Annotated in this window: 48 protein-coding genes (1 of these 48 running past the window's edge); 27 read left to right on the forward strand and 21 right to left on the reverse strand. The window is 60.3% G+C overall.

The features are described from left to right. Window positions 1-281: 281 nt before the first annotated feature. From QRN36_RS01945 to QRN36_RS01955, 3 genes are all read left to right on the forward strand, one after another. Window positions 282-1082 carry an alpha/beta fold hydrolase gene (locus QRN36_RS01945; RefSeq protein WP_285422593.1) on the forward strand — a complete coding sequence of 267 codons (801 nt, stop codon included), beginning with the start codon at window positions 282-284 and terminating at the stop codon, window positions 1080-1082. 472 nt (window positions 1083-1554) lie between these two features. After that, a complete protein-coding gene (locus QRN36_RS01950) occupies window positions 1555-2112 on the forward strand; it encodes a peptidylprolyl isomerase (protein ID WP_285422594.1) in 558 nt (185 codons plus the stop codon). A gap of 166 nt (window positions 2113-2278) precedes the next feature. Next, entirely contained in the window at window positions 2279-4111 is a 1833-nt protein-coding gene (locus QRN36_RS01955; protein ID WP_285422595.1) for an ABC transporter ATP-binding protein, read from the forward strand. Between the two features lie 323 nt (window positions 4112-4434). On the opposite strand, the gene QRN36_RS01960 is transcribed toward QRN36_RS01955, so the two are convergent. Continuing rightward, complete coding sequence (locus QRN36_RS01960; protein WP_285422596.1) at window positions 4435-5562, reverse strand: GNAT family N-acetyltransferase; 1128 nt, start codon at window positions 5560-5562, stop codon at window positions 4435-4437. A gap of 281 nt (window positions 5563-5843) precedes the next feature. On the opposite strand from QRN36_RS01960, the gene QRN36_RS01965 reads away from it, so the two are divergent. After that, window positions 5844-7181 carry a putative porin gene (locus tag QRN36_RS01965; RefSeq protein WP_285422597.1) on the forward strand — a complete coding sequence of 446 codons (1338 nt, stop codon included), beginning with the start codon at window positions 5844-5846 and terminating at the stop codon, window positions 7179-7181. A 196-nt stretch (window positions 7182-7377) separates the two neighbouring features. Here QRN36_RS01965 and QRN36_RS01970 read toward each other — a convergent pair whose 3' ends face one another. The 4 genes from QRN36_RS01970 to fadD2 all read right to left on the reverse strand — a co-directional run bounded on the left by QRN36_RS01970 (window position 7378) and on the right by fadD2 (window position 16793). Further along, entirely contained in the window at window positions 7378-8499 is a 1122-nt protein-coding gene (locus QRN36_RS01970) for a beta-ketoacyl-ACP synthase III (protein WP_093461044.1), read from the reverse strand. A 264-nt stretch (window positions 8500-8763) separates the two neighbouring features. After that, a complete protein-coding gene (gene hrpA / locus QRN36_RS01975) occupies window positions 8764-12675 on the reverse strand; it encodes an ATP-dependent RNA helicase HrpA (protein WP_285422598.1) in 3912 nt (1303 codons plus the stop codon). A 290-nt stretch (window positions 12676-12965) separates the two neighbouring features. Continuing rightward, window positions 12966-14663: a long-chain-fatty-acid--CoA ligase FadD1 gene (gene fadD1 / locus QRN36_RS01980; protein WP_285422599.1), complete on the reverse strand. Its 1698-nt coding sequence runs from the start codon at window positions 14661-14663 to the stop codon at window positions 12966-12968. 441 nt (window positions 14664-15104) lie between these two features. Further along, window positions 15105-16793: a long-chain-fatty-acid--CoA ligase FadD2 gene (fadD2, locus tag QRN36_RS01985; RefSeq protein WP_285422600.1), complete on the reverse strand. Its 1689-nt coding sequence runs from the start codon at window positions 16791-16793 to the stop codon at window positions 15105-15107. 224 nt (window positions 16794-17017) lie between these two features. On the opposite strand from fadD2, the gene QRN36_RS01990 reads away from it, so the two are divergent. Together QRN36_RS01990 and QRN36_RS01995 are read left to right on the forward strand one after the other, a co-directional pair. After that, on the forward strand, window positions 17018-17962 hold the full coding sequence (locus QRN36_RS01990) for an alpha/beta hydrolase (RefSeq protein WP_285422601.1): 945 nt from the start codon (window positions 17018-17020) through the stop codon (window positions 17960-17962). A 54-nt stretch (window positions 17963-18016) separates the two neighbouring features. Next, on the forward strand, window positions 18017-18487 hold the full coding sequence (locus QRN36_RS01995) for a MaoC family dehydratase (protein WP_093461054.1): 471 nt from the start codon (window positions 18017-18019) through the stop codon (window positions 18485-18487). A 129-nt stretch (window positions 18488-18616) separates the two neighbouring features. Here QRN36_RS01995 and ccoM read toward each other — a convergent pair whose 3' ends face one another. The 3 genes from ccoM to QRN36_RS02010 all read right to left on the reverse strand — a co-directional run bounded on the left by ccoM (window position 18617) and on the right by QRN36_RS02010 (window position 19442). Next, complete coding sequence (gene ccoM, locus QRN36_RS02000; protein ID WP_285422602.1) at window positions 18617-18733, reverse strand: cytochrome c oxidase subunit CcoM; 117 nt, start codon at window positions 18731-18733, stop codon at window positions 18617-18619. A gap of 134 nt (window positions 18734-18867) precedes the next feature. Then, complete coding sequence (locus QRN36_RS02005; protein ID WP_285422603.1) at window positions 18868-19029, reverse strand: hypothetical protein; 162 nt, start codon at window positions 19027-19029, stop codon at window positions 18868-18870. A 65-nt stretch (window positions 19030-19094) separates the two neighbouring features. Next, window positions 19095-19442 carry an aspartate-semialdehyde dehydrogenase gene (locus tag QRN36_RS02010; protein ID WP_285422604.1) on the reverse strand — a complete coding sequence of 116 codons (348 nt, stop codon included), beginning with the start codon at window positions 19440-19442 and terminating at the stop codon, window positions 19095-19097. 206 nt (window positions 19443-19648) lie between these two features. On the opposite strand from QRN36_RS02010, the gene rapA reads away from it, so the two are divergent. Further along, on the forward strand, window positions 19649-22495 hold the full coding sequence (rapA, locus tag QRN36_RS02015; protein WP_285422605.1) for an RNA polymerase-associated protein RapA: 2847 nt from the start codon (window positions 19649-19651) through the stop codon (window positions 22493-22495). A gap of 192 nt (window positions 22496-22687) precedes the next feature. On the opposite strand, the gene QRN36_RS02020 is transcribed toward rapA, so the two are convergent. Then, window positions 22688-24043, reverse strand: a complete 1356-nt coding sequence (locus QRN36_RS02020) for an MFS transporter (protein WP_285422606.1) — start codon at window positions 24041-24043, stop codon at window positions 22688-22690. A 337-nt stretch (window positions 24044-24380) separates the two neighbouring features. Here QRN36_RS02020 and QRN36_RS02025 point away from each other — a divergent pair, with 337 nt between their 5' ends. The 3 genes from QRN36_RS02025 (at window position 24381) to QRN36_RS02035 (ending at window position 29613) form a co-directional block, all read left to right on the forward strand. Further along, window positions 24381-24770 carry a YkgJ family cysteine cluster protein gene (locus QRN36_RS02025; protein WP_285422607.1) on the forward strand — a complete coding sequence of 130 codons (390 nt, stop codon included), beginning with the start codon at window positions 24381-24383 and terminating at the stop codon, window positions 24768-24770. Window positions 24771-24917: 147 nt separating this feature from the next. Then, complete coding sequence (locus tag QRN36_RS02030; RefSeq protein WP_285422608.1) at window positions 24918-27209, forward strand: bifunctional diguanylate cyclase/phosphodiesterase; 2292 nt, start codon at window positions 24918-24920, stop codon at window positions 27207-27209. 217 nt (window positions 27210-27426) lie between these two features. Next, window positions 27427-29613 (forward strand): hypothetical protein, encoded by a 2187-nt coding sequence (locus tag QRN36_RS02035; RefSeq protein WP_285422609.1) that lies wholly within the window; start codon window positions 27427-27429, stop codon window positions 29611-29613. A 522-nt stretch (window positions 29614-30135) separates the two neighbouring features. Here the strand turns inward: QRN36_RS02035 and QRN36_RS02040 are convergent. Then, a complete protein-coding gene (locus QRN36_RS02040; protein WP_285422652.1) occupies window positions 30136-30435 on the reverse strand; it encodes a DUF2288 domain-containing protein in 300 nt (99 codons plus the stop codon). Between the two features lie 328 nt (window positions 30436-30763). Between QRN36_RS02040 and QRN36_RS02045 the strand changes: the two genes are divergently transcribed. From QRN36_RS02045 to QRN36_RS02065, 5 genes are all read left to right on the forward strand, one after another. Then, entirely contained in the window at window positions 30764-31891 is a 1128-nt protein-coding gene (locus tag QRN36_RS02045; RefSeq protein WP_285422610.1) for a branched-chain amino acid ABC transporter substrate-binding protein, read from the forward strand. A 215-nt stretch (window positions 31892-32106) separates the two neighbouring features. Continuing rightward, a complete protein-coding gene (gene livH / locus QRN36_RS02050) occupies window positions 32107-33036 on the forward strand; it encodes a high-affinity branched-chain amino acid ABC transporter permease LivH (protein ID WP_285422611.1) in 930 nt (309 codons plus the stop codon). Further along, window positions 33033-34295 (forward strand): high-affinity branched-chain amino acid ABC transporter permease LivM, encoded by a 1263-nt coding sequence (locus tag QRN36_RS02055; RefSeq protein ID WP_285422612.1) that lies wholly within the window; start codon window positions 33033-33035, stop codon window positions 34293-34295. The genes livH and QRN36_RS02055 overlap by 4 nt, the downstream gene beginning before the upstream one ends. Next, a complete protein-coding gene (gene livG, locus QRN36_RS02060; RefSeq protein WP_093461088.1) occupies window positions 34295-35062 on the forward strand; it encodes a high-affinity branched-chain amino acid ABC transporter ATP-binding protein LivG in 768 nt (255 codons plus the stop codon). Before QRN36_RS02055 ends, livG begins: the two co-directional genes overlap by 1 nt. After that, entirely contained in the window at window positions 35063-35764 is a 702-nt protein-coding gene (locus QRN36_RS02065; RefSeq protein WP_093461091.1) for an ABC transporter ATP-binding protein, read from the forward strand. It begins immediately after the preceding gene. A 335-nt stretch (window positions 35765-36099) separates the two neighbouring features. On the opposite strand, the gene QRN36_RS02070 is transcribed toward QRN36_RS02065, so the two are convergent. Then, window positions 36100-37017: a LysR family transcriptional regulator gene (locus QRN36_RS02070; protein WP_285422613.1), complete on the reverse strand. Its 918-nt coding sequence runs from the start codon at window positions 37015-37017 to the stop codon at window positions 36100-36102. 105 nt (window positions 37018-37122) lie between these two features. Between QRN36_RS02070 and QRN36_RS02075 the strand changes: the two genes are divergently transcribed. The 4 genes from QRN36_RS02075 (at window position 37123) to nhaA (ending at window position 41756) form a co-directional block, all read left to right on the forward strand. Next, entirely contained in the window at window positions 37123-37722 is a 600-nt protein-coding gene (locus QRN36_RS02075; RefSeq protein ID WP_285422614.1) for a short chain dehydrogenase, read from the forward strand. Between the two features lie 62 nt (window positions 37723-37784). After that, a complete protein-coding gene (locus QRN36_RS02080; RefSeq protein WP_285422615.1) occupies window positions 37785-38465 on the forward strand; it encodes a COG3650 family protein in 681 nt (226 codons plus the stop codon). 169 nt (window positions 38466-38634) lie between these two features. Beyond that, window positions 38635-40248, forward strand: a complete 1614-nt coding sequence (locus QRN36_RS02085; RefSeq protein WP_285422616.1) for an NAD(P)/FAD-dependent oxidoreductase — start codon at window positions 38635-38637, stop codon at window positions 40246-40248. Window positions 40249-40562: 314 nt separating this feature from the next. Beyond that, entirely contained in the window at window positions 40563-41756 is a 1194-nt protein-coding gene (gene nhaA / locus QRN36_RS02090) for a Na+/H+ antiporter NhaA (RefSeq protein ID WP_285422617.1), read from the forward strand. A gap of 101 nt (window positions 41757-41857) precedes the next feature. Here nhaA and QRN36_RS02095 read toward each other — a convergent pair whose 3' ends face one another. From QRN36_RS02095 to dinG, 6 genes are all read right to left on the reverse strand, one after another. After that, a complete protein-coding gene (locus tag QRN36_RS02095; protein WP_093461110.1) occupies window positions 41858-42322 on the reverse strand; it encodes a glycine zipper 2TM domain-containing protein in 465 nt (154 codons plus the stop codon). A gap of 179 nt (window positions 42323-42501) precedes the next feature. After that, window positions 42502-43149, reverse strand: a complete 648-nt coding sequence (pdxH, locus tag QRN36_RS02100) for a pyridoxamine 5'-phosphate oxidase (protein ID WP_285422618.1) — start codon at window positions 43147-43149, stop codon at window positions 42502-42504. Window positions 43150-43197: 48 nt separating this feature from the next. Continuing rightward, the gene (locus QRN36_RS02105) at window positions 43198-44280 is read right to left on the reverse strand and encodes an OmpA family protein (RefSeq protein WP_285422619.1); all 1083 of its coding nucleotides are present in this window, start codon (window positions 44278-44280) and stop codon (window positions 43198-43200) included. Between the two features lie 151 nt (window positions 44281-44431). Next, complete coding sequence (locus QRN36_RS02110) at window positions 44432-45580, reverse strand: serine hydrolase domain-containing protein (protein WP_285422620.1); 1149 nt, start codon at window positions 45578-45580, stop codon at window positions 44432-44434. Window positions 45581-45738: 158 nt separating this feature from the next. After that, on the reverse strand, window positions 45739-48084 hold the full coding sequence (locus tag QRN36_RS02115; protein ID WP_285422621.1) for a beta-galactosidase: 2346 nt from the start codon (window positions 48082-48084) through the stop codon (window positions 45739-45741). A gap of 103 nt (window positions 48085-48187) precedes the next feature. Continuing rightward, window positions 48188-50332: an ATP-dependent DNA helicase DinG gene (dinG, locus tag QRN36_RS02120; protein ID WP_285422653.1), complete on the reverse strand. Its 2145-nt coding sequence runs from the start codon at window positions 50330-50332 to the stop codon at window positions 48188-48190. Between the two features lie 129 nt (window positions 50333-50461). On the opposite strand from dinG, the gene QRN36_RS02125 reads away from it, so the two are divergent. Further along, the gene (locus tag QRN36_RS02125; protein WP_285422622.1) at window positions 50462-50926 is read left to right on the forward strand and encodes a CopD family protein; all 465 of its coding nucleotides are present in this window, start codon (window positions 50462-50464) and stop codon (window positions 50924-50926) included. 129 nt (window positions 50927-51055) lie between these two features. Here the strand turns inward: QRN36_RS02125 and QRN36_RS02130 are convergent, their stop codons facing one another. After that, a complete protein-coding gene (locus QRN36_RS02130; RefSeq protein ID WP_285422623.1) occupies window positions 51056-51829 on the reverse strand; it encodes a collagen-like protein in 774 nt (257 codons plus the stop codon). Next, entirely contained in the window at window positions 51822-52097 is a 276-nt protein-coding gene (locus QRN36_RS02135; RefSeq protein WP_285422624.1) for a DUF1145 domain-containing protein, read from the reverse strand. Before QRN36_RS02135 ends, QRN36_RS02130 begins: the two co-directional genes overlap by 8 nt. Between QRN36_RS02135 and QRN36_RS02140 the strand changes: the two genes are divergently transcribed. Continuing rightward, window positions 52096-52287 carry a hypothetical protein gene (locus tag QRN36_RS02140; protein WP_285422625.1) on the forward strand — a complete coding sequence of 64 codons (192 nt, stop codon included), beginning with the start codon at window positions 52096-52098 and terminating at the stop codon, window positions 52285-52287. The two genes, QRN36_RS02135 and QRN36_RS02140, sit on opposite strands and share 2 nt — an antisense overlap. On the opposite strand, the gene QRN36_RS02145 is transcribed toward QRN36_RS02140, so the two are convergent. Beyond that, entirely contained in the window at window positions 52277-52978 is a 702-nt protein-coding gene (locus QRN36_RS02145; protein ID WP_285422626.1) for an OmpA family protein, read from the reverse strand. The two genes, QRN36_RS02140 and QRN36_RS02145, sit on opposite strands and share 11 nt — an antisense overlap. 280 nt (window positions 52979-53258) lie before the next feature. Between QRN36_RS02145 and QRN36_RS02150 the strand changes: the two genes are divergently transcribed. Beyond that, window positions 53259-53756 carry a DUF6231 family protein gene (locus QRN36_RS02150; RefSeq protein WP_285422627.1) on the forward strand — a complete coding sequence of 166 codons (498 nt, stop codon included), beginning with the start codon at window positions 53259-53261 and terminating at the stop codon, window positions 53754-53756. Window positions 53757-53766: 10 nt separating this feature from the next. Next, window positions 53767-54240 carry a YchJ family protein gene (locus QRN36_RS02155; protein WP_285422628.1) on the forward strand — a complete coding sequence of 158 codons (474 nt, stop codon included), beginning with the start codon at window positions 53767-53769 and terminating at the stop codon, window positions 54238-54240. A 12-nt stretch (window positions 54241-54252) separates the two neighbouring features. Here QRN36_RS02155 and QRN36_RS02160 read toward each other — a convergent pair whose 3' ends face one another. Then, complete coding sequence (locus tag QRN36_RS02160; protein WP_285422629.1) at window positions 54253-54828, reverse strand: hypothetical protein; 576 nt, start codon at window positions 54826-54828, stop codon at window positions 54253-54255. A 110-nt stretch (window positions 54829-54938) separates the two neighbouring features. Here QRN36_RS02160 and QRN36_RS02165 point away from each other — a divergent pair, with 110 nt between their 5' ends. The 4 genes from QRN36_RS02165 to QRN36_RS02180 all read left to right on the forward strand — a co-directional run. After that, complete coding sequence (locus tag QRN36_RS02165) at window positions 54939-55424, forward strand: LEA type 2 family protein (protein WP_285422630.1); 486 nt, start codon at window positions 54939-54941, stop codon at window positions 55422-55424. 4 nt (window positions 55425-55428) lie between these two features. Next, window positions 55429-55635, forward strand: coding sequence for an SEC-C metal-binding domain-containing protein (locus QRN36_RS02170; RefSeq protein ID WP_062387914.1), 207 nt, complete (start codon window positions 55429-55431; stop codon window positions 55633-55635). A 123-nt stretch (window positions 55636-55758) separates the two neighbouring features. After that, window positions 55759-56403, forward strand: coding sequence for a glutathione binding-like protein (locus QRN36_RS02175; protein ID WP_285422631.1), 645 nt, complete (start codon window positions 55759-55761; stop codon window positions 56401-56403). 410 nt (window positions 56404-56813) lie between these two features. Continuing rightward, window positions 56814-57671: the start of a penicillin acylase family protein gene (locus QRN36_RS02180; RefSeq protein ID WP_285422632.1), read on the forward strand. The gene runs 1626 nt beyond the window's last position; only the first 858 of its 2484 coding nucleotides appear in the window; the start codon lies at window positions 56814-56816; the stop codon falls past the right edge of the window.

The raw sequence follows: 57671 nt of genomic DNA on the forward strand, positions 1-57671 counted from the left end.
ACCGGCCTCTTCGTGAGCAAGCTCACTCCCACCGGGGTTTTGCAGCGATTCGGAGACCGAGCCAATGACCAAAACTGTGGCAGCGAGCTTGCTCGCGAAGACTGATTTCTAACCACCGCATCTCCATAGCATGCAACCGGCCAGTTCCCGGCTGAAGCCAGTCCTACAGACGCTGCAAACTTTCGTAGGACCGGCTTCAGCCGGGAAGGCGTCGGGTGTGATGCCGCTGAATCACGGGCTTCGTGAGCTAGCCCGCTCCCACTCAGATACAAGGATGTCCCATGCCACAGTTCGAACGTGACGGATGTTCCCTGCACTATGACGAGTACGGCCAAGGCGCGCCGGTGCTGCTGGTCCACGGGCTCGGGTCGAGTGCTCAGGACTGGGAGTATCAGATTCCGGCGCTGGCGCAGCGCTATCGGGTGATCGCTGTCGACGTTCGGGGTCATGGTCGCTCCGACAAACCACGCGAGCGCTACAGCATCGCCGGTTTCTGCGCTGACATCGTTGCCCTGCTCGACCATCTGCAAACCGGGCCTGTGCATTACGTCGGGCTATCGATGGGCGGCATGATCGGTTTCCAACTGGCCGTCGATCATCCCGAACGGTTAAAGAGCCTGACCATCGTCAACAGCGCGCCGGAGGTAAAAATCAAAAGTTTCGCGGACTGGCGGCAGTTCGCCAAACGCTGGCTGCTGGCACGCGCCTTCAGCATGCACGCCATCGGCAAGGCGCTGGGCAAGAATCTGTTTCCCAAGCCCGCTCAGGCTGACCTGCGAGAGAAGATCGCCACGCGTTGGGCGCAGAACGACAAGCGTGCGTATCTCGCCAGTTTCAGCGCGATTGTCGGCTGGGGCGTGCGGGAGAAGTTATCGCGAATCGGTTGTCCGACGCTGGTTGTTACAGCGAAATATGATTACATGGCGGTGGCGCTTAAGGAGTCCTACGTTAGGCTTATTCATGAGGCGAGGTTGGTGGTCATCGAGGATTCCCGACATGCGACGCCGCTGGATCAACCAGAGGAATTCAATCGGGTTCTGCTGGAATTTGTTCGAGAAGTAGAGGCATCGTCACAGGAGTGACTTGTCATGAAGGCAAGAAAGGAACTGCTGCTTGCAGCAATCGTAGCGGGCGCCATGTTAGCTCAACCGGCATTGGCAGCGTGTCCTGCGGGCTATACGGCAGAAGTCGGTTTGGGGGGGATCGAAGTCTGCGTTCCCAGTATAAATGGTTTGGTCGGAGCTGTGGGCGTCACAGCCGGGCAAACCGCCCAAGCGGTAACTAGCGGGGTAGGAGGCACTGTGGGCGGGGCCACGAACGCACTAGGTGGTGTTGTCGGCGGGCTGGGTAAAACATTGGCGGACACGATCAGCCAATTGACCAGCGGATTTAATTCACCATGACGTCTTGAAACGATGGAGAGGCCTCAAAGCAGGCCTTTCTTTCAACGCAAATAGCGTGATTCAAAACCTCCCCCGCTGTCCAAATCTCTTCAAACGTGCTTCCCTTACGTCCTGTTTTTTTGCAGTCGACATCAATTTCAGGACTCTGCCCATGCTGAAAAAAATCGCCCTCTCCGCCGCCGCCGCACTGTTCGCCAGCAATCTGATGGCGGCCCCTGCCCCTCATGTCGTGCTGGACACCAGTTTCGGCCAGGTCGAGATCGAGCTGAATCAGGACAAAGCGCCGATCAGTACTCAGAACTTCCTCAAGTACGTGGACAGCAACTTTTACAGCAACACCATTTTCCACCGCGTGATCCCGGGCTTCATGGTCCAGGGCGGCGGCTTCACGGCGCAGATGGTGCAGAAATCCACCAACGATCCGATCAAGAACGAAGCCGACAACGGCCTGCATAACGTACGCGGCACCCTCGCCATGGCGCGCACTTCTGACGTGAACTCGGCCACCAGCCAGTTCTTCATCAACGTTGTCGACAACTCGATGCTCGACCACGGCAACCGGGATTTCGGCTACGCAGTGTTCGGTAAAGTCGTCAAAGGCATGGACGTGGTCGACCAGATCGTCAACGTGCAGACCGGCAGCAAAAACGGCATGCAGAACGTTCCGCTGGACCCGATCCTGATCAAGTCCGCCAAGCGCGTGAACTGAGCTCGACGCCAGTACGAAAGCCGGGCACGTGCCCGGCTTTTACGTTTTCAGGGCAATCGCCCGTGAATCAGCGCGAACAATCGCGATTTTCATGTGGTCAGAACAGGGACTGTTCCTGAAGGTCCCTCAGAAAGGAGAGCCCGCTCAAGCGTGGGCGTCATAGCCAATGTTCTATCGTCGTTTTGAACAATTGATCGATATCTTCCGCGACGCGCCCACCGCCGCTCCTCCCAATACCGTCATGTCGTTCTACGTCTACTACCTGCGCCAGGTCTGGCCCAGCTTCGTAGCGCTGTTGGTGGTCGGCCTGATCGGGGCGCTGATCGAGGTGTCGCTGTTCAGTTACCTCAGTCGCATCATCGATCTGGCGCAAGGGGCGCCGAACCCGAATTTCTTCAGTGATCACGCGCTTGAGCTGACCTGGATGGTGGTCGTCGCGCTGGTCCTGCGGCCGATCTTCGTCGCGCTGCACGACCTGTTGGTGCATCAGACCATCAGTCCCGGCATGACCAGCATGATCAACTGGCAAAACCACAGCTACGTGCTCAAGCAGAGCCTGAACTTCTTCCAGAACGACTTCGCCGGGCGCATCGCTCAGCGCATCGTGCAAACCGGGAATGCATTGCGCGACTCCGCGGTGCAGACGGTGGACGCGATGTGGCACGTGCTGATCTATTCGATCGGCGCGCTGGTGCTGTTTGCCGAGGCCGACTGGCGCCTGATGATTCCGCTGCTGAGCTGGATCCTCGGCTTCATCCTTGCGCTCTGGTACTTCGTCCCGCGGGTCAAGGCGCGTTCGGTGGTGTCGTCCGACGCCCGTTCGAAACTGATGGGCCGCATCGTCGACGGCTACACCAACATCACCACGCTCAAGCTGTTCGCCCACACCAACTCCGAGCAGCAATACGCCCGCGAGGCCATCAGCGAGCAGACCGAGAAGACTCAACTGGCCGGCCGCGTGATTACCGAAATGGACACGGTGATCACGACGCTCAACGGCATCCTGATCGTCTGGACCACCGGACTGGCGCTGTGGCTGTGGAGCCAGTCGATGATCTCCGTCGGAGCTATCGCGCTGGCCACCGGCCTGGTCATTCGCATCGTCAACATGTCCGGCTGGATCATGTGGGTGGTCAACGGCATCTTCGAAAACATCGGGATGGTGCAGGACGGTCTGCAGAGCATCTCGCAGCCTGTCGGCGTGACGGATCGCGAAGCCGCACCGAAGCTTGCGGTCAGCCGTGGCGAGGTGAAATTCGAAGATCTGCAGTTCCAGTACGGCAAGAACAAAGGCGTGATTCACGGCCTGAACCTGAACATCAGAGCAGGTGAGAAGATTGGCCTGATCGGACCTTCCGGTGCCGGTAAATCGACATTGGTGAACCTGCTGCTGCGTCTTTACGACGTACAAGGCGGTCGGATCCTGATTGACGATCAGGACATTTCCCACGTCGCTCAGGAAAGCCTGCGCTCGCATATCGGCATGATCACGCAAGATACATCGCTGCTGCATCGCTCGATTCGCGACAACCTGCTTTACGGCAAACCCAATGCAACCGACGCCGAGCTGTGGGAAGCCATGCGCAAAGCGCGAGCCGACGAGTTCATCCCGCTGTTGTCGGATTCCGAAGGGCGCACCGGTCTGGATGCCCACGTCGGCGAGCGAGGCGTGAAGCTTTCCGGCGGTCAGCGCCAGCGCATCGCGATCACGCGCGTGCTGCTCAAGGACGCGCCGATCCTGATCATGGACGAAGCCACTTCGGCGCTGGACTCGGAGGTCGAAGCGGCGATTCAGGAGAGTCTGGAGACGCTCATGCAAGGCAAGACGGTAATTGCCATCGCGCACCGGCTGTCGACCATCGCGAAAATGGACCGGCTGGTCGTGCTTGAAAATGGCCACATTGCCGAAAGCGGCACCCACTCGGAACTGCTCGCGCACAAAGGGCTGTACGCACGCCTCTGGGCCCACCAGACCGGCGGGTTTGTTGGGGTGGATTGACGAGCACGAAACCTGGGTACTGAGCGTGCTCGCGACGGCTGGTTTTCCAACCCCTGCATCTCCACCGGATGCACCGGCCACTTCGCGAGCAAGCTCACTCCCACAAAAAGCTCGGCATTTGCCGGACGTTTGGTTGAACGCGAGACATGTGGGAGTGAGCTTGCTCGCGAAGGCTATTTTCCCACCGCTGCATCTCCACAGCATGCAGCGGCCACTTCCCGGCTGAAGCTGGTCCTACCGACGCTGCGAGCTTTTCGTAGGACCGGCTTTAGCCGGGAAGGCGTCGGGTGTGACGCCGCCGCATCGTGGGGGTCGTGAAGCTGTCAGTCCGCCTGCCGATAAGGCAGCGCGCTTCTTGCTTCTTCGGCGTAGGCCAGGATGCCGGCGCGTTCCTGTTGCAGGAAGTCCGCCACCGCCTCACGCAAACCGGGGTGCGCGAGGTAGTGCCATGAATGGGTGATGACCGGCTCGAACCCGCGAATCAGCTTGTGCTCGCCCTGCGCGCCGGCATCGAATCGCTTGAAGCCTTCGGCGATGGCGAAATCCATGCCCTGATAGAAACACGTCTCGAAATGCAGCCGATTGAACTCTGCCAGGCAGCCCCAGTAACGACCGTAAAAACTGTCGCCGCCGATCAGGCTGAACGCCATCGCCACGGGGCGTGCGCCCTGTCTCGCCAGCACCACGCGGATTGCCTCGGGCATGCGCTCGGCCAATAGACTGAAGAACGCCCGCGTCAGGTAGGGCGCCTGGCCACGCACTTCGTAGGTGTTCGAATAGCATGCGTAGACGAAGTCCCAATGCGCCTCGCTGAGCTCATGACCTTGCAGCCATTCGAACTCGAAACCCTGCCCCGCCACCTGCTCACGCTCCTTGCGCATCTGCTTGCGCTTGCGTGAACTCAACGCGTCCAGAAAATCCTGAAAGTCGCGATAGCCACGGTTCTGCCAGTGGTACTGACAGCCGATGCGTTGCAGCCAGCCCTGCTGTTCGGCGAGCAGGCTGTCGGTCATCGGATCGGTAAAGTTCACGTGCACGCTGGACAGCTCTTCAGCCTCGGCATAACCGGGCAGGCAGGCGAGCAACTCGCGGCCTTCTTCAGGCGTCTTCGCCAGCAGCCGTGGCCCGCCGACCGGGCTGAACGGCACAGCCACCAGCAACTTGGGGTAATAAGCGATGCCCGCGCGGCGGCAGGCGTCGGCCCACGCGTGATCGAACACGTACTCGCCGTAGGAATGCCACTTGCGGTAGCTGGGCAACGCCGCGATCAACCTCTCACCTTCGTAGTGCAGCAAGTGCTCCGCACGCCACCCGGATCGGGGACCGAGGCTGCCGCTGTCTTCGAGCGAACTGAGAAAAGCGTGGCGCAAAAACGGTGAGTCGCCTGGTATCAGCGCGTCCCATTCTTCGGACGCCAGATCCGACAACCTATCCAATCGATGTAACGACATCTCACTGCTCCCGGTCTTCACGCCAACGTTTGCGCAATATCACCCATCGAAGACGTTTGCACATGAATTTACCCACGACACCGCTCTAGCTCGCGTGTTCAACAGATTCCCAACATGTCATCGACATGACATCACATGGCCATCCCCCTGTCATAAACGGCCGTAATACTGGCGCCTGTTTTTAGAGCCCCCGGTTCTAAAAACCTCGATTTCTTCCCGCCCGCCAACGGCCGGTTGTTCCCTGGATGGCTCAGTCATCCTTCTCATTTACGGAGATTGATATGCGTCTTGCTTCCACGAAAACTGCGGCAGCCCTGTGTGGCGGACTGCTGCTGGCCATGAGTGTACCGGCCAGCGCCGCAGTCGACGCGAAACTGCTCGACATGCTCAAGGCCAACGGCTCGATTTCACCTGCTCAGTATGCCGAGCTGCAATCGGAGCTCGCCAAGGACCAGCTGGCTCAACAACAGGCGCAAAAAGCGACCGCTGACCAGATCGCAGCTGCTTCCGCCGCCAAATCGTCGGAGCTGTCCGCGTTCGAACAGAAAGTGGCTTGGGCCGCCAAGACTCAATTCAAGGGCGACGTTCGCGTTCGCCAGGAAACCGTCAAAATCGACGACCAGAACAACAGCCAGGATCGCAACCGTCAGCGTATCCGCGTTCGTCTGGGCGCGTATACCGACATCAACCCGCAAGTCAGCACGGGTATCCGTATCGCCACCGGTGGCGACAACAAGGCCAACTCCACCAACGTCGACCAGAACGACTACTTCACCAAGAAAGACCTGTGGCTGGATCAGGGTTACATCGATTACCACCCGACCGCCATCCAGAACCTGCACATCATCGGCGGCAAGATGGCTCAGCCGTGGGTCAGCGAAGGCGACGTGATCTGGGACAACGACATCAACCCTGAAGGTCTGGCGGCGACTTACAGCCTGCCGGTCACCAAGGGCTTCGAGCTGTTCGGCAGCGCCGGTACCTACACCCTCAAAGACAACATCAGCGGTGAAGGCACTCAATTCAAAAACGACCTGCGCCTGAACGCCGCTCAATTGGGCACGCGCATCGCCGTCACTGACAACGCCAAGATGACCGTCGGTGGTTCGGTGTATCAGTACGAAAACGCCAACGACTGTGATCCGACAGCGGCAAGCACCTCGACCACGTTCTGCGGCTTGAACATCAACGGCAACGACACCAACGACTTCCGCCTGTATGAAGGTTTCGGTCAACTGGACTTCACCGGTCTGGCAGTGCCGGTCAGCCTGTACGGCCAGTACGTGGTCAACAGCGCCACCGACAGCGACGAAGACACGGCGTGGCTGGCAGGTGTGAAAACCAAGGTGTTCGGCTTCGGCCTGGACTACAACTATCGCGATACTCAGCGTAACGCAGTGGTTGGCGCCTTCACCGACTCCGATTTCGCCAACGGCACTACCGGTTCGCGCGGTCACAAACTGGGCGTTTCCTACGACATCGACAAGAACTTCTCGGTCGGCGCGACGTACTTCCTGACCAAAGCTGACTTCGCCAACGCCGCCGCACAGGCTGCTCCGCGCAATCAACGCGACAAGGATGCCAACACGCTGCAACTGGACGTCATGGCCAAGTTCTAAGCCAGGCGTCGTCTGAATACCCGGTGACAAACTCCAGGCGGCCCGCTCCCGTCGCCTGAAGCGCTCCAGACTTCCAGCCCGCCGTTGCCCTGTCGGATCCCCATCATCCGTTCCGACAGCTCAGCGCCGGGCTTTTTTGTCGTCAGGCGCTACGCCGGACAACCCTGCCTCATCGACCGCGGTCACTCAGGCCGCATCACTTCTTGCGCAGAATCACACTGCCAATCGAATAGCCCGCGCCAAACGAGCTCAACACGCCAAGCGCGCCGGCTGGCAGATCGTCCTGATACGTGTGGAAAGCGATCACCGAACCTGCCGAGCTGGTATTGGCGTAGCTGTCGAGAATGACCGGCGCTTCTTCGACGGAGGCGTCACGCCCGAGCAGTTTTTTCACGATCAGGTGGTTCATGCTCAGGTTCGCCTGATGCAGCCAGAAACGCTTCACGTCGCTGACATTCAGACTGGTTTCGTCCAGGTGCGCCGCCACCAGTTCGGCGACCATCGGGCAGACGTCGCGAAAGACCTTGCGGCCTTCCTGCACGAACAGTTTGTCCGGTTTGCCCTCACCCTCTTCCGCCGTGCGATTGAGGAAGCCGAAGTTGTTGCGGATATTGTTGGAGAACGTGGTCAGCAGCTTGGTGCTGACAATCTCGAATTGATGCGCGGAAGTCGCCAGATCGGCGCGCTCAACCACGACCGCCGTCGCCGCGTCACCGAAAATGAAGTGGCTGTCACGGTCGCGGAAATTCAGATGCGCCGTGCAGATTTCCGGACTGATGACCAGCAGCGCGCGGGCCTGACCCAGCTTGACGCTGTTGCACGCGGTCTGGATGCCGAAGGTGGCCGACGAGCAGGCAACGTTCATGTCGAAACCGAAACCCTGAACGCCCAGCGCCGACTGAATTTCGATCGAGATTGCCGGGTACGCACGCTGCAGGTTGGAACAGGCGACGATCACGCCATCGATGTCGGCAGCGGTTCTGCCGGCGCGCTGCAAGGCTTGTTCGGCGGCAGCCACACCCATCTGACAGAGGATCGACCATTCATCGTTGGAGCGCTCGGGCAGGCGCGGCTTCATGCGCTGCGGGTCGAGAATGCCGTCCTTGTCCATGACGAAGCGGCTCTTGATACCACTGGCCTTCTCGATGAACGCGGCGCTGGATTCGGTCAGCGGCTGAACGTCACCCGCTTCGATAGCAGCGGCATTCTCTGCGTTGAACTGGGCGACGTAGGTGTTGAAAGACTGCACCAGTTCATCGTTTGAAATGCTGTTGGCCGGGGTGAAAAGTCCGGTCCCACTGATCACGACGTCGTACACGGTCGTTCCTCTCTCTTGGATGGCAGCAGACAAGTCGCCTGCGCAAGCATGGTCCTGGCTGTTTTGGAACGACAGTACCAATGCAACGATAAATTCCCCCGTATACGGGAGATCAATATGGGTAACGCTTTGAGGTTTTAGCCGCGAAGTTTGCCATAACGGCCGAGATTTGGCGCTATCGATGCACTGAACGGCAGCCCGTTAATCCCGCTTATAACCGACCTTTGGGGGTGAGCCTGGTGATTCGGATAACCCACGAAAGAATCACCCTTCCACCGCCGCCCACTGTTTACTCAGGCGCTTGTCGGAAATCGGCACCTTCGTTCCCAACTGCTGGCCGAACAGCGAGACGCGATACTCCTCGAGCCACCAGCGATAGGTCACCAGTTCGTCGTCGCGCTTGCCTTCCTGGGCATGCTTGTCGGCGCGAGTCTGGTATTGCGCCCAGAGATTGCTTAACTCGATGCTCCAGACTCGGTCTTTCTGCACCTGACTGCCCAGTTTCTCCAGTCGCAGCTCGATGGCTTTGAGGTAGCGCGGCAGCTCTTTGAGCCACTGTGCCGGAGTTTCACGCACGAATCCCGGATACACCAGCTTGCCCAGTTGCGCCTTGATGTCGTTGAGCGCAACGGCCTGAGCCAGATCGATCTTGCCCTTGAAGCGCTTTTGCAGGCCATGCCAGAGCTTGAGAATTTCCAGCGTCAGCTTCGCCAGCCGCTCGGCATGCTCGGTCAGCGCCCCTCGCTTGCGCTCGGCCAGCGACATCAGCCCGGCGCCGTCGCGAGGCAGACTGGCCTCGCCCTCCAGGATGCAGGTGTCCAGGCTCGCCAGCAGAATGTCTTCGATCAGTGCATCGACCCGGCCCATGTCGCGATACAGCAACGCAAGCTCGGTCTGACCCGGCAGTTTGCTGCGCAGGAATTTTGCAGGCTCGGCCAACTGCTGCAACAGCAGGCGTTGCAGGGCCCGACGATGCTGATACTCGGCCTCGGTCTGGGTCGAAAAACGGCCCTCTTTGACCGTGCCGTTTTCTTCGACCAGCGCCGGGTAGACCGTCATCGACAACCCGGCGATGTTCTGCTGGGTCTTCTCCGCGACCGCCGCAAAGCCCTTGGCTTCGACGGGTTGCTGACTTCTGGCCGACTGCGGCACAGCGAGGGCGGCCTGGCCGGCCTCGGCAAAACGCGCGGTCAGCTCATCCAGATCACGACCTTCGCCGAGGAACTTGCCGTTGGCGTCGACCACTTCCAGATTCATTTTCAGATGGCTTTCCAGCTGTTGCGCCGCCTCGGCCCAGGCGTCGTCGGACACCCGTGCGCCGGTCATGCGCAGCAGCTCGCGGCCCAATGCCTGCGGCAGCGAGCCGTCGGCGAACACCATGCGCTGCAGCGCGGCCTTGACGAAATCAGGCACCGGTACGAAGTTCTTGCGCAGCGCTTTGGGCAGATTGCGCACCAGCGCGACACATTTGGTCTCCAGCAGCCCAGGCACCAGCCACTCCAACCGCTCGGCCGGCAACGACAACAGCAACGGCGCCGGCACGCGCAATGTCACGCCATCGCGCGGATGATTGGGTTCGAAGTGATACGTCAGCGGCAGGGTCAAATCGCCCAGGCGCAGCGTGTCCGGGTACTGATTGGCGGTGACTTCGCTGGCCTCGCGGGCGAGCACGTCTTCCTCGCGCATGATCAGCAATTGCGGGTTCTTCTGGCTTTCCATGCGATACCAGGCGTCGAACGTGGCCGTCTGGTGGATTTCGGCAGGCAGTCGCTCGTCGTAGAACCGGAACAGCGTTTCCTCGTCAGCGAGAATGTCACGGCGCCGCGCCTTGGCTTCGAGCTCGTCAAGTTGCTCGAGCAGACGGGTGTTGGCGCTCAGGCATTTGGCCCGCGACTGAATCTCGCCACGCACCAGCCCTTCACGGATGAAGAGTTCGCGGGAAACCACCGGATCGATCGGCCCGAAGTGCACGGGACGCCGGCCAACCACGATCAGGCCGAACAAGGTGATCTGCTCGAAGGCCACGACTTGCCCGCGCTTTTTCTCCCAGTGGGGCTCGAAATGGTTTTTCTTGACCAGATGCCCGGCCAGCGGCTCGATCCAGTCTGGCTCGATCTTGGCGACCATTCGCGCGTAGAGCTTGGTGGTCTCCACCAGTTCGGCGGCCATTATCCATTGCGGGCGTTTTCTGCCAAGACCCGAGGATGGATGCACCCAGAACCGTCGCTGACGCGCGCCCAGGTAATCGCCTTCTTCGGTCTTCTGGCCAATCTGGCTCAACAGGCCTGACAGCACGGCCTTGTGGAATTTCGGGTAATCGGCCGGATCCTTGTTGACGGTCAACTGCAGGTCGCGGCAGATCAGGCTCAACTGACGGTGAGAGTCACGCCACTCACGCAGGCGCAGGTAATTGAGGAAGTTGCGCCGACACCAGTTGCGCAACGGGCTGGCGGTCAGCGCCTGGCGCTGCTCCTCGAATCCACGCCACAGATTGACCAGCCCGGCGAAGTCCGAATCCTGATCTTTCCACTGCGCATGAGCTTGATCGGCCGCCTGCTGACGTTCCGGCGGACGCTCTCGCGGATCCTGAATCGACATGGCGCTGGCGACGATCAGCACTTCCTGCAAGCTGCCCTGCTTCGCCGCCTCCAGCAGCATGCGGCCCATGCGCGGGTCCACGGGCAGGCGCGCCAGTTGGCGCCCCAGTGGCGTCAGCTGGTTCTCGCGGTTGACCGCTGACAGCTCTTGCAGCAGGTTGAAACCGTCGCTGATGGCTTTGCCATCCGGCGGCTCGATGAACGGAAAATCAGTGATCTGGCCCAGACGCAGGTGCAGCATCTGCAGGATGACGGCTGCCAGGTTTGTGCGAAGAATCTCGGGATCGGTGAATTCAGGACGCGAGAGGAAATCTTCCTCGCTGTACAGGCGCACGCATAACCCAGGCTCGACACGGCCGCATCGGCCCTTGCGCTGGTTGGCACTGGCCTGGGAAATGGCTTCGATGGGCAGCCGCTGGACCTTGGCGCGATAACTGTAGCGACTGATGCGCGCAGTGCCCGTGTCGATCACGTAGCGGATGCCGGGCACCGTCAGCGAGGTTTCAGCGACGTTGGTCGCGAGCACCACGCGACGTCCCGGATGCGACTGAAAAATCCGTTGTTGTTCGGCCGGCGACAGCCGCGCATACAGCGGCAGGATTTCGGTGTGTCGGAGCTGCGCTTTGCGCAGCATTTCGGCGGCATCGCGAATTTCACGCTCGCCGGGCAGAAACACCAGCACGTCGCCCGGCGACTTGCGCTCACTGCGTTCGAAGGCCGCCAGCTCGTCCAGCGTGGCGAGAATCGCCTGATCGACGGTCAGGTCCTCCTCGACGCTGTTGCCCTCTTCATCCTGCTCGGCGGTCAACGGCCTGTACCAGGTGTCGACCGGAAAAGTGCGACCGGAGACCTCAATGATCGGCGCCTTGTCGAAATGCTCGGAGAAGCGCTCAAGGTCGATGGTCGCGGAGGTGATGATGATCTTCAGATCCGGGCGACGCGGCAGCAGGGTTTTCAGGTAGCCCAGCAGGAAATCGATGTTCAGGCTGCGCTCGTGGGCTTCGTCGACGATGATCGTGTCGTAGCGTTCGAGAAAGCGGTCATGCTGGGTTTCGGCGAGCAGGATGCCGTCGGTCATCAACTTGATCAGGGTGTTTTCATCACTCTGGTCTTCGAAGCGCACCTGATATCCCACCAGCGCGCCCAACGGCGTGCCGATTTCTTCCGCGACCCGGCTGCCGACGCTGCGGGCAGCGATCCGGCGGGGCTGGGTGTGACCAATCAGACCGTGCTGACCGCGGCCGATTTCCAGGCAGATTTTTGGCAGCTGGGTGGTTTTGCCCGAGCCGGTCTCGCCCGCGATGATCAGCACTTGGTGCTTGAGCAGGGCCTGTTTGATCTCATCGCGCTTGGCCGCGATGGGCAGATTTTCGTCGTAGCGAATCGACGGCACGCTTTGCTTGCGACTGGCAACCCGCGCGCACGACGCCTGCACACGCTCGACCCACTGCGCCAACTTCGCCTCGTCGGGCTTCTTGCGCAGCTCATGCAACTGACGACGCAAGCGATGACGATCACTGATCATCGCGTGGTCCAGGCTTTTCAACAGTTGGTCGATTGAGGTCGATTCGTCGGTCATCAGGGCGGGAAGTCTTTTCTATCTGAATGCAGGGCGCGGATTGTCGCAGATTTGGGGGTGGGGATGCATATCCACTGATATACCCCAGTGCCTGTAGGAGCGTGGCTTGTCCCGCGATCTGACGCGCAGCGGCAGCCCAACCGGGAGATCCGGCCGCACCAGACACACCGAGTCGACAGAATTTGCTGCCGGTCCCGGCAGATCGCGGGACAAGCCACGCTCCTGCAAAGACTGCGCAGCTGGAAAAAACAAACCCCGCACGATGGCGGGGTCTGTCGGTGATCCAGCACTTACGCCGGTTTTTTCAGCGCCAGTTTTTTCAGTTCTTCATCACGCAGTTCGCGGCGCAGGATCTTGCCGACGTTGGTGGTCGGCAAGGCATCGCGGAATTCGACGCTGCGGGGCACTTTGTACGCTGTGACGTTCGCGCGCATGTGCTCCATCACCAATTCCTTGGTAAGTGTCATGCCCGGCCGGACGACCACGAAGATTTTGATCGCTTCGCCCGACTTCTCGTCCGGCACGCCAATCGCCGCGCACTGCATCACGCCGGGCAGCGTGGCCAGCACGTCTTCGAGTTCGTTGGGATACACGTTGAAGCCAGACACGAGAATCATGTCCTTCTTGCGGTCGACGATGCGCATATAGCCGTCGGGCTGAATCACCGCAATGTCACCGGTCTTCAACCAGCCCTCGGCGTCGAGCATTTCATCGGTGGCTTCCTGGCGCTGCCAGTAGCCTTTCATGACCTGCGGGCCCTTGACGCACAACTCGCCAACTTCCCCGAACGGCAGCTCTTCGCCCGCATCGTTGATGGTCTTGCAAAGCGTCGACGGAACCGGAATACCGATGGTGCCCATCTGGATTTTCTGAATCGGATTTACGGTCGCCACCGGGCTGGTTTCAGTCATGCCGTACCCTTCGCAGATCGAGCAACCGGTCACTTCCTTCCAGCGCTCCGCGGCCGCCTGTTGCAGCGCCATGCCGCCGGACAGCGTGAGTTTCAGCGAGGAGAAATCCAGGCTGCGGAAGTCTGCATTACTGCACAACGCCACGAATAACGTGTTCAACCCGACAAAGCCGGTGAACTTCCATTTCGACAACTCCTTGACCATCGCCGACAGGTCGCGCGGGTTGCTGATCAGGACGTTGTGGTTGCCGCTCAGCATCATCGACATGCAATGAAAGGTGAACGCGTAGATGTGATAAAGCGGCAGCGGCGTGATGAGGATTTCGCTGCCTTCGTTGAGGTTGGAACCCATCAACGCCTTGCACTGCAACATGTTGGCGATCAGGTTGCGGTGGGTCAGCATCGCGCCTTTGGCAACGCCGGTCGTGCCGCCGGTGTATTGCAGTACCGCAACGTCATCGCTCTTGGGTGTCGCGTCCTGGACCGGCTGGCCGTGCCCCTTCGCCAGCACGTCATTGAATTTGACGGCCTTGGGCAAGTGAAACGGCGGCACCATCTTCTTCACGTACTTGATGACGCTGTTCACCAGCAGCCGCTTGAGCGGCGGCAGCAGGTCGGCGACTTCCGTGACGATGACGTGTTTGACGCCGGTCTTGGGCACGACCTTTTCTGCCAGATGCGCCATGTTCGCCAGGCATACCAGAGCCTTGGCGCCGGAATCGTTGAACTGGTGTTCCATTTCCCGCGCGGTGTACAGCGGGTTGGTGTTGACGACGATCAGCCCGGCGCGGATGGCGCCGAACACGGCAATCGGATACTGCAGCACGTTCGGCAGCTGCACGGCGATCCGGTCGCCCGGTTGCAAGTCGGTGTGGTGCTGCAGCCAGGCGGCAAACGCCCCGGACAGCGCGTACATCTCGCCATAAGTGAGGGTCTTGCCCAGGTTGCTGAATGCAGGTTTGTTGGCGAAACGCTCGCAGGACTGTTTCAATACCGCCTGAACGTTTGGATACTGGTCCGGATCGATATCGGCAGCGATACCAGACGGATATTTATCCTTCCAGAAGTTTTCGATCATGGAAGCCGACTCCTCAGCGACAGCGTTTCTACACACCGCTCATGCGATGATTTCTTGTGTTTGGAATGGTGTAGCCACTGCGTTTTGTCTATCGACTGGACAAAAAGCGGGCCGAGCGTAGCAGCTTTGCCAAATGCCGACTAGGGCCAAAAGCGGCCCCTACAGTCACATAAATGACTCTTGAATTTATTTTGGTCACATTTAGAGCAATGAACCTAAATGTCGAAAATGCCTGCTTTTGACGCCCCGGTCTGACCCGATCAAACCCGGCGCAGAGCAGATGCATTCGCAACGTCTCAGCTGGATCCGCACCTTTATAGCTATAGCGCCTGCGCCGACGTCTGGCGAATGAATTCAGGGGCCAGCGGCTTGCAGCGACAGCCCTGATTGCACGCGAAAAAAAAGCGTGCCTCGCGACACGCCTTTCTCTTGCCAAACCCCTTATGCGGTTTCGCGAAGCTCTCGCCGCAGGATTTTGCCCACCGGCGTCATCGGCAACGACTCGCGCAGCACGATTTGTTTAGGGATTTTATAGCCGGTGAAGTTCTCCTTGCAGTACGCCTTGAGTTCGTCGCTTGTCAGGCTTGCGTCCCTGGGCACGACGAACAGCTTCACGGCCTCGCCCGATCGCTCGTCCGGGACGCCGATCACCGCGCAGTTGGCGACTTTTGGATGGCGCGAGACAACGTCTTCGATTTCGTTGGGGTAAACGTTGAAGCCTGAGACGATGATCATGTCCTTCTTGCGATCGACGATGCGGATAAAGCCATCAGGGTCGATCACGGCAATGTCGCCGGTCTTGAGCCAGCCGTCGCTGTCGAGCACCTCGGCTGTGGCGTCAGGCTTGTGCCAGTAACCCAGCATGATCTGCGGGCCTTTCAGACACAGCTCGCCCCGCTCGCCCACTGGCAGCTCCGCGCCCTGGTCATCGATCACCTTCGCGGTGGTGCCTGGCACCGGCATTCCGACGGTGCCCAGCCTGGATTTGTCGCCGTAGGGATTGGCGGTGGCCACGGGGGATGTTTCGGTCAGGCCGTAGCCTTCCACGATCGGGCAGCCTGTCAACTGCAGCCAGCGCTCGGCCGTGGCTTTCACCAGCGCCGTACCGCCTGAGTTGGTCAGGCGCAACGTGGAGAAATCCAGGGTCTTGAATTCAGCGTGATCCATCAGCGCGACGAACAACGTGTTGAGGCCGAGCATCGCCGAGAACTTCCATTTCTTCAGCTCTTTGATGAAGCCGCCGATGTCTCGGGGATTGGTGATCAGCACGTTGTGATTGCCGCTGACCATCATGCACATGCAGTTACAGGTGAAGGCGTAGATGTGGTACATCGGCAGCGGCGCAATCATGATTTCGCTGCCCTGTTTGAAGATCGGCGAGCCATCGGGGCCGTGCTGCAGCATGCAGGCATAAACCTGCTGCATGTTCGCCACCAGATTGCCGTGGGTCAGCATCGCGCCCTTGGGCGACCCGGTGGTGCCGCCGGTGTATTGCAACACCGCAACATCATCCAGCCCCCTTGTCACTTGCTGCAGATGATCGCCGCGTCCCAGCTTGAGCACACGTTTGAACGAGACGGCCTGCGGCAAGTGGTATGCGGGCACCATCTTTTTGATCTTCTCGACCACGGTGTTGATCAACCAGCCCTTGGCTGGCGACTGCATGTCGCCCATTTTCACTTCGATCAGGTACTGGATGTCGGTATCGGGCAGCACCTCCTCGATGTGCTTGCCGAAGATGTTCAGGTACACAAGCGCCCGCACCCCGGCGTCCTTGAACTGATGACGCATTTCGCGGGCGGTGTACAACGGGTTGGTATTGACGACGATCAAGCCGGCGCGCATCGCACCGAACACTGCAATGGGGTACTGGATCAGGTTGGGCATCTGCACGGCAATGCGGTCGCCCGGTTTGAGTTCGGTCTGCTGTTGCAGGTAGCCGGCAAAGGCCGCGGACTGGCGCTCGAGTTCGGCGTACGTCAACGTCACGCCCATATTGCTGTAGGCCGGGCGGTCGGCGTACTTCCGGCAACTGCGCTCGAACACCTCGACCACTGACTTGTACGCGTGAAGGTCCACCTCGGAGAGGACGCCAGCCGGGCGCTTGTCGTTCCAGAAGTCAGGTTGCATGTTGTTTTTATCCTCTTACCTGAGAGTGCTGGCCCAATGGTTTTTAAACGGGCGTTCGCCGGACGTTAGCAGCTAACGCGCAGAAGGCAAATACGCCGCGGGCCGTCATCAATGACGTGAATCTTGCGAGTGACAAGACCGCCATCTGGCAACGGCTATACACTGATGCGAAGCGCTCGCCGCGCAATTTTCATGACAAATTCTTACAAGGCCAGGGAAACGCCATGAACCATGAAGCCTATTGGCTAGACGCCAGCGACCACAGCCGTTTGTTCGTCAATGCCTGGGCACCTGAAGGACAGGCCAGAGCGGTGGTGATGCTGTCCCATGGCATGGCCGAGCACAGCGGGCGATACGAACGTCTGGCCGAGGCGCTGACCCAGGCAGGCTTCGCACTGTATGCACACGATCAGCGCGGCCATGGCCGGACGGCATCCGAGGGACTGCTCGGGCACTACGGCGATCGGGACGGCTGGAGCAAAGTCGTAGGCGATCTGGCCACGCTGAACGCCTCGCTTGCGCAAAAGCATCCCGAGGTGCCGGTGTTTCTGCTGGGTCACAGCATGGGCAGTTACGTCGCTCAGGCCTACCTGATGCACCACAGCGCGAGCCTGCAAGGCGCGGTCTTGAGCGGCTCGAATTTCCAGCCGGTCTCGCTTTACCGGAGCGCCAGACTGGTGGCGCGCTTCGAACGCTGGCGCCAGGGCGCAACAGGCCGCAGCGCACTGATCGAATTCCTCTCGTTCGGCTCCTTCAACAAACGCTTCAAGCCGGTACGCACACCATTCGACTGGCTCAGCCGCGACCCACAGGAAGTGGACCGCTACATCAGCGATCCGCTCTGCGGATTCCGATGCACCAATCAGTTCTGGCTGGACATGCTCGGCGGCCTCCAGCAGATCAGCAAGCGTTCCAACCTGGCGCAGATCGACAAAAGCCTGCCGATTCTGATCATGGGCGGCGAATGTGATCCGGTCAGCGATGGCAAGCGTCTGAAGGATCTGGCCGACGCCCTGACCGGTACAGATCATCATGCCGTGGCACTGAAGGTCTACCCGCAGGCGCGTCATGAAATCCTCAACGAGACCAACCGCCAGGCCGTCACTCATGATTTACTCGCTTGGCTCGAACAGGCGCTGGAACAGCCGCGACCGCGCCGCAGCGAGTGATCGGTCAGGATTTTTCATCTTTTCTTTTTCCTATTCACGTCACAGGACCGCAACATGACACACGTCACCAACACGCCGTACGAAGCCCTTGAAGTCGGCCAGACCGCGAGCTACAGCAAGACCGTCGAAGAGCGTCACATTCAGCTGTTCGCCGAAATGTCCGGTGACCGCAACCCGGTGCATCTGGATGCCGAGTTCGCGGCCAAGACCATGTTCAAGGATCGTATCGCTCACGGGATGTTCAGCGGCGCGTTGATCAGCGCGGCAGTGGCCTGCGAGCTGCCTGGCCCGGGCACGATCTATCTGGGTCAGAAGATGAGTTTTCAGAAGCCGGTGAAGATTGGCGACACGCTGACCGTGCGCCTGGAGATCCTCGAAAAACTGCCGAAATTCCGCGTGCGCATCGCCACCAATGTGTTCAACCAGCACGATGAATTGGTGGTCGAGGGCGAAGCCGAGATCCTCGCCCCGCGCAAGGAACAGACCGTGAGTCTCGCCGAGTTGCCGCCGATCACCGTGGGCTGAATGACCGAAGCGGGCGCTGTGAGACGACGTCCTGAACAGGGTCCGCGTTCCTGAAGTAAAAAAATGCACCCAAAAAAATGGGCAACCGAAGTTGCCCTAAATGCCTTGCGTGCTCTTTTTATCGGGCACTCACTCCTTGCGGCGCCTGGGTGAGTCTCTCCAGATGAACAGTCCAAAGCCTGCAAATAACACCACCATCAGACCGACTGTCATGACGCCGGCAATCACGGCGTGGTCGAGAAACATGAGCGCGCCTCCTGCTTGACCCTGTTCGATGGGTGCAGACTAACCGGACGCGTATTGAGGAGTGTTGACGCAGGTCAATGCCGCAGGACATCGCGAACGATGCCGGGCCGACCCGCTTCGGAAGCAGGAGGGATTCAGCGTTTTTTCGGTTTGCTCTTGGACTTTTTCTTGCCCTTGCCCAGCGGCATCGCCTGTTCGAAAGCCTGTCGCACTTCGTTCAGCCGCTTGTCATTGAGGTCATGAACGCGCTTGGCGCGCTCGACGCTCAGATCTACCAGTTTTCCGTCATCGCTCATGGGCGTACCGCTCTTGAATGCCTGTTGCTGTCAATAATGCGCAATCATGGCAGCGCTGACCAGCGTCAGACCTTCAGATCCACCCACAGCCCCTGACGCGGTTCGTTATCGATGATCGGCACCACCGGCACGGTGTTGTCAGCGTTCAGCGACTCGCCCGGGATGGCCGGCCCTTCTTCGAGGTCGGGATGACGATCAGCCACGCGCCGATCCCGGCGGCGTCGTTGCTGGCGGCGTTGCTCTTCGCGCAGCAGCAGCTCGGCCTGCTCGCGGTCGCGTTCGCTCATATCAATGTTGGTTTCGTTGGAACTGGGTTGCGTCGGCGCCACAGGCGGAATGTCCGGCGTGGGCTTGACCGGGTCCAGCTGCGACGTCACGGGGGCCGCGCTCAAAGGAATCAGCGGTGGCAGCATGGTAATGGTCTCCTGTTATCAAGCTGTCGGCTGCCGTTTCGTCGACTTGAGCCGTTGGAAGTGGAAGTTTCGACTATGTTTTTCGCAACAAGTGCCGGTATCAGGCCAGAAGCCCAGTGAATCCGGGCGTATTTACAATGTATCTTTGGCCTGAGCGCCGTGTTCCGTTACCATAGTCGGCTTTTTCAAGGCGGGAGTCAGGCAGCATGGCGCAGCAGTATCAACCGGGGCAACGCTGGATTAGCGACAGCGAAGCCGAGCTGGGTTTGGGCACCGTTCTGGCACAGGACGGCCGCTTGTTGACCGTGCTCTATCCGGCCACTGGCGACACCCGCCAGTATGCTTTGCGCAATGCCCCGCTGACGCGGGTGCGTTTCTCGCCGGGTGACACTATCACTCACTTCGAGAACTGGAAAATGACCGTTCGCGAAGTCGAAGACGTCGACGGTCTGCTGGTTTATCACGGCCTGAATGCCCAGAATCAGCCCGTGACGCTGCCTGAAACCCAGCTTTCCAACTTCATCCAGTTCCGTCTGGCGAGCGACCGACTGTTCGCCGGCCAGATCGACCCGCTGGCCTGGTTCTCGCTGCGCTACCACACGCTGGAACACACCAGCCGCCAGCTGCAGTCGTCCCTGTGGGGCCTGGGCGGTGTTCGTGCACAGCCGATCGCCCACCAGCTGCACATCGCCCGTGAAGTCGCCGACCGGATCGCGCCACGCGTACTCCTGGCCGACGAAGTGGGCCTGGGTAAAACCATCGAAGCCGGTCTGGTGATCCATCGCCAGTTGCTCTCGGGCCGCGCCAGCCGCGTGCTGATTCTGGTTCCTGAGAACCTGCAGCATCAGTGGCTGGTGGAAATGCGCCGTCGCTTCAACCTGCAGGTTGCGCTGTTCGACGCCGAGCGTTTCCTCGAAAGCGATGCCAGCAACCCGTTCGAAGACACCCAACTGGCGCTGGTGTCGCTGGAATGGCTGGTCGAAGACGAAAAGGCTCAGGATGCGCTGTTCGCGGCCGGCTGGGATCTGCTGGTGGTCGACGAGGCGCACCATCTGGTCTGGCACGAAGACAAGGCCAGCCGCGAATACTCGCTGGTCGAGCAACTGGCCGAGGTGATCCCGGGCGTTCTGCTGCTGACCGCGACCCCGGAGCAACTGGGGCAAGACAGCCATTTTGCGCGTCTGCGGCTGCTCGATCCCAACCGTTTCCACGACCTGCACGCCTTCCGCGCCGAGAGCGAAAACTATCGTCCGGTGGCCGAAGCCGTTCAGGAGCTGCTCGATCAGGGCCGGCTGTCGCCCGAAGCGCACAAGACCATTCACGGCTTCCTTGGCGCCGAAGGTGAAGCACTGCTCGGTGCCGTGGCCGATGGCGACACCGAGGCGAGCGCTCGGCTGATCCGCGAACTGCTGGACCGTCACGGCACCGGCCGCGTGCTGTTCCGTAACACCCGCGCCGCCGTGCAAGGTTTCCCGGAGCGCAAGCTGCATCCGTATCCGTTGCCCTGCCCTGCCGAATACCTGGAGCTGCCGATTGGCGAGCATGCCGACCTGTACCCGGAAGTCAGCTTCCAGGCACAAGGCGAGACAAGCGAAGAAGAGCGCTGGTGGCGCTTCGACCCGCGCGTCGACTGGCTGATCGATACGCTGAAGATGCTCAAGCGCGTCAAAGTGCTGGTGATCTGCGCCCACGCCGAGACCGCGATGGACCTGGAAGACGCCCTGCGCGTGCGCTCCGGCATCCCGGCCACCGTGTTCCACGAAGGCATGAACATCCTTGAGCGTGACCGCGCGGCGGCCTATTTCGCCGATGAGGAATTCGGCGCGCAGGTGCTGATCTGTTCGGAAATCGGCAGCGAAGGCCGCAACTTCCAGTTCTCCCATCACCTGGTGCTGTTCGACCTGCCTTCACACCCCGACCTGCTGGAGCAGCGCATCGGGCGTCTGGACCGGATCGGCCAGAAGCATGTCATCGAACTGCACGTGCCTTATCTGGAAACCAGCCCGCAAGAGCGGCTGTTCCAGTGGTACCACGAAGCGCTCAACGCTTTCCTCAACACCTGCCCGACCGGCAACGCCTTGCAGCACCAGTTCGGTCCGCGTCTGCTGCCGCAGCTCGAAGGCGGTGACGAAGACGACTGGCAGGCGCTGGTCAGCGAGGCGCGTGCCGAGCGTGAGCGCCTGGAAAGCGAGCTGCACACCGGTCGCGACCGCCTGCTGGAGCTCAACTCCGGTGGCGCGGGCGAAGGCGAGGCGCTGGTCGAGGCGATCCTGGAGCAGGACGATCAGTTCACCCTGCCGATCTACATGGAAACCCTGTTCGACGCATTCGGCATCGACAGCGAAGACCATTCGGAGAATGCGCTGATCCTCAAGCCGAGCGAAAAAATGCTCGATGCCAGCTTCCCGCTGGGCGACGACGAAGGCGTCACCATCACCTACGACCGCAATCAGGCGCTGTCCCGCGAGGACATGCAGTTCATCACCTGGGAACACCCGATGGTGCAAGGCGGCATGGACCTGGTGCTGTCCGGATCGATGGGCAACACCGCCGTTGCGCTGATCAAAAACAAGGCATTGAAGCCTGGCACCGTCCTGCTTGAACTGCTGTACGTCAGCGAAGTGGTCGCGCCGCGCTCTCTGCAATTGGGTCGTTACCTGCCGCCTGCCGCGCTGCGTTGCCTGCTGGATGCCAACGGTAACGATCTGTCGGGCCGTGTCTCGTTCACCACCTTGAACGACCAGCTCGAAAGCGTGCCACGGGCCAGCGCCAACAAGTTCATCCAGGCACAACGCGATGTGCTCAACCCGCAGATCAATGCGGCGGAAAGCAAGATCGCGCCCAAACATGCCGAGCGCGTGGCCGAGGCGCAGCGTCGTCTGGCTGCCGATACCGATGAAGAGCTGGCACGTCTGACCGCTCTGCAAGCCGTGAACCCGACGGTGCGCGACAGCGAACTGACGGCCCTGCGTGAACAGCGCGAACAAGGTCTGGCCATGCTCGACAAAGCCGCGCTGCGCCTGGAAGCGATTCGGGTGTTGGTGGCGGGTTAAACCACCTCGCCGCAAATGCGGCGAACACAAACCTTTGTAGGAGCGTGGCTTGTCCCGCGATCTTCCGCGAGGCGGAAGTAAAACCAGAGGGCACGGTGTATCAGATACAACTGTGCCGCTTGGTTCTGCGACCGGTTCCCGGTCGATCGCGGGACAAGCCGCGCTCCTACAGGTCCGTAGAACACCGGAAAATCACGCCACCGACGGCTTCACCCCCAGCCCCACTGGCTCGTCCGCCACCATCCCTTCCCTCATCCGCTGCGCGTCGCGGCTGAAGCATTTCGACGCCCGCACCAGAAACACCAGCGCGAAGAACAGCGCCACTGGAATCAGATACATCGCGTCATGCAACCCGACAGCCTTGAACGGCTCGGTCATCTGCTCGGCCTGCGCGGCGTACATCGCCGAATGAGCGAAATGGTCTGAGAGCAGTCCGACAACCACCGGCCCCAGACCTCCGCCCAGCAAATACAGCCCGGCAAAGAACAGCGCCATCGCCGTCGCGCGCAATCGCGGCTGTACGACATCCTGGATTGCGGTGTAGACACAGGTGTAAAAGTTGTAGGAAAACAGCCAGCCCAGGCTGAACACGCCAACAAAAACGCCGATCTCGATACGCCCCGAATGCAAGGCGTATCCCGTGCACAGCGTCGCCACCACCATGCTCAATGCGGCGAACATCAGGCGGCCGTTGGTCCAGCGCTGATGCAGTTTGTCCGCAACCCAGCCGCCTGCGGTCAGCCCGATCAGGCCAGTGACACCAACGATCATGCCCGTGGCCATCGCCGCTTCCTGCAAGGGCAGCAGAAAGTAGCGCTGCAGCATGGGCACCATGAACGAGTTGCACGCATAGGTCGCGAAGTTGAAGGCCAGTCCGGCCAGCACCAGCCAGCGAAACGTCGGAATGGACAGCACCCGACGGATCGGCTTGTCGATTTTCTCCTGGGACATCGCCACGCTTTCCGCAGCGCCCCGGGCCGGCTCCCTGATGAAAAACATGAACACGGCCAGCACCAGGCCCGGCACAGCAGCAATGAAAAATGGCGCTCGCCAGCTGCCGAACGCCTGCACCATCGCGCCGATGGTGAAGAATGCCAATAACAGCCCAAGCGGCAAGCCCAACATGAAGATGCCCATCGCTCGAGCACGACGATGGGCCGGAAACAGATCACCGATCAGCGAATTGGCGGCGGGGGCGTAACTGGCCTCGCCGATACCGACGCCCATGCGCACCAGCAGGAACGCCCAGAAGTTGCCGACCAGCCCATTGACGGCCGTCAACCCGCTCCACACCGCAAGCCCCCAGCCCATCAGCTTGCGCCGCGATCCATTGTCCGCCATGCGCCCCAGCGGCAGACCGGCGATGGCGTAAACCAGCGTGAACGCGGTGCCGATGATGCCGAGTTGAAAATCGCTGAGCAGCCATTCCTTGCGGATGGGCTCAATGATGATTGCCGGGATGGTTCGGTCGAAGAAATTGAACAGATTGGCGAGAAACAGCAGAAACAGAACGCGCCACGCGTTCCTTGCCTGAGTCGAATGGTCCATGCGCCGAACTCTCTTATTGTTGTGGGGGCCAGACACTGCTCACACCTGGAGCTGCAAATCTAGTCATGGAAAGACGCGCTGTCCCTGATCATTCGCAAGGCTGATACCCAGCCATTGCACGGGCCTGAAACTGCGGACTCAAATGCTCAAGCCCAAACGCTACGGGGGCTGCGCGCGAACTCAGCCGCGCGATCCCCATGTGTCACGGAGCGACGTTACGTCCCCCGGAAACACGCCGAAATATATCTTTCGCCCCCACTTCCCACCGCCAACGGAAAGCCTAGAATAGCCAGCCGTTGTGCCCCAAATCCCCTACTCTTTCCTTTCGGTTACCGTCATGTCCGATGTCAGTCCGTGCCTGAATTGTGGTGCCTGCTGTTCGCATTTTCGCGTGTCTTTCTTCTGGGGCGAATGCACGTCGGCGGGCGGCACGGTGCCTGATGAATGGGTGAGCAGCATCAGCCCGAGCCGCGTGGCGATGCTCGGCACCGACTGCAAAAACGTTCGTTGCACTGCGCTGGAAGGCGAAGTGGGCAAAGGCGTGAGCTGTTCGATTTATGCTCAGCGCTCGAGCACCTGCCGCGAATTCGACGCGTCCTGGACGGATGGTCAGCACAATCCGGACTGCGACGCCGCGCGCGCCGCGTTTGGCCTGGCGCCGATCGCAGCCCCTTCGCTGATGCATGAGAGCGGCCCGTCTGTGTTTGAAGTGGCTGCCATCGCTTAGAACGTTTAGCGATTACTGTTATTCCAAAATAGTTGGCACGTCCGTCCCCGAACAGCTGTTTAAAACCGGCCGCTCTCTATAATCATTGCAAAGTGCCATCGGTCTTTAAGGCCGTGGTTACGTAGTAATGGACAGATAGGGCACGCTATGGATTGGCTGGGTTTGCATTTTCTCGCCGCGTTGCCGGCGGACAGCCGGTTGCTGATGGACTGCAGTCACAACCCCATGCTGGTGGGACTTGCTTACCTCGTGGCATGCGCCGCCAGTTTTGCGACGCTGCACATTGCCGAGCGGATCGGGCATGTCGAAGACGCCCACGCGAGGATTCGCTGGCGCAGCCTCGGGGCCTTGTGCCTGGCAGTGGGCATCTGGGCCATGCATTTCATCAGCATGTTGTCCTTCCAGACCCCGTTGATGATGCATTACGACCTGTCCGTCACCGTGGTGTCGTTGATGATCGCGCTGATCGCGGGCATGGTGGCGATGGAAGCGTTGAGCCACGACCAGCTCACTATCGTGCAGTATGTGGTCGCCTCCGTGTTCATGGGCCTGGGCATTGCCAGCATGCATTACGTCGGCATGTCGGCCATGCGTTCCCACGCCACGCAGTATTACGAACCCGTCCGTTGTTTTGCTTCGATCCTGATCGCCATTGTCGCCAGCCTGACCGCGCTGGTGCTTGCAATCCGCCTGCGGCAAGGCAGCGGCGCGCGCCATCAGTTACTCAAATACGGCGCCAGTCTGGTGTTGGGTGCCGGCATTGTCTTCACGCACTTCATGGGCATGTGGTCGCTGCGCCTGGCCATTCCGGTCGACGCACAGATACAGGCGCCCGACCCTCAAAACACCTTGGAACTGAGCCTGACCATCGCCCTGATCGTGCTGCTGATCATCGCCGGAAGCGTCAGCGCGGCGCTCGCCGACAAAAAGCTGCAGAGCAGGGATCGCGACCTGCGCCGGGTCAATGCCTTGCTCAGCCAGCTCGATCAGGCCCGGATCTCCCTGCAACAAGTCGCGCATTACGACGCGCTGACCAACCTGATCAACCGGCGTGGCTTCAATCAGGTATTTGCCGAGCGTTTGATCGAGCAGCAGCAAGCCCAAGGCAGACTGGCTGTGATGTTCCTCGACATCGACCACTTCAAGCGCATCAACGACAGCCTCGGCCATGACGCTGGCGATGATCTGCTCAAGGTCATTGCCGAACGCATTCGCGGCGCCACACGCACCGGCGATGTGGTCGCGCGTTTCGGTGGTGATGAATTCTGCATCCTGATCGCGCTGCACGAGCCCGACGAAGCCCTGCACCTCGCCCAGCGAGTGATGCACAAGATGAAGGAGCCGATTGCGCTGTCAGGCAGGCGAATGGTCATGACGACCAGCATCGGCATCAGCGTCTACCCCGAGGATGGCGAAACCTCTGAAGAGTTGCTCAAACACGCCGATCTGGCGCTGTATCAATCCAAGGGGCATGGCCGCAACAGCATTCATTTCTTCAGTCCCAACCTCAAGACCAAAGCCAGCCTGGAGCTGCTGCTGGAAGAGGAGTTGCGCGCTGCATTACGTGAAGAAAGTGGCCTGCAGCTGTATTACCAGCCCATCGTCGACCTGCGCACTGGGCATGTCGCCAAGCTGGAAGCGCTGGTGCGCTGGGACCACCCTGGCCACGGCCTGCTGACGCCGGACCGCTTCATCGGCATCGCGGAAAACAATGGCCTGATCGCCGAACTGGATAACTGGGTGTTGCGCCGCGCGTGTCGCGACCTCAGCCAGCTCACGGCGCCGGGCTTCGAAAAATTGATCATTGCCGTCAATTGCTCAGCGCTCAATCTGGCGCGAGATGAGCTGGTCGATGAGGTCGCCGCTGCACTCACAGACGCGGCAGTCGCTCCTCACCGGCTGGAACTGGAAGTCACTGAAAACGCGCTCATGGGCAACATCAGCAATACGATTCTGTTGCTCAAGGAAATCCGCAAACTGGGCGTGTCGTTGTCGATCGACGACTTCGGCACGGGCTACTCGTCGCTGGCGTATCTCAAACGTCTGCCGCTGGACACGGTGAAGATCGATCGCTCGTTCATCCTCGACATTCCCGCTTCACCTCAGGACATGGAGATCGTGCAGGCGATCATTCTGATGGCCCACACGCTGCACCTGAAGGTCGTCACCGAAGGCGTGGAAAACCCGGCGCAACTGGCATTTCTCAGCCAGTACGGCTGCGACTATGTGCAAGGCTACCTGTTCAGCAAACCCGCCCCGCTGAGCGAGTTGCGGCCGTTGGTGCAGCAGCTCAACCTGCGTCGTCCTTCGGACCTGTCGCCGTCGACGCACATGCTCGATGCCTTGAAGCTTGCGGTCGAGAACCACGGCGCGCAGCTCGCCGTCAGCGACGTGAAAGCCGCCTCAACGGACCGATCGGGCGCCCAGCCGATGCGCTGAATCGCCCGATGGAAATGTGAACCAGGGCTCAACCACGTGGCCTTGCGCCATTCCTGATTCAAGAACGACCGTTCGTCGCCGATGACCCGAGGGATTCCCTTAGGCAGGGCTAGGGTTCGACCCTATCGCTCGTGGCCGATATCCCGCTGTACAGTCGGGTTCTCTTTTGATGATGGCGCGATGACATTTCGGCGTCATCCCACAGGCATGGCGTGCGATGACCAATAAAACCGAGGCAGCAGGCGCTGTATCCGAACTTCTGCAGAACGTAATCAGCGAACACAGCGTCGTGCCCCAAGGGCACTACCGGCCTCAGGCAGCGCCCGCGCAGTCCTACCTGTATTTCACTGAAACCGACACCGACCGCATTCTCGACAACCTCGATGGCCTGCGGGATATGGTGTTTCCACCCTCGATGCATTTCGAGGACACCGAAAACCGCAGCGATCAGCAGTTCCCCTCGGTCTGCCTGATCGGCCTGGGCCGTTGCGGCTCCAACATCGCACTGGATGTCGCGGAACTGGTGTACAACGCCCGCAAGTTTTATCTGAACCAGCTGAACAACGATGACCGCCTGCGCGACGACAAGGGCTACAGCCCCGCGCGCTGGATTCGCAACAATTTGCGGCTGGTCCAGAACAAGTCGAGCAAACCGGTGTTTTTGGTCGAACCGCTGGTGATGCTGGGCGATCTGGACAAAGACATCGCCGGACGCATCCGTTTCTCGCGCAAGGGCGAAAAAAGCGGCTTCATCAAGGATTACAGCAAGATGAAGATCATGGACCTGTCCGAGGTCCACGCCGGTGGCGCCGGTAACGCGCCGATCCTGGGCCAGTATCTGGCCAAGATCATCCTGAATAAGGACACCGAGCACTTTTCCAGCGCCGACTGGAAACTGATCCACTCCTACCTGATCGACTCGTGCGGGATCAAGGCCAACCAGTCGCGGCTGTATTTCTACATCTTCAGCGCCGGCGGCGGTACAGGTTCGGGCATGGCATCGGAGTTCGGCCTGGCCCAGCAATTCTCGTACATGAACAAAACGTTCGACACCAAACCGGCCAGTGAAAACGATGGCAAGCGCGGCCGCTCATTCGTTTTCGAGCCGATTTTCACCAGTGGCATCTGCGTGCTGCCGAACATTTCCGACCACCGCAGCGAAATGTCCGAAGCGCTGCATATCAACGCCGGGCGGCTGCTGTGCAAGTATCTGGCTGAAGAATGGGACTTCTCGTACAACTTCGAGAACGAAGACAGCAGCGAAGCCAGTGTCATGGGGCGCATCCGCCCTTGGAACGCAATGATGCTGATCTCCAACGACATCATGCGGTACGCGGAAGAAAGCGACGATGGCACCATCGAGAACATCGATGTCAACGCCATGGAGCGGCACGCCAACCAGTACATCTCACAGCAAATCTTCAACATTCTGACGGCTCAGGCGGTGACCACCGACTACGACCAGAATTACTTCCGGCGCGCGGGCATCGACATCGGTGAAACCATCCGCCTGGACGCCAACGATCTGTTCATGAGTCTGGCCGGCCCGGTCGCGATTGCCTACGCCGAATCGGTCGTCCCGGAAACCCCGTCCCAAGGTTCGGACAAGCTGAAAATCTTCGAGAAAGAGCCGCCAAGGCTGGACATCGACGACTTGTTCTTCCGCTCGATCGACCTGCCGCACTTCAACAAGATGACTCAGGCGATTGAGGGGATCAGCCTCTTGCCGATCGAGTCGCGGCGTTATCGCGCGGCCCTGGAGCAGTACAAGGCATCGGGGTATGACGCCGCAGCGCTGCACGATCTGCATTTCTTCAAGAATTGCTCGTCGGTGGTGTCGATCGTCTCGCTGCCGAAGGACTACAAGCTGTCGTACATGGACCTTAACCGGCTCAAGACGCACCTCAACAGCCTGTTCCCCAACACCACGCTCAAGCGCTATGCGCTGGTGATCGGCGCCTCGGCGAACCTGTCGCTGACCACCCTGATCGCCAAAAGCCCGTGCCTGTCGGACGACTTCCTGACGCTGATCGTAGCCTTCATCAAACGCTGTTTTGCCAAACAGCCGTATCGCTTCGACGACACGCTGGACAACTCGATTCTGGACTTCATCATGAGCGACGAATTCGACGAGAACCGCATCGACGACTTGCTCAACGAATACGAAAACCCGGCGAAGATCCTCGACACCAACTGGTACGCGATCAAGCCGATGTACGAGAAGAAGTACCGGGAGCTGATCGACGACAAGGAACGCTTCGTCTCGATCAACGACATCCGGATCTCCCGCGACAGTGTGAAAAAGGCCGTTAAATACCTGCGCGAAATCTACCGTCACCGGATCGGCAAGACCCGGGTGATCTCGCTGAATCAGCACACGGGGAAGACGGGGTATTTGAATTGAAGGGTTTGGCTTGATATCGCCAAACTGATGCCCTTCGGGCCTGATCGCGAGCAAGCTCACTCCTACAGAGATCTCCGGGTATTCCCGAACTCTCCGGGCACGCCCCACTCCCGTAGGAACGCGCTTGCCCGCGAAGACTAAATTCCAGACGCTCCATCTGCTTGGCATGCACCGGCCTCTTCCCAACTAAAGCCGGTCCTACAGACGCTGCAAGTTTTTCGTAGGACCGCCTTCAGCCGGGAAAGCGTCGGGTATTACGCCGTTGATCGAAGGGGCGTTAAAGACAGTTGGCTCACTCCTGCATTCTCTGCAACGAACCGCATTCTGATAGATCGAGGTTTGAGCTTTTAAAGGCTAGCAACTCGGTCTATCAAGCCATGGCACATTGCAACAAATGTAGGCGTGTGCTTGCTCGCGACAGGCCCGCCAGGGCATCAGAGTAACAATCCAGAGCCAACCCAAGGTTACCGACCTACCCACTTTGCCATCATCCAGCGCACCAAAACAGCGCTCAAATCCTCCTCATGCCCTTTCCTGGATCAACACCCAGGGTGCAACGACCACCGCCCACAGCGCCGGATCACGCTCAAGCAAGTCCAGAGCCTTTGATTCAGAGACCTTGCCGACCTCGCCCGCTTCCAGCCAGGCCGCCACCTTTGCCTCGTCATTCTCGGCAAATGCCTGCGCCACGGCGATCAAATCCTGCGAGGGCTCGACCCACAACAGGGCACCCTTGGCAAAGAATGGTTGCAATTCTTTCCACGTGATCGAAGCCGTTTCGCCAAGCAGCTTGGCATAGAGGGTGCTAGGTTCTTGCGTCATGGGTTTCACCGTATTGAAAATCGGCGTAATGATACCGCTGCACTTCATACGGACAAACCTGGATTCAAGTGATTGATTGCAGAGAACTTCGCTCAAGCCGATAGATTGAACGACCGGTTCGCCTGATCGACCGGCTTGATTGTGTATCTTTCTTTCGATTAAGCGACATCAACAGGTATTGCCCCCTGCAGCCAGCTTTTCAAGCGCTCGACCGGCGCTCTAAACTGTTCCGGTACAGTTGCCGGGGGTGTGGCCTGGATAAATCAATCCGGTCCTGCAGCTTTTGGCCGTCAGGATTATAAAAACTACAACGCAAGAGTGGAGCATCATGACTAAGGGTATTAATCAGATTTCCAAGCTGTTTGCCGCACTGGTTCTGGCGGGGGTTGCCAGCCATTCGTTCGCAGCTGATACCATCAAGATCGGCATCGCTGGCCCTAAAACCGGCGCTGTTGCCCAATACGGCGACATGCAGTTCAGCGGTGCCAAGATGGCCATCGAGCAAATCAACGCCAAAGGCGGCATCGACGGCAAGAAGCTTGAAGCCGTTGATTACGACGATGCCTGCGACCCTAAACAAGCGGTCGCGGTCGCCAACAAAGTGGTCAACGACGGCGTGAAATTCGTGGTCGGCCATCTCTGCTCCAGCTCCACTCAGCCAGCGTCCGACATTTACGAAGACGAAGGCGTCATCATGGTGACCCCGGCTGCAACCAGCCCGGAAATCACCGCCCGTGGTTACAAAATGGTCTTCCGCACCATCGGCCTGGACAGCGCTCAGGGCCCGGCCGCCGGCGAGTACATCGCCAAACAGGTCAAGCCGAAAATCGTTGCGGTCATCCACGACAAACAGCAGTACGGTGAAGGCATCGCCACCGCCGTCAAACAGACACTGGAAAAAGACGGCGTGAAAGTTGCCCTGTTCGAAGGCATCAATGCCGGCGACAAGGACTTCTCCTCGCTGATCGCCAAAATGAAGCAAGCCAACGTCGACTTCGTCTACTACGGCGGCTACCACCCTGAGCTGGGTCTGATTCTGCGTCAGGCACAGGAAAAAGGCCTGAAAGCCGGCTTCATGGGTCCGGAAGGCGTGGGTAACGCGTCCATCTCGCAAATCGCCCAGGATGCATCCGAAGGTCTGCTGGTGACCCTGCCGAAATCCTTCGATCAGGATCCTGCGAACCAGGCGCTGGTAGATGCCTTCAAAGCGAAGAAAGAAGACCCGAGCGGTCCGTTCGTGTTCCCGGCCTACGCCGCTGTTGAAGTGATCGCCGAGGCCATCAAGACTGCCAAGTCCGAAGACACCGCCAAAGTGGCTGCCGCCATCCACGCCGGTACCTTCAAGACCCCTACCGGCGATCTGTCTTTCGACGCCAAGGGTGACCTGAAAGACTTCAAATTCGTCGTTTACACCTGGCACAAAGATGGCACCAAGACTGAAGCCCCTGTGAAGTAATCACACGCCTCATGTTGAACCCAGAGCCCACTGCAACCGCAGTGGGCTTTGTTTTACGAGGCCGACGGATTTCACAAGAGTCCCGACACCTGAACATCTTGAAACCGCACCAGTGAATCACTGGGCTCGTGCCGAACGCGGACGTAGATCACGACGCGCGAGCGGGAAAAAGACTTCACCAGTGAAACACCGAGAAGGTTTTTAGGAGCGCGGCAATGCCCGAGATAGATCTCTATCATTTTTTCCAACAGCTGGTTAATGGCATGACCATTGGCAGCACTTATGCCCTGATCGCCATTGGCTACACGATGGTCTACGGCATCATCGGCATGATCAACTTCGCCCACGGCGAGGTGTACATGATCGGTTCGTACGTGGCGTTCATCGCCCTGGCGGGCCTGACCATGCTGGGTCTGGACAACCTTCCGTTGCTGATCACGGCGGCCTTCGTCGCCAGCATCGTGGTGACCAGTGCCTACGGTTATGCCATCGAGCGCGTCGCTTACCGTCCCTTGCGCGGCAGCAACCGTCTGATCCCTCTGATTTCCGCGATCGGCATGTCGATATTCCTGCAGAACACCGTGCTGTTGTCGCAGGACTCCAAAGACAAATCGATCCCGAACCTGATTCCCGGCAACTTCGTGTTCGGCAGCGCCAGCACCCATGAAGTCGTGATCTCGTACATGCAGATCCTGATTTTCATCGTCACCGTGCTGGCGATGCTCGGCCTGACCTGGTTCATCTCGCGTTCGCGCCTTGGCCGCGCCTGCCGCGCCTGCGCCGAAGACATCAAGATGGCCAACCTGCTGGGTATCAATACCAACAACATCATCGCCCTGACGTTCGTCATCGGCGCAGCGCTGGCGGCGGTCGCAGCGGTATTGCTGAGCATGCAGTACGGCGTGATCAACCCCAACGCAGGTTTTCTGGTCGGCATCAAAGCCTTCACCGCAGCGGTTCTGGGCGGTATCGGCAGCATCCCGGGCGCGATGCTCGGCGGTCTGGTGCTGGGTGTGGCTGAAGCGTTTGGCGCCGATATCTTCGGCGATCAGTACAAGGATGTGGTGGCGTTCGGTCTTCTCGTATTGGTGTTGTTGTTCCGGCCAACCGGCCTGCTCGGCCGTCCGGAGGTTGAAAAAGTATGACCAGAAATCTCAAATCGGCCCTCTTCAGCGCAGTGCTGGTGCTGGCCGTCGCCTACCCGATCCTCGGGCTGAAACTGGACATCGTCGGGGTCAACCTCGCGGTCGTCGGTGCGAGCACCACCACCGTGCTGGTGATCTTCGCCGCCGCCCTGCTGATGTTCCTGCGCGTGCTGTTCAACGAGCAGATCAGCGCCATGTGGCGTTCGCGCCCGCAAAGGCAACTGGTGTCGGACAAGGCCAGCAACTTCCTGACCCTGCCGTCGACGCAGCGCTGGTTCCTCGGCGCGATCGTCATCGCCGCACTGATCTGGCCATTCTTTGGCTCCCGCGGCGCGGTGGATATCGCCACGCTGATCCTGATCTACGTGATGCTGGGCCTGGGCCTGAACATCGTGGTCGGCCTGGCCGGCCTGCTGGACCTGGGTTATGTCGGCTTCTACGCCGTCGGCGCCTACACCTATGCCCTGCTGCAACACTATTTCGGCCTGGGTTTCTGGGTCTGTCTGCCGCTGGCGGGCCTGGCGTCGGCGACGTTCGGCTTCCTGCTGGGCTTCCCGGTACTGCGCCTGCGCGGCGATTACCTGGCCATCGTGACGCTGGGCTTCGGTGAAATCATTCGCCTGTTCCTGCGTAACCTGACCGACATCACCGGCGGCCCGAACGGCATCAGCAACATCGAAAAACCGACGCTGTTCGGCCTCACGTTCGAGCGCAAAGCGGCGGAAGGCATGCAGACCTTCCACGAGTATTTCGGCCTGGAATACAACTCCATCAACAAGGTGATCTTTCTCTACCTGATCGCGCTGTTACTCGCACTGTTGGCACTGTTCGTGATCAACCGCCTGTTGCGCATGCCGATCGGCCGTGCGTGGGAAGCGTTGCGCGAAGACGAAATCGCCTGCCGCGCGCTGGGTCTGAACCCGACCGTGATCAAGCTTTCCGCTTTTACCCTGGGCGCGGCGTTCGCCGGTTTCGCCGGCAGCTTCTTCGCGGCGCGCCAAGGCTTGATCACCCCGGAATCGTTCACCTTTCTTGAGTCGGCGATCATTCTCGCGATCGTGGTTCTGGGTGGCATGGGCTCGCAACTGGGCGTGATTCTGGCAGCGGTCGTGATGATCCTGTTGCCTGAACTGCTCCGCGAATTCAGTGAATACCGGATGCTTGGCTTCGGCGCCTTGATGGTGCTGATGATGATCTGGCGTCCTCAGGGCTTCCTGCCAATGCAGCGTCCCGTCATGAAACTCAAGGGGGAGCGCTGATGAGCCGTCCACTTCTGCAAGCCTCTGGCTTGAGCATGCGCTTTGGCGGCCTGTTGGCGGTCAACGGCGTGGGTCTGACTGTGCAAGAGAAACAGGTCGTGTCGATGATCGGCCCTAACGGCGCCGGCAAGACCACCGTTTTCAACTGCCTCACCGGGTTCTACAAACCGACGGCGGGCACGATCCTGCTGGACGGCGAGCCGATTCAAGGCCTGGCCGGTCACGAGATCGCGCGCAAAGGCGTGGTGCGCACCTTCCAGAACGTGCGCCTGTTCAAGGAAATGACCGCTGTCGAGAACCTGCTGGTGGCTCAGCATCGGCACCTGAACACCAATTTCCTGTCGGGCCTGTTCAAGACGCCGGCGTACCGCAAAAGCGAGCGCGAGGCCATGGAATACGCCGAGCACTGGCTCGAGGCGGTCGATCTGAAAGCGTTCGCCAACCGCCCGGCCGGCACGCTGGCCTACGGTCAGCAACGCCGTCTGGAAATCGCCCGCTGCATGATGACGCGCCCGCGCATCCTCATGCTCGATGAACCGGCAGCCGGTCTGAACCCCAAGGAAACCGAGGATCTGAAAGCGCTGATCGGCGTGTTGCGCAACGAGCACAACGCCACGGTGTTGCTGATCGAGCACGACATGAAGCTGGTCATGAGCATTTCCGACCACATCGTGGTGATCAACCAGGGCACGCCTCTGGCTGATGGCACGCCCGAGCAGATCCGTGACAATCCTGAAGTGATCAAAGCCTACCTGGGGGAAGCGTAAATGCTGCAGTTCGACAACGTTTCCACCTTCTACGGCAAGATTCAGGCGCTGCACGGCGTCAGCATCGATGTTCAGCAGGGTGAAATCGTCACCCTGATCGGCGCCAACGGCGCGGGTAAATCCACGTTGCTGATGACCTTGTGCGGGTCGCCGCGTGCGCACAGCGGCAGCATCCGTTACATGGGCGAAGAACTGGTCGGTCTGGAGTCGTCGGTGATCATGCGCAAGAGCATCGCGGTGGTGCCGGAAGGCCGCCGCGTGTTTGCCCGGCTGACCGTCGAGGAAAACCTGGCCATGGGCGGTTTCTTCACGGACAAGGGCGATTATCAGGAGCAGATGGACAAAGTTCTGGCCCTGTTCCCGCGTCTGAAAGAGCGCTTCCATCAGCGCGGCGGCACCATGTCCGGCGGCGAACAGCAGATGCTCGCTATCGGCCGCGCGCTGATGAGCAAGCCCAAACTGCTGCTGCTCGACGAACCGTCGCTGGGTCTGGCGCCAATCATCATTCAGCAGATTTTCGAGATCGTCGAACAGCTGCGGCGTGACGGCGTCACCGTGTTCCTGGTCGAGCAAAACGCCAACCAGGCCCTGAAAATCGCCGACCGCGCCTACGTTCTGGAGAACGGCCGGGTGGTGATGCAAGGTTCGGGGGCTGAGTTGCTGGTTGATCCGAAAGTGCGGGATGCGTATTTGGGGGGCTGAATCTCTGCCATCCGGCGTTCTGAAAAGTATAGAAAGGCCCCTTCTGGGGCCTTTTTTATTGGATTCCGGATTGCGGGCAATCGCGCTTTCTTCTGGCGGAATCAGCACCATCGGATCCACGCAGGGCCACTATTACAGAAGGTGCAGGAGCGTGGCTTGTCCCGCGATCTGCCGGGGACCGGCAGCCAATCCTGTGAATGCGGTTTGCCTGATACTCCGAGGTGACCGGTTTTGCGCCTGCTGCGCAGCCGATCGCGGGACAAGCCACGCTCCAACCATTTCGGGTAGGGGCAGCGAAGAGGTGAACCCGAAAAACGGCACCGGCGGCCGCTATTCTAAACGTGACCCAGTCGTTCCAACGCCGCCGTACTCCGCTCGAACCACTGCGTCAGGTAATCCGCCATCACCTGAATCCTTCTCGGCAGATGCCCTTCAAACGGATGCACCAGATACAGCGACGACACCGGCGTCTGATAGTCGCGCAGCAGCCAGATCAGCCGGCCGTCATTGAGCTCATCGTGGATCATATAGGACGGCAGCCGGGCAATACCGGCGCCGACCAGCGCCGCCTTTTTCAACAGACCATAGTGATTGCTGGCAAACGTACCCCGCACGTTCACCCGGGTCAGTTCGTGGTTCTGGTGATACGCCCACGTTTCGCGCCCCGCGTAATGACTGTTGAGCAGGCAACGATGCAAGCGCAGTTCGTCCGGCGACTGTGGTTTGCCGTGTTCGGCCAGGTATTCGGGGCTGGCGCAAGTGAGTTCCTGCAAGGACAACAGCGGTTTGGCCACCAGCCGCTCATCTATTCCTACGCTGGAGCGGATGCCCAGGTCGAACCCGTCTCGGCGCATGTCGCGAAACTGATTGTTCAGATCCAGTTCCACCTGCACGTCCGGATAAGTCTTGGCGAACTCACCCAGCAGCCCTTCGAAAAAGGTTTCGCCCAGCGACACCGGAACGGTCAGGCGCACGGTCCCCACCAGACTCTCGCTGAGGTATGCCATGGCATCGCGCACCCGGTCACGCTGCGCCAGCAACGCCCGCGCCTCAGGCAGCAAGATGGCACCGGCTGATGTCAGCGTCAGACTGCGCGTGGTGCGGTGCAGCAACGTCACGCCGTAGCTTTTCTCCAGTTTGCTGATGCGCTTGGACAATTGGCTGGTACTGGTGTCCAGCCATTGCGCGGCCAACGTGAAGCTATTGGCCTCAACCAGCATCGCGAACGCTGCCAGGTCGTCCATTTCGCTCATGATTGTTTCCTTTTTCGCAAACCGGGGTTGCCGTTCAGGCCATTTATCGGTGGGAAAACGCGACTCACACTGTGCACCTGATCCTCTGAACGGAAAAACTGCATCGTGAAAATTTTACTGATTGGCGCTGGCGGGACCATCGGCTCAGCCATCGAGAAAGAACTGGCGCCGCGCCACGAAATCGTCCGCATCGGCAGAACCCGTGGGGATGAGCACGTCGATATTAGTGACAGCGCATCGATTCGCAAACTATTCGAACGGACGGGTTCTTTCGATGCGCTGGTCTGTGCGGCGGGCAATGTCACCTTCGCACCGCTCGCTGAAATGACGGAAGACACCTTTGCGCTGGGGCTTCGCGACAAGCTGATGGGTCAGGTCAATCTGCTGCTGATCGGCCGCGAGTTCGCCAACGACGGGGCCTCATTCACCTTCACCACAGGCGTTCTGAGCCACGACCCGATCGCCAAAGGCGCGTCGGCGAGCCTGGTCAACGGTGCAATCGACGCATTCGTGCGAGCGGCCGCCATTGAGTTGCCGCGTGGCATGCGGGTCAATTCCGTGAGCCCGACCGTGCTGGTGGAGGCCATGGGCAGCTACGCGCCATACTTCCGCGGTTACAAGCCGGTTCCCGCGGCCGATGTCGCGCTGGCCTACGCAAAAAGCGTCGAGGGCCTTCAGACCGGCCAGACCTATCACCTCGGTTAATCGCCTCTTGTGATGAACGGGAAGCCTGAGTAACGTGGCGGCACTTGTCTGGAGACCGCCACATGTTCGCTGCTCGTTCCATCCTCATGTTCGCCCTGCTGCCACTGTTCGCCGGGTGCCAGTTGCTACCTTCGCAATCCGCCGACAACAAGGTTTCCACCGCCGGCATGATCCGCATGCAAGGCATCCTCAGCGGTGACAGCGGCAAACTGTATTTTTCGCCCTGCAATGAACAGCGCCGCTACGCAGTGACTGACAAAGGCAACACCGGCATCCTGCAGGAAGCTGCGTCGGTGGTGGACAAGAACGGCATGGCATTCGCCGACGTGCGCGGCAATTTCGTCGCCAGCAAAGCCCAAGGCAGTGACGGTCAGGCCGACGTTTTCCAGCTATACCGCGCCGAGCGTCCCAGCGGCGCCTGTGAAGACCCCAACTTCAAGCGCCTGACCATTCATGCCGGCGGCAATAGCCCGAAATGGAGCCTGAACGCCAGCGGCAAAGGCCTGGTCCTCGAGCGTCAGGGCATGGAGCCGTTCGCTGTTCCCTACATGGAGGAGCAGATGCCCGAAGGCCGTTTCAACCTGATCACCGACGCCAACGACCAGCACGTCGAGCTGTACGTCGCCCCGCAGCGTTGCGTCGATCCAGTCAACGGTTCGGTGCAGCATCTGACCGCCGAGTTGCGGGTCAACGGTCAGGTTCAGCGTGGGTGTGCGTACTTCGGGGCGATGCGGAACGATTGATCGCCTTGCGCGCGTCGAGCGTAGTGGTTGAAGGTCCGCGCTGACTCGATGAGCGACACCTGTCTGTGGGTCGTCGCTCCGGCCAACGCTCGACGTCCAATCTGTCTTATAATCGCCGGTTCTTGTAGCGCTGCCGGGCCGATCCTGCGGCCCGAAACCGGACCTCTCAATGTTACGAATCACCGAACTCAAACTGCCGCTGGATCACGCGGACGACGAACTGCGCGCCGCGCTCTTGCAGCGCCTGGCCATCGGCAGCGACGAACTGCTGGATTTCACCCTGTTCAAGCGCAGCTATGACGCGCGCAAGAAATCCACCGAGTTGCAGTTCATTTACACCATCGACTTCCAGGTGCGCGACGAAGCTGCGTTGCTCAAACGCCTGAGCCACGACAAGCATATCGGTCCTGCACCTGACGTCAGCTACAAAGTGGTGGGCCATGCCCCTGCCGGCCTGACCGAGCGTCCGCTGGTCGTCGGCTTCGGCCCGTGCGGCATTTTCGCAGGTCTGCTGCTTGCACAGATGGGCTTCAAACCGATCATTCTCGAACGTGGCAAGGAAGTTCGTCAACGCACCAAGGACACCTGGGGCCTGTGGCGTAAGAACGTGCTCAATCCGGAGTCCAACGTGCAGTTCGGCGAAGGCGGCGCGGGCACGTTCTCGGACGGCAAACTGTACAGCCAGATCAAAGATCCGAAATTCCAAGGTCGCAAAGTGCTGCACGAGTTCGTCAAAGCCGGTGCGCCTGAAGAAATCCTCTACGTCAGCAAACCGCACATCGGTACGTTCCGCCTGACCGGCGTGGTGGAAAACATGCGCCAGCAGATCGAGGCGCTGGGCGGCGAAGTGCGCTTTCAGCAGCGCGTCACTGATGTGCTGATCGAAGACGGTCAGATGCTGGGCGTGCAGCTGGACAGCGGCGAACGCATCGAGTCGCGCCATGTCATCCTCGCCCTCGGCCACAGCGCCCGCGATACCTTCCGCATGCTTCACGGCCGCGGCGTGTACATGGAGGCTAAGCCGTTCTCGGTCGGTTTCCGCATCGAACATCCTCAGGGCCTGATCGATCGCGCGCGCCTGGGCAAATACGCCGGTCACCCGAAACTGGGCGCCGCCGATTACAAACTGGTGCACCACGCACGCAATGGACGCTCGGTCTACAGCTTCTGCATGTGCCCCGGCGGAACCGTGGTCGCCGCAACGTCGGAGCCCAACCGCGTCGTCACGAACGGCATGAGCCAGTACTCGCGCAACGAACGCAATGCCAACTCCGGCATCGTCGTCGGCATCACGCCTGATGAAGACTATCCGGGCAGCCCGCTGGCGGGGATCGAACTGCAAGAGCGGCTGGAATCCCACGCCTATATCATGGGCGGGGAAAACTACGAAGCCCCTGCTCAGTTGGTCGGCGATTTCATCGCTGGCAAGGCGTCGACTTCTCTGGGAGAAGTCGAACCTTCCTACAAACCTGGGGTGAAGCTGACCGACCTCGCCGACGCCCTGCCCGCGTTCGCGATCGAGGCCATTCGTGAAGCGCTGCCGGCGTTCGACAAGCAGATCAAAGGCTTCTCGCAACCCGACGCCGTGCTCACCGGCATCGAAACCCGCACCTCTTCGCCGCTGCGGATTACCCGCGGTGCCGACATGCAGAGCCTGAACGTGAAGGGCCTGTACCCGGCAGGCGAAGGCGCCGGTTATGCAGGCGGGATCATGTCCGCGGGCGTCGACGGCATTCGCATTGCCGAAGCCTTGGCGAAGGGGATGTTGGGCATCGTCGACTGATCCAACGAAAGCGGTGCTCCCGGTGGGAGCGAATTCGTTAGCGAATGGCCGGTACGTCCAACTCTGTTTTCATGAGTCGTATCCACCATTGTCAACGAGTCCGCTCCCACAGTCGTTTCTTTCCCATACTGGTAACGATTCCTACAAGTCACGCGGGATGAGCCCCGTAGCACTTTGTAACTTATCTTCATATCTATTTGTATACAGAACACGCTTCGATTTTTAATAACCAAATCGAATATAACTTTTGTTTTCAGAAATAAGAACTGAGGTTAGGGTGTCACTCCTTTTGCGCATGTCCATGGAGCGTGACCTTGCCCGTTCGCAATACTTTCAGACGTTTCTTCCAACTGGAGGCAGCCGGCGGATTACTGCTGATCGCAGCAGCAGCGCTCGCGCTCATCATCAACAACTCCCCTCTTTCATGGCTCTATAACGGCCTGCTGGACGTCCCCGTCGTCGCACAGATCGGCGCGCTGAAGATCGCCAAACCACTGCTCCTGTGGATCAACGATGGACTCATGGCGTTGTTCTTTCTGCTGATCGGGCTGGAGGTCAAACGCGAGGTGCTTCAGGGGCATTTGTCCCATCCTTCCCAGATCGTGCTTCCCGGTGCCGCGGCCATCGGCGGCATGGTGGTTCCCGCCCTGATCTATTGGGCGCTGAACAAAGACAACCCTGCTGCCCTGTCCGGCTGGGCCATTCCGATGGCGACCGACATCGCGTTTGCGCTCGGCGTTCTGGCACTGCTTGGCAAGCGCGTACCGGTGTCACTGAAGCTGTTCCTGATGACCCTGGCCATCATCGACGACCTGGGCGCGATCATTGTCATTGCGTTGTTTTATTCCGCTGAGCTATCGGGCCTCGCGCTGGGCCTGGCTGCAGTGTCGATCGGCGCACTGATCGTGATGAATCGTCTGGGCGTCAGCAGGCCTGCGCCGTATCTGCTGGTCGGGCTGGTGTTGTGGGTGTGCGTCCTCAAAAGCGGCGTACACGCCACCTTGGCGGGCGTGGTCCTGGCCTTCTGCATCCCGCTGAGAACACAGCGCGACGCACCCTCCCCTCTGCAGCAAATCGAACACGGGCTCCATCCGTGGGTGGCGTTCGCCATCCTGCCGCTGTTCGCGTTCGCCAATGCGGGCGTGTCGCTGAGCGGTATGTCCCTTGAAAGCTTCACCCATCACGTGCCGATGGGCATCGCTCTGGGCCTGCTGCTGGGCAAGACCCTCGGCGTGTTCGGCCTGACCTGGCTGGCGATCAGGACCGGCATGGCGGCGTTGCCAACGGGTGCCAACTGGGGCCAGGTGCTGGGCGTGTCGATACTGTGCGGAATCGGCTTCACGATGAGCCTGTTCGTGGGCTCACTGGCGTTCGTGCCAGGGCAAAGTATCTTCGCCGGAATGGACCGGATGGGGATTCTGACGGGTTCGATACTCGCGGCGCTGATTGGCTACGGCATCACCGCAATCGCCAGTCGCAAGGCAGTCGCTTCAGCGCCTGCACCGTGACCTGAAGAGTGAACATGGCAAACAAAAACGCCCCGGATTGACCGGGGCGTTTTTTTGTAAGCAAGTATTGCGAGAACCTTGCTCGGCGTTTCAAGCGTCGCTTAGTGAGTCACGCGACTCGTGCCATTTACGGTCATGATGCGCACACGTTCGCCAACACGGAAAATCTCGTTTTCCTGTACTTCCTGAACGTAGGCACGCATGGTGCCGTCATCTTCGCGCACGGTGATTTCCACACCTTGGGCACGGGTCAGACCGCCTTCAGCCGCAGAACCCAACAAACCACCGGCCACCGCACCGATCACTGCTGTCACGATGCTGCCGCGACCGCCACCGATTGCGCTACCGCCAACGCCGCCGACGATTGCACCGGCGCCTGCGCCGATCGGAGTCTTGGTGCCTTCAATCTTCACAGGACGCAACGATTCGATGGTACCCAGGCGCACGGTCTGCACTTGGCGAGCTTCATCGCGCGAGTACGAGTCGCCAGTCAGGCTCGATGTGCAGCCGCCCAGCGTCAGCGCCATGGCGGTGAACGAAGCGACCAACAGAACAGACTTACGCATAAACTTTATCTCCGAAGGAACAGGTAGCCATTAGACTCCGCGACGCCAACCGATGTCACGGTCCTGTACCGATAATTTACGTTTATTCAGGCGCGATACAGCAAGCCGCCGGCGTCTACTTTTATGGACGACGGCGTGCTGGATAGATTCAAAGATTCGTGTGATTTGCCGCCGGAGCGTCAGGGGGCCAGACGTTCACGCTGCCAGCGATCATTGATCAGGCGGTAGTTCAGGCGGTCATGCAGACGGCTGGGGCGTCCCTGCCAGAATTCGATGCGATCCGGGACCAGTCGGTAGCCGCCCCAATGATCCGGACAGGTGGGCTGAGTGTCGCTGAAGCGCTCTTCGGTGGCTCTGAGCAGACCTTCAAGCGCCTCGCGGCTGGCAATGACCTGGCTCTGTGGAGACGCCCAGGCACCAAGCCGGCTGCCCAGCGGGCGGACCTGAAAATAAGCGTCGGACTCTTGGTGAGTGACCTTGGCGACACGCCCTTCGATCCGCACCTGGCGCTCGAGGGTCGGCCAGAAGAACGTCATGGCCGCAAAAGGCTGCGCAGCGATTTGCTGCCCTTTGGCACTGAGGTAATTGCTGAAGAAGGTGAAACCTTGCGCATCGAGCCCTTTGAGCAGCAAGACGCGGCAGTGAGGGCGACCGTCGGCATCGACGGTCGCCAGCGTCATGGCGTTGGCTTCAACCGGCGGCTGCTCGGTCTTCACCGCTTCGTCGAACCACTGGCGAAACAGTGCGAACGGCTCATCCGGCGCCTGGGCTTCGGTCAAACCCTCGCGGGCATAGTTACGACGCATATCGGCCAGACTCTGGCTCATCACTGCCTTCCTTAATCGAAATCCATGAGCGGGACGCCGATATTAACCTCAGTTGTTGCTGGCTTGGGCATCCGCAGCGGGTTTCTTGGCCGCAGCCTTGGCTGGAGCGGCTTTGGCCTTGGTTGGCGCGGCTTTCTTCACGGCTGCTTTTTTAGCAGCGGGCGCCTTGGCGGCGGCAGCTTTTTTCGCCGGAGTTGCAGCCTTGGCCGGTGCCGCTGGCGCAGGTGCCGGGGCAGACGCAGGCTTGGCGTTCTGCACAGCGACCAAGGTCGGCGCCGGAGGCAGGTTGTATTTGGCCATCAGCGCAACCATGGTGTCCTGCGGCGTCATGATGATCTCCACTCGACGATTGAGCGCACGACCGGTTGCACTGTCGCTTGCCGCTCGCGGCATCACGGCACCCATGCCACGCAGGTTCAGGCGATTACGCTCCAGCCCGCTGAGACGGAAAATGGCGGCAACCGATTGTGCGCGTTGCTGGCTGATTTTCAGGTTGCTGTCGCTGGCGACGTCGCTGTGACCGAGCACCAGAATGGCGGTTTTCTGATCGCCCTCGACGACCTTGGCCATGCGGGTGATTGGGCCTAGATTGACGGGAAGCAGCATCTCGGGCCGGTCCGGGTTGAAGGTGCTGTCCACGGGCGCGGTCACGACCAGAACGTCTTCGCGGCGCTCGAGTTCGAATTTGCTGTCCTTGATCGCGTCACGCACGCGTGGCTCGTACTGGTCCAGCCAGGCCTGAGTGACCTTCGGATCGACTTTGGGAATGGCAGGCGCTGCGTCTTTTTTCGCTTCGCTGCTGCCGAACGGCCACCACCACTTGCTGCCATCATCGGCCTTCGCCACTGCGGGCTTTTCAGCGGGTTGAGTCGCGGCCACCTCGGGCTTCTTCTCAGTGGTGCCATGGTCAGAGCCGAATGGCCAGTACCAGTGCGTGCCGCTTTCAGCTTCCGTCTTGGCAACCTCGGCGGCGACCGGGCTGGCGGCCGGTTTGACTGGCGCGGCATCGGTGCCCTTGCCCGAACCGAACGACCACCAGTGGCCATTGCTCGCCGATTGATCCTGAGGAGTTTGCGCACAGCCGGTGACGGCGATGCACAGCGCGAATGCGAGAGATTTATTGGCAGACATGGGTGACCCACACAAATAATTGATCAGAAAATGAACGAAGCAGCGCCCATATAACACGCATAAACGCCGTTTTGGAAAAGGAAACCGCCCTACGGTTCCGATATGGGCGGTTTAACTGACAGTCGGTATAACAAGCACTTATCAGCGATAGTTATTGCAAACACTCACCAAGGACACGCACCAGTCGCTGAGCGCGAGGATCCATCAACACATAAGGCCCCAATGTGTTGGTGACGAATCCGAACGCGACATCGCGCTCCGGATCGGCGAAGCCGACCGAGCCTCCTGCCCCGGGATGTCCGAAGGATTTGCCGCCCAGTCCGAACGTGGCGTTAGGTACTGACGGCTGATCCAGCATGCAGCCCAGGCCGAAGCGCGTCTGGGTCAGCAGGGTCTTGTCCTGGCCGGCGCTGTGCTCGCGCGTCAGCTCGTTGAGCAGCTCCGCTTCCAGCAGGCTGCCGTCGAGCAGTGCGCTGTAGAAGCCCGCCAGGCTGCGGGCGTTGCCATGACCGTTCGCCGCGGGCTGCTGCATGCGGCGCCACTCCGGTTTGTTGGTGCTGGTCATGATCGAAGGAGGATTGGTGAACGCTCGCGCGGTCATCGAAGCCGGTTCGCGCATGGTGGTCTGCACCAATCGCTGTGCTGCTTCATCCCCCATATTGCCCTTGCCGCGGGCGATGTGAGCAACGCGATGAAATTCCGCGTCGGGCAATCCGACATGGAAATCCAGGCCCAGCGGCTTCGAGATCCGCGCCGCGATGGCGTCTCCCGGCCCTCGGCCATCGGCGCGGCGGATCATTTCCCCCACCAGCCAGCCATAGGTGATTGCGGCGTATCCATGGCCCTGCCCCGGTGTCCACCAAGGCTCTTCGGCAGCCAGCGCGCGGGTCATTGCGTCCCAGTCATAGAGCGCCTCGGCCGGAAGCATCTCGCGAATCGCCGGCAACCCGGCCTGATGACACAGCAGTTGACGCAGCGTGATGGCCTGCTTGCCAGCAGCACCAAATTCCGGCCATAGCCGCGAGACAGGCTCGTCGAGATCCAACTTGCCCTCTCCCACCAACTGCAATGCAGTGACAGCAGTGAAGGTTTTGGTGCAGGAAAACAGGTTGGCGATGGTGTCGCTGTGCCAGATTTCGGCGCCGTCCTTGTCGGCGGTGCCTGCCCACAAGTCGAGCACGGTGTTTCCGCCGATCTGCACGCACAGCGCCGCGCCGCGCTCTTGCTGATCGTCGAACAGCGCCGCGAATGCCTCGCGGACGGCCTCGAATTGAAGCTCGAAATGACCTTGAATCTGCACGGTTTCGCTCTCCGATCAGGGGCTTCACAAAATGCCGTGCATTGTTCCAGCGATCAGCGGATTTGGGAACCGCAACACGGCGTCAGATGCAGCGTGACGCTTCGAGGGGCGTTCGCCGGACAATGGATCTGTCGACGAAACCCGGCGGATCAAAACCGTTATCGGGTCTTGCCCATGACGTCGCCGACCTGTCCATTGGCCTTGCGCACGGCGTCGATGAAACCTTGATACGGCACATCGGTAATGCCGACCAGACCCAGATGGCCGTTTTCGCCATCGAGCAGGCGCCCGGTGACGGGCTGATCGAGGTACTGAAACCAGTGCACGCCCACGATGGAGGGTTCTGCCAGCGCGGCTTTGAGGAAGTTGGCGTACGCCGGGCCACGGTCCTCCTCGCGCGGCACCTCGATCGCGCCGCCCCAGAACGGCCCGCGATCACGAGAGCCGAAATGAAACTCGCTGACCAGCACCGGCTTGTCCAGCACACGCAATCTGGCAAAGTCCACGCCGTCCTGAGGCTTGAGCGTGTACAGGTTGAAACTCAGCACGTCGCAATACTTCGCACAGGCCTCGATGGCTTCGGGCGTCGTGACGCCATAGCGCCCGCCGAGCAGCATATGGTTGGGAGCATGCCACTTCAGCGCATCGGAGATGGTCTTGAAGTAGGTTTCGGCAAAGACGCGCTGAAAATAACGGAAGTCGTTTTCGATCTCAGGATGATCGGCGCTCGGCAGTGGCGGCTCGAAACCCGGGTCCTCCATCAGCTCCCAGGCAGGCAGGTCGATTCCCCAGGCTTTGGACAACCCTTGCTGGTTGCGATATTTGTCGCGCAATTGCTTGAGGAACGCGCGCTTGGCCGGCACATCCGTGGTCAGTTTCAGCGTTCCGTAAGCCAGTGCGTAGCGATCTTTCGGATCGTCGCCCGGCGCGGCCCAGGCCAGTTCGTTGTCGGCGAAATAGCCAATCAGATAAGGATCGTCGCGATGATCGCGGGCAGCGATGGAAACCGCCCGTTCGGTGGCCATGGCAAAGCGCGGATCGAACGGATCGGGCATGCCGCCCCACCAATCGTGGCCGGTGCTGATGCTGACGTAATCGCCCACGATCGACAGCGGCAATGTATAAGGCACACGGCCTTTGGTGGCCTTTTCGTTGCCTTCCAGCGCCGGCTCGCTCCAGTTGCCGATGGTGTTGAATCCCCACGCCTGCAAGCGTTGCAGGGAGTGCTCGACCCAGCGTTTGCTGTCCAGAATGACCGGTTTGCACTCGGCGGCGGGCGGCACCACGGCAGGTGTCTGCGCCGCTGGAGCCGACGTGTTCGAATCGCTTGATGCCTCGGCGGACGATTCCTCGTTGTCGGCGTCGTCCTGCTCAGGCGCTGCAGGCGAGACAACTTCGACGCACTTGGCCGGGCCATAGGTGCGCTGCAGGTTGGCGCCATAGAAATCGAACCAGCGCCCCCGGTCAAACTGACGATCCTTGCTGGCGCCGGTATCACGATGGTCGTCGCCCTTGCCGTAGAACGCCGCAAGAGGATCATTGCTGGTCGGCAGCTCGGCGAACATCCCCTCGCGCCCCTCGATGTAGGTCTGGCTGTCATCGGCGGCAATGGCATTGACGCCGAGTGAGTAAAACGGATGGCCTTCCGGCGTGACCAAGTACCAGCGATCATCGCGCTTTTCGGTGCGGAAGAAACCTTTGGCTTCGAACGACGGCCCTTTGAGCAGGCCGCCGTACCGGTCATGGGCAGGACGCTCTTTCAACCAGCCCTTGAGTTGCTGTTGCTCCTTGGCCGCCAGCGCCTTCATCTGATCATCACTGGTGATCTTTTCCGGCCATTTGCCACGAGCGTACTGCCCGTAACCGTCGACCAGATTGCCGTAAACCGCGCGTTGCAGCGCATCGCCCTCTTGCACGCCGAATTTCTCGATCAACACGCTCTGGGCGACTTCGGGCCGGGACATCGACACGGTCACCGACGCCACGTGCGCGCTGTCCAGATCGCCTTCGGTATTGGCCAACAACACACGCCGCCCTTCGTAGGTCCACGGCATCGGCGGGCCTGCGCGCATGCCCTGACTGAGCGGCGAGCTGGCCTTGAGCGGCAGAACCAGGGTTTGTGCGGGGCCTGCCGGAAGGTCAACGCGGCTGCTGAGCACTTTTCCGTCACTGCTCTGGATTTGAACGTACAAGGTCAGCGCCCAATCCATCGCGCTTTGCAGCCGCAAGGTCATTGCGCTGTCGCCACTCCAGTCCCACTCGCCGGTCTGGGGCGCCAGGCGCAAGGTGGGTCTTGCGACCGGATTGAAGGTCACCCGCCGCAGCACTTCACCCTCGGCGGTCTGCTCACCATTGGATTGCGGCAGGCTGGCGTCCTGCGTGGTGACCTGCACCACGTCGGCAGGGCGTACGAAATTGAACAGCGTCTGCTGCACATCGGGGGCCGCGTGGGCGGATCCTGCGCACAGTGTCACGAGGGCGGCAGACAGCGAACGGCGAATCATGCGATCAAGAACTCCTGAATCTCGGAAGCCCGCGCGGCAGCTGTGCAGTCGCCCGGGCAGACCGGGTTAAGACCTGACCCGCTGCGTTTCATCCCGAGAGGCGTCAGGATATTTCGCGGCGAAACGGTGGAAGCGCGTTGAGAATGGCCTTGCCGTAACGCTGAGTGACCACACGGCGATCCAGCAGCGTGATGATGCCACGGTCTTTTTCGGTGCGCAGAAGACGGCCGCACGCCTGGATAAGGCGCAAGGACGCGTCGGGCACGGCGATTTCCATGAACGGGTTGCCGCCGCGCGCTTCGATCCACTCAGCCAGTGCCGCTTCGACAGGATCGTCGGGCACGGCGAACGGGATTTTGGCAATCACCACGTGCTCGCAATAATCGCCCGGCAGGTCGACGCCTTCAGCAAAGCTGGCAAGGCCGAAAAGCACGCTTTCATCGCCGCCGTCGACCCGAGCCTTGTGCTTGTTCAGCGTTTCCTGCTTGGAGAGGTTGCCCTGAATGAACACCCGCTTGCGCCAGTCCCGCTCGAGCCCGTCGAACACTTCCTGCATCTGCTTGCGTGAGGAGAACAGCACCAGCGTGCCTTTCGAGCCCTCCACGAGATCGGGCAGTTCACGAATGATCGCCGCAGTGTGTTCGGCAGCGTTGCGCGGATCGGCCTTGAGATCGGGCACCCGCAGCACGCCTGCATCGGCATGGTGGAACGGGCTTGGCACCACGGCGGTGACCGCGTCCTTGGGCAGACCGGCGCGCATGCGGAACCGATCGAACTTGCCGAGCGCCGTCAGCGTTGCCGACGTCACCAGGGCGCCGTATGCCACGTTCCACAGGTTGCGACGCAACATTTCGGCGGCAAGGATCGGGCTGGCGTTGACTTCGATGTCGAACAGCGAGCCGCTCTCGGCCAGCGTCAGCCAGCGCGCCATCGGCGGGCTGTTCTCAGGGTCCTCGGCGGTGAACGCCGTCCACAATTCCCAGTTGCCATGGGCCCGGGCCAGCAGGCTGCCGAAGAGCGGATACCACTCTTCGGCCTGATGGCTGGCGATACCGATGTTGGATTCGCCGTCCATGCCCTCTTTGAGCAGGTCGGTCAGGCGCGTAAACAGGTCGTCCAGCCGCGCGAAACCCTTTTTCAGTTCGATGCCCATCTCGCGCATGTGCTCAGGCACCACGCCGCCGACGAAGCGATGACGCGGACGTTCGCGGCCTTCCATGTCTTCGCCGGCCTTGAAGTCGGCCAGTTGTTCGCAGGCCGTGAACATGAATTGCTGGTGAGTCTTGATCTCGCGCGCCAGTTCCGGGACTTGCTCGATCAGCTTGCCCAGATCACCGGGCAGCGGGTGCTGAGCCAGCAGTTTGGTGAGGTTCTTCGCGGTCTGTTCCAGCCAGTCGGCCGTGGAACGCAGACGGCTGAAGTGAGCGAAATGGCCGATGGCCTTGTCCGGCAAATGATGCCCTTCGTCGAACACGTAGAGCGTGTCGCGAGGATCCGGCAGGACAGCGCCACCGCCCAGCGCCAGGTCAGCCAGCACCATGTCATGGTTGGTGACGATGACATCGACTTTGCCCATGCCTTCACGCGCCTTGTAGAAAGCGCATTGCTGGAAATTCGGGCAATGACGATTGGTGCACTGGCTGTGATCGGTGGTCAGGCGAGCCCAGTCCTGATCGGCCAGTTCCTGGGGCCAGCTGTCGCGGTCGCCGTCCCACTTGTTGCCCGCCAGTTTTTCAATCATGGTCGTGAAGAGCTTCTGGCTCGCTTCATCCACCTCGATCTTGAAGCCTTCCTCTTCGAACAACTGAGCGGTGGCGCTTTGCGCATTGCCCTCTTGCAAGAGCATGTCGAGCTTGGAAAGGCACATGTAACGGCCGCGCCCCTTCGCCAATGCGAAGGTGAAACTCAAGCCGCTGTTGCGCATCAGGTCAGGAAGGTCCTTGTGAACGATCTGTTCCTGCAGCGCGACCGTTGCGGTGGCGATGACCAGGCGCTTGCCCGCAGCCTTGGCCGTGGGAATCGCGGCGATGGCGTAGGCGACCGTTTTCCCCGTACCCGTCCCCGCCTCGACCGCCACCACAGCCGGATCGCCCGAACGCCGGCCTTCCTCGTCGGTGTCCACGTCGCCCAGGACCTTGGCCACTTCGGCGATCATCAAACGCTGGCCGTAACGGGGTTTGAGGCTCTTGGCTTCGAGAAAACGCGAATAGGCGCCCTGAATCTGGGACTTGAGTTCGGTGCTGATCATTGGCTGGGTCGTTGGCTCGGCGTCACGGGTGCTGAATAAGAACACAAAAAAACTGCTGGATATATTTCCAGTTCCTGGAGGGCGGCTATCATACCGCGCTAATGCTTTCTGCGCAGATCGGAGTTCTTGATGTCACTTGTAGCCTTTGTCTACGCCATGCATGTGCTGGCGGCTGTTCTGTGGGTAGGAGGAATGTTTTTCGCCTGGATGATTCTTCGACCAGCGGTCATCGCCGCCCTCGAGGGCCCGGCGCGTCTGAAGTTGTGGGTGCAGGTATTTCCGCGCTTCTTTATCTGGGTTTGGGGGGCCGTGATCCTGCTGCCGGTCACCGGCATCGGCATGATCAACATCAATTTCAGCGGCCTGCAGACCGCGCCCCGCTACGTGCAGGTAATGATCGGGCTGTACGTGGTGATGGTGGCGCTGTTTCTGCGGATCTCGACCCTCAACCTGCCGGAGCTGCGAAAGGCCGTGGCTGCCGAACAGTGGCCGGATGGCGCCGCGGCGCTGGGCAAGATCCGGCGCCTGTTGGGGATCAATCTGCTGGTTGGGATCGCCGTCATCGCCATTGCGGCGGCACGTCCCGGGTTCTAGCCCGACGCAAGACCGCCAGCGTGAGGGCGCTCGCGCGTGTTCAAGAGCCGCTGCTGACTCGCAGCGGCCTGTTCACGAGCACCCTCGTTTCCCGCGCCGAATGTCCCAGCGTCGGACCGCGTGACGCGCTTACAGCTTGCGCACACTCACCGAGCCGTCCGCCCCTTGAGCACCTGACTGACCCTTTTCCCCGTTCTTGCCCGACTTCGCGCCATCGGCTCGGTAGACGATGCAGCCCTTGGAGGCGCCACCTTTGCCGCCGCGACCGCCTTCACCGCCCGCGCCACCGGCTCCGCCCTGAACATTGACTTGCACGTGGTCATCCGGGAAGGCCGCAGGCAGTTCCAGGCGCACCAGCGCACCGGCTGCGCCCTCACGGCCGTTTCCGCCGTTGTCGCCGTCGAAACCGCGACTGGCTGATCCCCAGGTACAGCCCGGATTCTGGCCGTTGCCGCCATCAAGGCCCACGAAGCCAGGCGATCCGGCACCGCCGCGAGCGTCGATCGACAGCAGATCGGCCGTCAACTGCTCGACCCGGACGGTGAGGTTGCGACCTGGTAGCGGTGCTTTCTCGAACGTGCCCGGCGCGCCGCGCGCCGTGATCTGCGCGCCGCTGCCCAGCTCGCCCCGCTTGACCTGCAGGCTGAACGGCTGTGGACTCGGCACGATGGCGATGCGTGACTCATGCCCCATGATCAGTTGATCGACCTTCACCTCGGTCAGGCCGGCGGGGATCAGCAGCGTGCCGTAATCGGCGACCTCCAGCCGATCCAGTTGCAGCACGCTGGCGTTGCTGGGCAGACGCATCAGCGAGTGCGGCTCCACCGAGATGGCCTGCGCCATCACCCAGGAACTGCTCAGGGCCGACAGCAGGCCCGCTGTCATCAACAACGCGTTACGCATGGTGAACCTCCGCCTGACGGCGACCGAGTGATTGCAGGTGAAAGATGCCGAAGGAAACGATCTGCAGACGGTCGCGCCACGGATGAGGTCGCCCGCGCAAGCTGCCATTGAAAAGGAGCACTTCCAGAAGGTGAGTCAGCAATAAAAAGCCGCCCGCCAGTTTGATCAACACGTCAAAAGGGTTTGGCAGGACAACGACCGCGTTGACCAGTACGACCAGCCAGAACCCCAATGTCAGGATTTTTCCCAACCCCCAGAACAACTTCATGAAACGCCCCTGCTGTTTTTTTATTTCCGTGCGGCGAAAACGTTTCGCGCACAGTAAGGCCAGAGCAACGACTATGCCAGAAGATGATTTCAAAAATCTGCGCGATCAGGCGTGCGTCGTCCCGCCTGGCGGCCATAAAAAAACCCTGCCGAAGCAGGGTTTTCCGGATCACGCATCGATCAGCGATTGATCTTGATTTCCACACGGCGGTTCAACGCACGGCCATCGGCCGTTTTGTTGTCGGCCACTGGACGCGCTTCACCATCGCCTTCCACCGAGACGAACGCACTGCGAGCAATGCCTGCGCTGACCAGATAATCAGTCACCGATTGCGCGCGTTTTTCCGACAGTTTCTGGTTGTAAGCATCGCTGCCTACGCTGTCGGTGTGGCCGCTGACGTGCAGTTGCACGTTCGTCGCTTCGGTTTTCAGCTTGGTCGCAACCATATCCAGTTGCTGTTTGTCGCCTGGGGTCAGCGTTGCCTTATTGAACTCGAAGTGCACATCGCGAATGGTGATGATTTCTTCTTTAGGCAGGACGACCGGCGCTGCGACAGGTTCTGGCGCTGGCGTCACGATCGGGCAACCGGTTGCATCGACAGGCGTGCCTTTAGGGGTATCAGGGCACTTGTCGACGCTGTTCAATACACCGTCGCCATCATCATCGCCATCGCCGTGAACCCAGCAATAGGCGCCGGCCATCACACCGACCGCGCCGCCCAGGCCCGCTGCCACGGAGGCGGACTGAAATGCACCGATGGCGGCACCGCTCAGCACGCCGCCTGCCGCACACAGAGGCCAGTCGGTCTTTTGCAAGCCGGCACAGCCCGTCAATACACTGGTAACCAAAATCAGAGGTAACGCTGTCCGAATCATGCTCATACAGTTCTTCTCCTTTGGTATCGGCTAAAACCGACTGGGGTGGAGTAAAGACGGCACTTAGCCATTCTTCAACTTCACGGAGGCCGCGCGTGGCAATAAACATGGGGCGAATACTGGGTTGCGTTGGGCCTTCCGGAAAATCGAAGAAAATCTGTCCCTTTATTTGAATAGCCTTTTGCCTTCACTCGTACGCTTTGTCAGGGCGACGAATGAAAAAGTTCAAGCACTAGGCCATTAAGGTTCGGCGCGCTAACCTTGCGGGCTACATTGAGGGATTCTGATGACCGACAGTTTTTCCACCCGCACGCCCCAACAGGCCCTCGCCGCCCTGCTCGATCGCTATGCGCCCAAGCGGCTTTTGCTGATCGGAGCAGACAGTTTCCCGGCGCTGCAGGCCTTTCAGGAGGCTCATCCGGAGACCGAACTGGCCCTCGCGGCGCCCGGCCCGCTGCCCGCCGAGCTTGCTGCCCGGCGCTTTGACCTGGCCTTGGTCGTCGACTGTCTGGAACACATTTCCAAGCGCGCAGGCCTTGAGCTGCTGGGCGGCATCCGCAATCTCAACGCCAGCCGCATCGCCGTGCTGGCTGACCTGCAAGCTTGCGGCTGGCAGACCACGGATTTCTATTCACTGGCGCTGCAGGCCAGTGAGCGTTTCGCCAGAGATGAACAAGTGCTGACCCTGTTCACCTACGACCTGCGCGAATACAAACAGGTACCGGACTGGCTGAACGCGAAGTTCTGGGCCAACCCGGAAATGTTTGGCAAGTACTGGTGGTGAGACTCGCATCATGAGCAGTGCAATCTGTCCCTGTGGCAGCGGCAACCTTCTGGTCGCCTGCTGCGGCCGTTATCACGCCGGTCAGCCCGCACCCTGCGCCGAAGCGCTCATGCGTTCGCGCTACAGCGCTTACGTGCTCGGCCTGATCGACTATCTGCTGGCAACCACGCTGCCGGCGCAGCAACATGGCCTGGATCGCGACTCGATCCGTCAGTGGAGCGCGCAGAGCACCTGGCTCGGGCTTGAGGTTGAAAGCGCCGAATTGCTCGGCGGCAAGCCGGAGCACGCGTTTGTCACCTTTGTCGCCCGCTGGCATGACGCAACGGGCGAACACAGCCATCGTGAAAAATCGGCGTTCGTGCAGAATCAGGGCCGCTGGTATTTCATCGATCCGACCGTTTCGCTCAAGACCACGCGTAATGACGCCTGCCCTTGTGGCAGTGAGCGGAAATTCAAGAAGTGTTGCGCCGGGTACATGGCCTGAGGGCTGGCGCTGTCACGCCAGCTTCAGGTGTGAAATATCGGGCACCCGCGCCTGTTCGACACGCCGGGACTCACCCATGTCGCTGCCCGCAGGCGCAAGGCTCAGGCCGGAAAGATCGAGTCTGGGGGCGACCGGTTCGGCTTTCGGATCCTGCACATCTTGCCCCGGCTCGGACAACGTGAAGTCCGGCGCCTCGACATCGACGAACGCTGCGGCGTAGACATCCCGAGGCTCGAGTCGCGACTTCTGCTCAGCCTTCGGCTGGCCGGAAGCAGGCGCTGCGGGGGATGGTGTCTTGCGCGTCCAGGTCGGCTCGTCGGGCGGCGGAGCGAGCTCCACTTCTTCGACTTCGACCTGCTCGGGCATCTCCACGACCTCGACACGGGCGCCGGCGCGCTCCAGTGTCGAGCGGTATTTTTCGGCGCCCGCCTGATCAAGATTATTCTTGAGCACCAGCCGGCGACCGGAGAACAGCAATGCGATACGCTGGGCATCGGCCTGGAACAGCTTGGCCATGTTCGCCTGGACCCGATCCAGCTGCGCGCCCGGGACCAGTTGGCCGGAAAATACAATTTCATAGCGTTTCATGGGTCAATACTCCTTCGACACATCGCGTGAGTATGGCGCAGGCTCAGTAGAACAGCGAGTTGCCCTGAAACGGTCGCTTGCTAGACTCAAGCCCGACAGGGAGTGAACCAATGGTGTTTCCGGCAAGCGTGTTCAGAATCTTCGGCCTGTGCATGGCAATGACGCTGACGGGCTGCTCGTCTTTGATCACCGGCGGCGCCGAAGATCCCGACGTCAGGCTGCTCAAGGTCGATGTGGTCAAGGCGCGACTGCTTCATCAGGACCTCAAGCTGCGCTTTCGCGTCGACAACCCCAACGACTCCAGCATTCTGGTGCGCGGGTTGCGCTACAAAGTGATGCTCAACGACATCCTGATCGCCGAAGGCGATTACAGCGACTGGTTCATCGTCAAGGCCGACAGCCACAAGAACTTCTCGGTGCCCATCCGCACCAATCTCTGGGAACACCTCAAGGACGTGACGCGCATGCTGGGCAAACCCAGGCAGCCTGTTCATTACCGGCTGGAAGGCAAGCTCAAGACCGGATTTTTATTCGGACATCGCGTGCGTATTGGCCGCGATGGCGAGATAATCCCCGGCGATTTGATTCCGGAGTAACCCCATGAACCAGCAAGCCCACGTGCACGGTCCTGATTGCAACCACGATCACGATCATCACGACCATCATCATGACCACGGCCACGTCCACGGCCCGCATTGCAATCACGAGCCTCAAGAGCCGGTTCGCAATGCACTCAAGGACGTCGGTCGCAACGACCCTTGCCCTTGCGGCAGCGAGAAGAAATTCAAGAAGTGCCACGGCGCCTGATTGCCTGCGCTTCATTCAACGGCCTGAGCGATCAGGCCGTTTTCGTTTGTGCGACAACCCTCCGAGAGCGTAAAACAGCGTCAGCCTGAAACGGCAGTCGCGATGACTCATTTGGAGCGTTCCATGATCGACCTGCACTACTGGACCACCCCCAACGGCCACAAGGTTTCCATCTTTCTGGAAGAAGCGGGCCTGCCTTACCGGATTTTCCCGGTGAACATCGGCGCGAACGAGCAGTTCGAGCCCGATTTTTTGAAGATCTCACCCAACAACCGCATTCCGGCCATCGTCGACCATGCACCGGCCGACGGCGGCGAGCCGCTGAGCGTGTTCGAGTCCGGCGCGATCCTGCTGTATCTCGCGGAAAAAACCGGCCAGTTCATTGCCACCGACCTGCGTGGACGCGAGCAGACGCTGCAGTGGCTGTTCTGGCAGATGGGCGGCCTGGGTCCGATGGCCGGGCAGAATCACCATTTCAATCGGTTTGCCAAGGAAAAGATTCCGTACGCGATCAAGCGTTACGTCGATGAAACCGCGCGTCTGTATGGCGTGCTGGACAAGCGCCTGGCCGATCGTGCCTACGTGGCTGGCGAGCAATACAGCATTGCCGACATGGCGATTTATCCGTGGATCGTGCCGCACACTTATCAGGAGCAGAACCTGGACGACTTCCCGAACCTCAAACGCTGGTTCGAATCGGTTGCCAGCCGCGATGCGGTGAAGCGCGCCTATGCGCTGGTAGACAAGGTCAATCCGCCGAAGCCCTGAGCCGCGATGATCCTCGCAGGCATAAGCGTGCTCGCGAAGGCTGATTTGCAACCACGGCATGCACTGGCCTCTTCCCGGCTGAAGCCGGTCCTACAGACGACGCATGTTTTCCGTAGGACCGGCTTTAGCCAGTCCTACAGACGACGCATGTTTTCCGTAGGACCGGCTTTAGCCAGTCCTACAGATGACGCATGTTTTCCGTAGGACCGGCTTTAGCCGGGAAGGCGTCGGGTGTCACGCCACTGATCGAAAAGAGGCTTCAATGACAGTTGGCTCATTCCTCATGGGTATGAGGCTTGGACGACAGCGTTGAAAAATCCTGAAATAAACCCCTGCCCCCCGCTTGCGTGGCGCCTGCCCGCTCTCTAACGTAGCGCCTTTCCAACGCCTACCCCCGCAGGAGCTTCATCATGGCCTCGCCAGCCCCATCTTTCCTGAAGACGCGACTCAGTACCGCCGCTGTCATGATCGGGCTGTTGAGCCTTGCCGGCTGCCAGCTGGGCGGCGAAGACCGGGATAATCTGCCGCCCACCAGCGGCGTGTTCGCAATCAAGGGGCTGGCGCAGAACGTGTCCGTGCGGCGCAACAATCTGGGCATGCCGCTGATCGAAAGCAACACGTTCCATGACGCCCTGTTCACCCTGGGATACGTCCACGCCAGTGATCGCATCTCGCAAATGGTGCAGATGCGTCTGCTCGCCCAGGGTCGACTGTCGGAAATCGCCGGGCCGGGCGCGCTGGACCTGGATCGCATGATGCGCGCCGCCAACCTCAAGCAGACCGCCAGCGAGTTGTACAACGCGTCGTCGCCACGCCTCAAACGGTTCTTCGAGGTCTACAGCCGCGGGGTCAACGCGTACCTGTTCCGCTATCGCGACAAACTGCCTTCAGACCTGGCCGACGCCGGCTACAAGCCCGAATACTGGAAGCCGGAAGACTCGGCGCTGATCTTCAGCCTGCTCAACTTCAGCCTGTCCGTAAACCTGCAGGAAGAGATTTCCTCGTTGGTGCTGGCTCAGAAAGTCGGTGCCGACAAACTGGCCTGGCTGCTGCCGACCTATCCCGACGAAGCGCTGCCATTCGCGGAAGCCGACAAGCTCAAAGGCTTGAACCTGAGCAGCCAGATGCCTGGCCTGAGCGATCTGGACAAGGCCGCACTGCAGCTTTCCGACCTCAATCTGCTGGGTGTTTCGGCGTCGAACAACTGGGTGATTTCGCCGCAACGGGCTCGCGCGGGCAAGAGTCTGCTGGCCACCGACAGCCAACTG

It is taken from the genome of Pseudomonas sp. efr-133-TYG-103a, from assembly GCF_030209235.1.
In the GTDB taxonomy this organism is placed as follows: domain Bacteria; phylum Pseudomonadota; class Gammaproteobacteria; order Pseudomonadales; family Pseudomonadaceae; genus Aquipseudomonas.

Excerpts from the sequence above, each read along its gene's own strand:
- QRN36_RS01945 (WP_285422593.1), top strand. The coding sequence starts at position 282 with ATGCCACAGTTCGAACGTGACGGATGTTCCCTGCACTATGACGAGTAC.
- QRN36_RS01950 (WP_285422594.1), top strand. The coding sequence starts at position 1,555 with ATGCTGAAAAAAATCGCCCTCTCCGCCGCCGCCGCACTGTTCGCCAGC.
- QRN36_RS01955 (WP_285422595.1), top strand. The coding sequence starts at position 2,279 with ATGTTCTATCGTCGTTTTGAACAATTGATCGATATCTTCCGCGACGCG.
- QRN36_RS01960 (WP_285422596.1), bottom strand. The coding sequence starts at position 5,562 with ATGTCGTTACATCGATTGGATAGGTTGTCGGATCTGGCGTCCGAAGAA.
- QRN36_RS01965 (WP_285422597.1), top strand. The coding sequence starts at position 5,844 with ATGCGTCTTGCTTCCACGAAAACTGCGGCAGCCCTGTGTGGCGGACTG.
- hrpA (WP_285422598.1), bottom strand. The coding sequence starts at position 12,675 with ATGACCGACGAATCGACCTCAATCGACCAACTGTTGAAAAGCCTGGAC.
- fadD1 (WP_285422599.1), bottom strand. The coding sequence starts at position 14,663 with ATGATCGAAAACTTCTGGAAGGATAAATATCCGTCTGGTATCGCTGCC.
- fadD2 (WP_285422600.1), bottom strand. The coding sequence starts at position 16,793 with ATGCAACCTGACTTCTGGAACGACAAGCGCCCGGCTGGCGTCCTCTCC.
- QRN36_RS01990 (WP_285422601.1), top strand. The coding sequence starts at position 17,018 with ATGAACCATGAAGCCTATTGGCTAGACGCCAGCGACCACAGCCGTTTG.
- QRN36_RS01995 (WP_093461054.1), top strand. The coding sequence starts at position 18,017 with ATGACACACGTCACCAACACGCCGTACGAAGCCCTTGAAGTCGGCCAG.
- ccoM (WP_285422602.1), bottom strand. The coding sequence starts at position 18,733 with ATGTTTCTCGACCACGCCGTGATTGCCGGCGTCATGACAGTCGGTCTG.
- QRN36_RS02005 (WP_285422603.1), bottom strand. The coding sequence starts at position 19,029 with ATGAGCGATGACGGAAAACTGGTAGATCTGAGCGTCGAGCGCGCCAAG.
- QRN36_RS02010 (WP_285422604.1), bottom strand. The coding sequence starts at position 19,442 with ATGCTGCCACCGCTGATTCCTTTGAGCGCGGCCCCCGTGACGTCGCAG.
- rapA (WP_285422605.1), top strand. The coding sequence starts at position 19,649 with ATGGCGCAGCAGTATCAACCGGGGCAACGCTGGATTAGCGACAGCGAA.
- QRN36_RS02020 (WP_285422606.1), bottom strand. The coding sequence starts at position 24,043 with ATGGACCATTCGACTCAGGCAAGGAACGCGTGGCGCGTTCTGTTTCTG.
- QRN36_RS02025 (WP_285422607.1), top strand. The coding sequence starts at position 24,381 with ATGTCCGATGTCAGTCCGTGCCTGAATTGTGGTGCCTGCTGTTCGCAT.
- QRN36_RS02030 (WP_285422608.1), top strand. The coding sequence starts at position 24,918 with ATGGATTGGCTGGGTTTGCATTTTCTCGCCGCGTTGCCGGCGGACAGC.
- QRN36_RS02035 (WP_285422609.1), top strand. The coding sequence starts at position 27,427 with ATGACCAATAAAACCGAGGCAGCAGGCGCTGTATCCGAACTTCTGCAG.
- QRN36_RS02040 (WP_285422652.1), bottom strand. The coding sequence starts at position 30,435 with ATGACGCAAGAACCTAGCACCCTCTATGCCAAGCTGCTTGGCGAAACG.
- QRN36_RS02045 (WP_285422610.1), top strand. The coding sequence starts at position 30,764 with ATGACTAAGGGTATTAATCAGATTTCCAAGCTGTTTGCCGCACTGGTT.
- livH (WP_285422611.1), top strand. The coding sequence starts at position 32,107 with ATGCCCGAGATAGATCTCTATCATTTTTTCCAACAGCTGGTTAATGGC.
- QRN36_RS02055 (WP_285422612.1), top strand. The coding sequence starts at position 33,033 with ATGACCAGAAATCTCAAATCGGCCCTCTTCAGCGCAGTGCTGGTGCTG.
- livG (WP_093461088.1), top strand. The coding sequence starts at position 34,295 with ATGAGCCGTCCACTTCTGCAAGCCTCTGGCTTGAGCATGCGCTTTGGC.
- QRN36_RS02065 (WP_093461091.1), top strand. The coding sequence starts at position 35,063 with ATGCTGCAGTTCGACAACGTTTCCACCTTCTACGGCAAGATTCAGGCG.
- QRN36_RS02070 (WP_285422613.1), bottom strand. The coding sequence starts at position 37,017 with ATGAGCGAAATGGACGACCTGGCAGCGTTCGCGATGCTGGTTGAGGCC.
- QRN36_RS02080 (WP_285422615.1), top strand. The coding sequence starts at position 37,785 with ATGTTCGCTGCTCGTTCCATCCTCATGTTCGCCCTGCTGCCACTGTTC.
- QRN36_RS02085 (WP_285422616.1), top strand. The coding sequence starts at position 38,635 with ATGTTACGAATCACCGAACTCAAACTGCCGCTGGATCACGCGGACGAC.
- QRN36_RS02095 (WP_093461110.1), bottom strand. The coding sequence starts at position 42,322 with ATGCGTAAGTCTGTTCTGTTGGTCGCTTCGTTCACCGCCATGGCGCTG.
- pdxH (WP_285422618.1), bottom strand. The coding sequence starts at position 43,149 with ATGAGCCAGAGTCTGGCCGATATGCGTCGTAACTATGCCCGCGAGGGT.
- QRN36_RS02105 (WP_285422619.1), bottom strand. The coding sequence starts at position 44,280 with ATGTCTGCCAATAAATCTCTCGCATTCGCGCTGTGCATCGCCGTCACC.
- QRN36_RS02115 (WP_285422621.1), bottom strand. The coding sequence starts at position 48,084 with ATGATTCGCCGTTCGCTGTCTGCCGCCCTCGTGACACTGTGCGCAGGA.
- dinG (WP_285422653.1), bottom strand. The coding sequence starts at position 50,332 with ATGATCAGCACCGAACTCAAGTCCCAGATTCAGGGCGCCTATTCGCGT.
- QRN36_RS02125 (WP_285422622.1), top strand. The coding sequence starts at position 50,462 with ATGTCACTTGTAGCCTTTGTCTACGCCATGCATGTGCTGGCGGCTGTT.
- QRN36_RS02130 (WP_285422623.1), bottom strand. The coding sequence starts at position 51,829 with ATGCGTAACGCGTTGTTGATGACAGCGGGCCTGCTGTCGGCCCTGAGC.
- QRN36_RS02140 (WP_285422625.1), top strand. The coding sequence starts at position 52,096 with ATGAAACGCCCCTGCTGTTTTTTTATTTCCGTGCGGCGAAAACGTTTC.
- QRN36_RS02135 (WP_285422624.1), bottom strand. The coding sequence starts at position 52,097 with ATGAAGTTGTTCTGGGGGTTGGGAAAAATCCTGACATTGGGGTTCTGG.
- QRN36_RS02145 (WP_285422626.1), bottom strand. The coding sequence starts at position 52,978 with ATGAGCATGATTCGGACAGCGTTACCTCTGATTTTGGTTACCAGTGTA.
- QRN36_RS02150 (WP_285422627.1), top strand. The coding sequence starts at position 53,259 with ATGACCGACAGTTTTTCCACCCGCACGCCCCAACAGGCCCTCGCCGCC.
- QRN36_RS02155 (WP_285422628.1), top strand. The coding sequence starts at position 53,767 with ATGAGCAGTGCAATCTGTCCCTGTGGCAGCGGCAACCTTCTGGTCGCC.
- QRN36_RS02160 (WP_285422629.1), bottom strand. The coding sequence starts at position 54,828 with ATGAAACGCTATGAAATTGTATTTTCCGGCCAACTGGTCCCGGGCGCG.
- QRN36_RS02165 (WP_285422630.1), top strand. The coding sequence starts at position 54,939 with ATGGTGTTTCCGGCAAGCGTGTTCAGAATCTTCGGCCTGTGCATGGCA.
- QRN36_RS02170 (WP_062387914.1), top strand. The coding sequence starts at position 55,429 with ATGAACCAGCAAGCCCACGTGCACGGTCCTGATTGCAACCACGATCAC.
- QRN36_RS02175 (WP_285422631.1), top strand. The coding sequence starts at position 55,759 with ATGATCGACCTGCACTACTGGACCACCCCCAACGGCCACAAGGTTTCC.